Source organism: Terrabacter terrae, assembly GCF_039529575.1.
Lineage (GTDB): Bacteria > Actinomycetota > Actinomycetes > Actinomycetales > Dermatophilaceae > Terrabacter > Terrabacter terrae.
Genome location: NZ_BAAANB010000021.1, coordinates 1342637 through 1398733 on the forward strand (window position 1 = coordinate 1342637; position 56097 = coordinate 1398733).

At 71.1% G+C, this 56097-nt stretch carries 54 protein-coding genes (1 of these 54 running past the window's edge); 31 read left to right on the top strand and 23 right to left on the bottom strand.

Going from position 1 to position 56097, the window contains the following annotated elements; genetic code table 11:
• Positions 1-65: 65 nt before the first annotated feature.
• The 4 genes from ABD194_RS16480 to ABD194_RS16495 all read right to left on the bottom strand — a co-directional run bounded on the left by ABD194_RS16480 (position 66) and on the right by ABD194_RS16495 (position 3597).
• Positions 66-311 carry a hypothetical protein gene (locus tag ABD194_RS16480; RefSeq protein WP_343993311.1) on the bottom strand — a complete coding sequence of 82 codons (246 nt, stop codon included), beginning with the start codon at positions 309-311 and terminating at the stop codon, positions 66-68.
• 67 nt (positions 312-378) lie between these two features.
• Complete coding sequence (locus tag ABD194_RS16485) at positions 379-1311, bottom strand: carbohydrate ABC transporter permease (protein WP_343993313.1); 933 nt, start codon at positions 1309-1311, stop codon at positions 379-381.
• On the bottom strand, positions 1308-2240 hold the full coding sequence (locus ABD194_RS16490) for a carbohydrate ABC transporter permease (protein ID WP_343993315.1): 933 nt from the start codon (positions 2238-2240) through the stop codon (positions 1308-1310). Before ABD194_RS16490 ends, ABD194_RS16485 begins: the two co-directional genes overlap by 4 nt.
• The gene (locus ABD194_RS16495; RefSeq protein ID WP_343993317.1) at positions 2233-3597 is read right to left on the bottom strand and encodes an ABC transporter substrate-binding protein; all 1365 of its coding nucleotides are present in this window, start codon (positions 3595-3597) and stop codon (positions 2233-2235) included. Before ABD194_RS16495 ends, ABD194_RS16490 begins: the two co-directional genes overlap by 8 nt.
• A 234-nt stretch (positions 3598-3831) precedes the next feature.
• On the opposite strand from ABD194_RS16495, the gene ABD194_RS16500 reads away from it, so the two are divergent.
• From ABD194_RS16500 to ABD194_RS16510, 3 genes are all read left to right on the top strand, one after another.
• Positions 3832-4641: a histidine phosphatase family protein gene (locus ABD194_RS16500; RefSeq protein ID WP_343993319.1), complete on the top strand. Its 810-nt coding sequence runs from the start codon at positions 3832-3834 to the stop codon at positions 4639-4641.
• A 1-nt stretch (position 4642) separates the two neighbouring features.
• The gene (locus ABD194_RS16505; RefSeq protein WP_343993321.1) at positions 4643-5536 is read left to right on the top strand and encodes an NAD(P)H-hydrate dehydratase; all 894 of its coding nucleotides are present in this window, start codon (positions 4643-4645) and stop codon (positions 5534-5536) included.
• Between the two features lie 403 nt (positions 5537-5939).
• Entirely contained in the window at positions 5940-6602 is a 663-nt protein-coding gene (locus ABD194_RS16510; protein WP_343993323.1) for an ANTAR domain-containing protein, read from the top strand.
• Here the strand turns inward: ABD194_RS16510 and ABD194_RS16515 are convergent.
• A complete protein-coding gene (locus tag ABD194_RS16515; protein WP_343993325.1) occupies positions 6599-7555 on the bottom strand; it encodes an SDR family NAD(P)-dependent oxidoreductase in 957 nt (318 codons plus the stop codon). The genes ABD194_RS16510 and ABD194_RS16515 overlap by 4 nt on opposite strands.
• 117 nt (positions 7556-7672) lie before the next feature.
• On the opposite strand from ABD194_RS16515, the gene ABD194_RS16520 reads away from it, so the two are divergent.
• From ABD194_RS16520 to ABD194_RS16545, 6 genes are all read left to right on the top strand, one after another.
• Positions 7673-9268, top strand: a complete 1596-nt coding sequence (locus ABD194_RS16520; protein ID WP_343993327.1) for a phytoene desaturase family protein — start codon at positions 7673-7675, stop codon at positions 9266-9268.
• The gene (locus ABD194_RS16525) at positions 9265-9714 is read left to right on the top strand and encodes an SRPBCC family protein (RefSeq protein ID WP_343993329.1); all 450 of its coding nucleotides are present in this window, start codon (positions 9265-9267) and stop codon (positions 9712-9714) included. The genes ABD194_RS16520 and ABD194_RS16525 overlap by 4 nt, the downstream gene beginning before the upstream one ends.
• A gap of 182 nt (positions 9715-9896) precedes the next feature.
• Complete coding sequence (locus ABD194_RS16530) at positions 9897-10382, top strand: hypothetical protein (RefSeq protein WP_343993331.1); 486 nt, start codon at positions 9897-9899, stop codon at positions 10380-10382.
• A complete protein-coding gene (locus ABD194_RS16535; protein WP_343993333.1) occupies positions 10379-11608 on the top strand; it encodes an NRAMP family divalent metal transporter in 1230 nt (409 codons plus the stop codon). Before ABD194_RS16530 ends, ABD194_RS16535 begins: the two co-directional genes overlap by 4 nt.
• Positions 11605-12516 carry a hypothetical protein gene (locus ABD194_RS16540; RefSeq protein ID WP_343993335.1) on the top strand — a complete coding sequence of 304 codons (912 nt, stop codon included), beginning with the start codon at positions 11605-11607 and terminating at the stop codon, positions 12514-12516. Before ABD194_RS16535 ends, ABD194_RS16540 begins: the two co-directional genes overlap by 4 nt.
• A gap of 301 nt (positions 12517-12817) precedes the next feature.
• On the top strand, positions 12818-13000 hold the full coding sequence (locus tag ABD194_RS16545; RefSeq protein ID WP_343993337.1) for a hypothetical protein: 183 nt from the start codon (positions 12818-12820) through the stop codon (positions 12998-13000).
• Between the two features lie 45 nt (positions 13001-13045).
• Here ABD194_RS16545 and ABD194_RS16550 read toward each other — a convergent pair whose 3' ends face one another.
• Complete coding sequence (locus ABD194_RS16550; protein WP_343993339.1) at positions 13046-14734, bottom strand: serine/threonine-protein kinase; 1689 nt, start codon at positions 14732-14734, stop codon at positions 13046-13048.
• Between the two features lie 236 nt (positions 14735-14970).
• Here ABD194_RS16550 and ABD194_RS16555 point away from each other — a divergent pair, with 236 nt between their 5' ends.
• From ABD194_RS16555 to ABD194_RS16575, 5 genes are all read left to right on the top strand, one after another.
• Positions 14971-15972 carry a YihY/virulence factor BrkB family protein gene (locus tag ABD194_RS16555; RefSeq protein WP_343993341.1) on the top strand — a complete coding sequence of 334 codons (1002 nt, stop codon included), beginning with the start codon at positions 14971-14973 and terminating at the stop codon, positions 15970-15972.
• A 148-nt stretch (positions 15973-16120) separates the two neighbouring features.
• Positions 16121-17389, top strand: coding sequence for an FUSC family protein (locus tag ABD194_RS16560; RefSeq protein ID WP_343993343.1), 1269 nt, complete (start codon positions 16121-16123; stop codon positions 17387-17389).
• Between the two features lie 9 nt (positions 17390-17398).
• Entirely contained in the window at positions 17399-18052 is a 654-nt protein-coding gene (locus ABD194_RS16565; protein WP_343993345.1) for an MBL fold metallo-hydrolase, read from the top strand.
• A 22-nt stretch (positions 18053-18074) separates the two neighbouring features.
• On the top strand, positions 18075-18881 hold the full coding sequence (locus ABD194_RS16570) for an ABC transporter ATP-binding protein (protein ID WP_343993347.1): 807 nt from the start codon (positions 18075-18077) through the stop codon (positions 18879-18881).
• Positions 18857-20428, top strand: coding sequence for a hypothetical protein (locus tag ABD194_RS16575; RefSeq protein WP_343993349.1), 1572 nt, complete (start codon positions 18857-18859; stop codon positions 20426-20428). The genes ABD194_RS16570 and ABD194_RS16575 overlap by 25 nt, the downstream gene beginning before the upstream one ends.
• A 13-nt stretch (positions 20429-20441) precedes the next feature.
• Here the strand turns inward: ABD194_RS16575 and ppgK are convergent, their stop codons facing one another.
• Both ppgK and map read right to left on the bottom strand, forming a co-directional pair.
• Positions 20442-21209: a polyphosphate--glucose phosphotransferase gene (gene ppgK, locus ABD194_RS16580; protein WP_343993351.1), complete on the bottom strand. Its 768-nt coding sequence runs from the start codon at positions 21207-21209 to the stop codon at positions 20442-20444.
• Between the two features lie 85 nt (positions 21210-21294).
• Positions 21295-22176, bottom strand: coding sequence for a type I methionyl aminopeptidase (gene map / locus ABD194_RS16585; protein WP_343993353.1), 882 nt, complete (start codon positions 22174-22176; stop codon positions 21295-21297).
• A 94-nt stretch (positions 22177-22270) separates the two neighbouring features.
• Here map and ABD194_RS16590 point away from each other — a divergent pair, with 94 nt between their 5' ends.
• Positions 22271-22474 carry a methionine aminopeptidase gene (locus ABD194_RS16590; protein ID WP_343993355.1) on the top strand — a complete coding sequence of 68 codons (204 nt, stop codon included), beginning with the start codon at positions 22271-22273 and terminating at the stop codon, positions 22472-22474.
• 80 nt (positions 22475-22554) lie between these two features.
• Here the strand turns inward: ABD194_RS16590 and panB are convergent, their stop codons facing one another.
• Positions 22555-23433 (bottom strand): 3-methyl-2-oxobutanoate hydroxymethyltransferase, encoded by an 879-nt coding sequence (gene panB, locus ABD194_RS16595; protein ID WP_343993357.1) that lies wholly within the window; start codon positions 23431-23433, stop codon positions 22555-22557.
• Between the two features lie 240 nt (positions 23434-23673).
• Here panB and ABD194_RS16600 point away from each other — a divergent pair, with 240 nt between their 5' ends.
• The 4 genes from ABD194_RS16600 to ABD194_RS16615 all read left to right on the top strand — a co-directional run bounded on the left by ABD194_RS16600 (position 23674) and on the right by ABD194_RS16615 (position 31811).
• On the top strand, positions 23674-26007 hold the full coding sequence (locus tag ABD194_RS16600) for an immune inhibitor A domain-containing protein (RefSeq protein WP_343993359.1): 2334 nt from the start codon (positions 23674-23676) through the stop codon (positions 26005-26007).
• Positions 26008-26163: 156 nt separating this feature from the next.
• Positions 26164-27501, top strand: coding sequence for a glutamine synthetase family protein (locus ABD194_RS16605; RefSeq protein WP_343993361.1), 1338 nt, complete (start codon positions 26164-26166; stop codon positions 27499-27501).
• 3 nt (positions 27502-27504) lie between these two features.
• Positions 27505-30546: a bifunctional [glutamine synthetase] adenylyltransferase/[glutamine synthetase]-adenylyl-L-tyrosine phosphorylase gene (locus ABD194_RS16610; protein WP_343993363.1), complete on the top strand. Its 3042-nt coding sequence runs from the start codon at positions 27505-27507 to the stop codon at positions 30544-30546.
• Positions 30543-31811 (top strand): MFS transporter, encoded by a 1269-nt coding sequence (locus ABD194_RS16615; RefSeq protein WP_343993365.1) that lies wholly within the window; start codon positions 30543-30545, stop codon positions 31809-31811. The genes ABD194_RS16610 and ABD194_RS16615 overlap by 4 nt, the downstream gene beginning before the upstream one ends.
• Before the next feature lie 93 nt (positions 31812-31904).
• Here the strand turns inward: ABD194_RS16615 and ABD194_RS16620 are convergent, their stop codons facing one another.
• From ABD194_RS16620 to ABD194_RS16635, 4 genes are all read right to left on the bottom strand, one after another.
• Positions 31905-32888, bottom strand: coding sequence for a peptidoglycan-binding domain-containing protein (locus ABD194_RS16620; protein ID WP_343993367.1), 984 nt, complete (start codon positions 32886-32888; stop codon positions 31905-31907).
• A 270-nt stretch (positions 32889-33158) separates the two neighbouring features.
• Positions 33159-34652, bottom strand: coding sequence for an MFS transporter (locus ABD194_RS16625; RefSeq protein WP_343993369.1), 1494 nt, complete (start codon positions 34650-34652; stop codon positions 33159-33161).
• Complete coding sequence (locus ABD194_RS16630; protein ID WP_343993371.1) at positions 34649-35092, bottom strand: DUF1810 domain-containing protein; 444 nt, start codon at positions 35090-35092, stop codon at positions 34649-34651. Before ABD194_RS16630 ends, ABD194_RS16625 begins: the two co-directional genes overlap by 4 nt.
• Positions 35089-35457: a DUF1622 domain-containing protein gene (locus tag ABD194_RS16635; RefSeq protein WP_343993373.1), complete on the bottom strand. Its 369-nt coding sequence runs from the start codon at positions 35455-35457 to the stop codon at positions 35089-35091. The genes ABD194_RS16630 and ABD194_RS16635 overlap by 4 nt, the downstream gene beginning before the upstream one ends.
• Before the next feature lie 114 nt (positions 35458-35571).
• Between ABD194_RS16635 and ABD194_RS16640 the strand changes: the two genes are divergently transcribed.
• Positions 35572-35982, top strand: coding sequence for a TIGR03618 family F420-dependent PPOX class oxidoreductase (locus ABD194_RS16640; protein WP_343993375.1), 411 nt, complete (start codon positions 35572-35574; stop codon positions 35980-35982).
• Positions 35979-36812: a M55 family metallopeptidase gene (locus tag ABD194_RS16645; RefSeq protein WP_343993377.1), complete on the top strand. Its 834-nt coding sequence runs from the start codon at positions 35979-35981 to the stop codon at positions 36810-36812. Before ABD194_RS16640 ends, ABD194_RS16645 begins: the two co-directional genes overlap by 4 nt.
• On the opposite strand, the gene ABD194_RS16650 is transcribed toward ABD194_RS16645, so the two are convergent.
• Complete coding sequence (locus ABD194_RS16650; protein ID WP_343993379.1) at positions 36782-39286, bottom strand: excinuclease ABC subunit UvrA; 2505 nt, start codon at positions 39284-39286, stop codon at positions 36782-36784. The genes ABD194_RS16645 and ABD194_RS16650 overlap by 31 nt on opposite strands.
• Positions 39287-39409: 123 nt before the next feature.
• Positions 39410-39994 (bottom strand): glycoside hydrolase family 12 protein, encoded by a 585-nt coding sequence (locus tag ABD194_RS16655; protein WP_343993381.1) that lies wholly within the window; start codon positions 39992-39994, stop codon positions 39410-39412.
• Between ABD194_RS16655 and ABD194_RS16660 the strand changes: the two genes are divergently transcribed.
• From ABD194_RS16660 to ABD194_RS16675, 4 genes are all read left to right on the top strand, one after another.
• On the top strand, positions 39987-40301 hold the full coding sequence (locus ABD194_RS16660; protein WP_343993383.1) for a hypothetical protein: 315 nt from the start codon (positions 39987-39989) through the stop codon (positions 40299-40301). The genes ABD194_RS16655 and ABD194_RS16660 overlap by 8 nt on opposite strands.
• A gap of 505 nt (positions 40302-40806) precedes the next feature.
• Positions 40807-41067, top strand: a complete 261-nt coding sequence (locus ABD194_RS16665; RefSeq protein WP_343993385.1) for a hypothetical protein — start codon at positions 40807-40809, stop codon at positions 41065-41067.
• Positions 41068-41103: 36 nt separating this feature from the next.
• Positions 41104-41811 (top strand): MgtC/SapB family protein, encoded by a 708-nt coding sequence (locus ABD194_RS16670; RefSeq protein WP_343993387.1) that lies wholly within the window; start codon positions 41104-41106, stop codon positions 41809-41811.
• Positions 41812-42243: 432 nt separating this feature from the next.
• Complete coding sequence (locus tag ABD194_RS16675; RefSeq protein WP_343993389.1) at positions 42244-42717, top strand: hypothetical protein; 474 nt, start codon at positions 42244-42246, stop codon at positions 42715-42717.
• Between the two features lie 142 nt (positions 42718-42859).
• Here ABD194_RS16675 and ABD194_RS16680 read toward each other — a convergent pair whose 3' ends face one another.
• The gene (locus ABD194_RS16680; RefSeq protein WP_343993391.1) at positions 42860-43513 is read right to left on the bottom strand and encodes a TetR family transcriptional regulator; all 654 of its coding nucleotides are present in this window, start codon (positions 43511-43513) and stop codon (positions 42860-42862) included.
• 55 nt (positions 43514-43568) lie between these two features.
• On the opposite strand from ABD194_RS16680, the gene ABD194_RS16685 reads away from it, so the two are divergent.
• From ABD194_RS16685 to ABD194_RS16695, 3 genes are all read left to right on the top strand, one after another.
• Positions 43569-44042 carry a nuclear transport factor 2 family protein gene (locus tag ABD194_RS16685; RefSeq protein WP_343993393.1) on the top strand — a complete coding sequence of 158 codons (474 nt, stop codon included), beginning with the start codon at positions 43569-43571 and terminating at the stop codon, positions 44040-44042.
• Entirely contained in the window at positions 44039-44905 is an 867-nt protein-coding gene (locus ABD194_RS16690) for an SDR family oxidoreductase (protein ID WP_343993395.1), read from the top strand. The genes ABD194_RS16685 and ABD194_RS16690 overlap by 4 nt, the downstream gene beginning before the upstream one ends.
• Before the next feature lie 315 nt (positions 44906-45220).
• Positions 45221-45757 (top strand): tyrosine-type recombinase/integrase, encoded by a 537-nt coding sequence (locus ABD194_RS16695; protein ID WP_343993397.1) that lies wholly within the window; start codon positions 45221-45223, stop codon positions 45755-45757.
• A gap of 30 nt (positions 45758-45787) precedes the next feature.
• On the opposite strand, the gene glnA is transcribed toward ABD194_RS16695, so the two are convergent.
• On the bottom strand, positions 45788-47212 hold the full coding sequence (gene glnA, locus ABD194_RS16700) for a type I glutamate--ammonia ligase (RefSeq protein ID WP_343993398.1): 1425 nt from the start codon (positions 47210-47212) through the stop codon (positions 45788-45790).
• 207 nt (positions 47213-47419) lie between these two features.
• Between glnA and ABD194_RS16705 the strand changes: the two genes are divergently transcribed.
• On the top strand, positions 47420-47905 hold the full coding sequence (locus ABD194_RS16705; protein WP_343993400.1) for an RDD family protein: 486 nt from the start codon (positions 47420-47422) through the stop codon (positions 47903-47905).
• Positions 47906-48049: 144 nt separating this feature from the next.
• On the opposite strand, the gene ABD194_RS16710 is transcribed toward ABD194_RS16705, so the two are convergent.
• The 5 genes from ABD194_RS16710 to lipB all read right to left on the bottom strand — a co-directional run bounded on the left by ABD194_RS16710 (position 48050) and on the right by lipB (position 52669).
• Positions 48050-48781 (bottom strand): DUF4191 domain-containing protein, encoded by a 732-nt coding sequence (locus ABD194_RS16710; protein ID WP_343993402.1) that lies wholly within the window; start codon positions 48779-48781, stop codon positions 48050-48052.
• A gap of 5 nt (positions 48782-48786) precedes the next feature.
• Positions 48787-49812, bottom strand: a complete 1026-nt coding sequence (gene lipA / locus ABD194_RS16715) for a lipoyl synthase (RefSeq protein WP_343993404.1) — start codon at positions 49810-49812, stop codon at positions 48787-48789.
• 139 nt (positions 49813-49951) lie between these two features.
• Complete coding sequence (locus tag ABD194_RS16720) at positions 49952-50998, bottom strand: ABC transporter permease subunit (RefSeq protein WP_343993406.1); 1047 nt, start codon at positions 50996-50998, stop codon at positions 49952-49954.
• Positions 50995-51954, bottom strand: a complete 960-nt coding sequence (locus ABD194_RS16725; RefSeq protein WP_343993408.1) for an ABC transporter ATP-binding protein — start codon at positions 51952-51954, stop codon at positions 50995-50997. Before ABD194_RS16725 ends, ABD194_RS16720 begins: the two co-directional genes overlap by 4 nt.
• A gap of 55 nt (positions 51955-52009) precedes the next feature.
• Positions 52010-52669 carry a lipoyl(octanoyl) transferase LipB gene (gene lipB, locus ABD194_RS16730; protein ID WP_343993410.1) on the bottom strand — a complete coding sequence of 220 codons (660 nt, stop codon included), beginning with the start codon at positions 52667-52669 and terminating at the stop codon, positions 52010-52012.
• Between the two features lie 36 nt (positions 52670-52705).
• Here lipB and ABD194_RS16735 point away from each other — a divergent pair, with 36 nt between their 5' ends.
• Positions 52706-53773 carry a Gfo/Idh/MocA family protein gene (locus ABD194_RS16735; RefSeq protein WP_343993413.1) on the top strand — a complete coding sequence of 356 codons (1068 nt, stop codon included), beginning with the start codon at positions 52706-52708 and terminating at the stop codon, positions 53771-53773.
• A 90-nt stretch (positions 53774-53863) separates the two neighbouring features.
• The gene (locus tag ABD194_RS16740; RefSeq protein ID WP_343993416.1) at positions 53864-55543 is read left to right on the top strand and encodes a serine/threonine-protein kinase; all 1680 of its coding nucleotides are present in this window, start codon (positions 53864-53866) and stop codon (positions 55541-55543) included.
• On the opposite strand, the gene ABD194_RS16745 is transcribed toward ABD194_RS16740, so the two are convergent.
• Positions 55521-56097: the 3' portion of a TIGR01777 family oxidoreductase gene (locus ABD194_RS16745; protein WP_343993418.1), read on the bottom strand. It continues 332 nt past the right edge of the window; 577 of the gene's 909 nt are visible here — the last part of the coding sequence; the start codon falls outside the window, past its right edge — the gene reads right to left on this strand; the stop codon is at positions 55521-55523. The genes ABD194_RS16740 and ABD194_RS16745 overlap by 23 nt on opposite strands.

Below are 56097 nucleotides of genomic sequence, written 5' to 3' on the forward strand. Positions count from 1 at the left end.
TCGCGTTCGTGGTGCGCTCAGGACGACGGGCGCTCAGGACGACGGGCGCTCAGGACGACGGGCGCTCAGGACGACGGACGCCCGCTGTGCCGGCCGCGTCCGCGTCGGGCGGCGTCCGCGCAGTGCCGGCAGCAGAAGACGGCCTCGTCGACCTCGATGCCGTGGCCCAGGACCCGGCAGCCGCAGTTGCCGCAGGCCGGGGCCCAGTCGGTGATGGCGCACTCGAGGCTGTCGTAGGTGCGTGACCGGTCATCGCGGGTGATGGTGAAGCTGCGGTCGTAGTCGTTGCCACACATGTCGCACACGGCCATTGGGTGCGTCCTTTGCTGTCGAGATGGGAAATCTTCGGTGAGGAGTCCACCTGCCCGAGAAGAGAGCTCAGCCTTGTCTCGCCGTGGTGGCGAGCCCTTCGAGGAAGTAGCGCTGGCAGAAGGCGAAGACGACGATCATCGGCAGCGTGGCCACGAGCGTGGCCGCCATCGCGATCTCCCAGTGGTACTCGCCCGAGAGCGCGAAGCCGTCGACGATCTGCTTGAGCCCGCGCGGCATCGTGAAGTACTCCTCCGTCTGGAGGTAGATGAGCGGCTTCAGCAGGTCGGACCAGCTGGCCTGCAGCTCGAAGATGAAGACGATGATCAGGGCTGGACGGCACAGCGGCAGGGCGATCCGGCGGAAGAGGCCCAGGTGGCTGCAGCCGTCGATGCGGGCGGCCTCGAACAGCTCGCGCGGGATCCCGAGGAAGAACTGGCGCATCAGGAAGATGTAGAAGGCCGAGCCGAAGAGGTTGTTGGCCCACAGCGGCACCTGGGTGTCGATCATCCCGAGCTGGTGCCAGATCAGGTAGACCGGGATCATGGTGACGGCGCCCGGCAGCATCATGGTCGCGAGCACCAGGCCGAAGAGCGGCCCCCTCAGCCGGAACCGGAAGTAGGCGAAGCCGAAGGCGACGAAGGCGCTGGAGAACGTCACGGCGACGGCCGCCATGAGCGAGACGACGCCGGAGTTGAACAACCAGCGCAGCACCGGGCCGGCGTCCCAGACCTCGATGAAGTTGGACCACTGGAACGTCTCGGGCACCAGCCTGTTGTCGAAGACCTGCGACTTCGGCTTCAGCGAGGCGCTCACCAGCCAGATGAGCGGGTAGGTGAAGGCGAGGGTCGCCACGAGGAGCAGCAGCCAGCGCACCACCGTTCCCGGCCCGAGGCGTCGCCGGTCCTTCGCGGGGCCGGTCGACGACAGGGGTCCCGGCGGCGCCGTGGGCTCGTCCGGCGGTTCGGTGAAGGGCGGGAGCGGCCTGGTGTCGACACTCATCGGGGCGTGTCTCCCTCGTAGTAGACGAAGCGGTTGCCGATCCGGACCTGGATCACGGTGATGACGAGGATGATCACGAACAGCACCCACGCCATGGCCGAGGCGAAGCCCATCTTGAAGAACTCGAAGGCGTTCTGGAACAGGTAGACCATGTAGACGAGGGACTCGTCGGAGGCGGTGGCCTTCTGCTGAGGCCCGTAGAACATGGTGTACGCCTGGTCGAACATCTGCATGGCCGCGATCGTGTGCGTGATGATCGTGAAGAACAGCGCACCGGAGATCATCGGCAGCGTGATGCTCCAGAAGCGCCGGACCGGGCCCGCGCCGTCCAGCAGCGCGGCCTCGTAGAGCTGGCGGGGAACGTTGTTCAGGGCCGCGAGGTAGATGATGATGCTGCCGCCCACCGTCCAGAGGCTGACGATCGCCAGCGAGGGCTTGAGCCACGCCGGGTCGGTCGTCCAGTTGGGCCCGTTGACCCCGAACCAGCCCAGCACCTGGTTGAGCAGCCCGCGCTGGCCGTTCAGCAGGAGCAGGAACATGGCGCCGGCCGCGACGGCCGGCGTCATCACGGGCAGGTAGAAGACGGTGCGGAAGAAGCCGGCGGCCCGGCCGACGCGGTGGAGCAGCATCGCCAGCCCCAGCGCGACGACCGTGCCGAGCGGCACGAACATGGCCGCATACGTGAACGTGTTGGCGAGGGACTTGCCCACGCGTGGGTCGTCGAGCAGCTGCTGGTAGTTGGCCATGCCCACGGCATGGCCCGGCTCGACCAGCGAGTAGTCCGTGAAGGACAGCCACAGGCTCACGACCATCGGGCCCGCCGTGAAGACCAGGAACCCGATGATCCACGGGGCGATGAAGACGTAGGCCGCCCGGGCCTCTCGCCGCTGGAGCCGGCCCGGGCGAACCCTAACCGCCTTGTCAGCCATTGCCGTTCGCCTTGGTGAAGGCCGCCTCCGCCTCCTTCTGAGCCTGGTCGAGAGCCTGCTGTGCGGGCTGGCCGCCGAGCGCACGCGTCACGGCGCTGTGCCAGGCGGCGTCGATCTCCGCACCCGCCGGCGACGGGTTGAGGGCCGTTGCCGTGTCCAGCGTCGCGTAGAGGTTGTCGATGGCGCGCTTGAAGCCGGCGTCCGGCACGTTGGTGAGGTACTTCGCCTTGATCGCCTCGTCCGCCGGCTTGTTGGCGGTGAAGAGGCCGGTGAAGAAGCTGTTGTCCTTCTTGACCTTGGCGATGCGGGCGTCGGCCGCCTTCATCCAGGTCGCCTTGTCGGTCAGCGTCTTGGCCCAGGCGCAGGCGGCGGTCGGGTTCTTCGACCCCTTCGGGATCGCCCAGGCGCTGCCGCCGACCATGCTCACGGGCTTGCCGTCGTGGTCGGTGAACGGCGTGCTGTCGAGCTGCAGTCCCTTGGGGATGAAGTCGCGAAGCACGTTGACATACCAGTTCTCCATCGGGAACGCGACGACCGAGCCCGCCGAGAGCGGGTTCTTCTCGCCGAAGATGTCGAAGGAGTCGCGGAAGGACTTGAACGCGGTCCAGCCGCCCTGGTCGTTGATCAGGCTGATCGCGAAGTCGAGCGCCTCGACCGCCTTGGGGTCGTTGAGGTTCGGGGCGCCGTCCTCCTTGATGATCGTCGCGCCGTTGGCCGTGGCCCACAGCGGGAAGTACTCGGGCAGCTTGGGGTCGAAGCCGATGCGCCCGATCTTGTTGCCGTTCTTCTTGAACAGCTTGTCGGACGTCGCCTTGAGCGCCTGCCAGTCCTTGGTCTGGATGTCGCTCGGGGACAGGCCGGCGGCCTTGAGCGACTTGGCGTCGACGAGGTTGGTCGTGACGACGTAGAACTCGGGAATGCCGTAGACCTTGTTGCCCAGGGTCACCGAGCGCATGGCGGCCTCGCGGTACTGCGAGGTGTCGATCTTCTGCTGCGAGATGCAGTCCTCGAGGGGGACGACAGCACCCTTCTTGGCGTAGGTGCCGACGAGGTTGCGGTCCATGTAGACGAGGTCCGGCGGGTTGCCGCTCGCCAGGGCGGTGAGGAACTGCTGGGCGTCGAAGTCGCCCTTGGCGTTGTTGACCTTGACGCCGGGGTATGCCTGCTTGAAAGCGTTGACGCGGGCCTGCGCGACCTCGTCCTCGCCGCCGAAGCCCATGATCTTCAGGGTTCCGCTGGGAGCGCTCCCCGCCGTGCCGGCGTTGCCGCCTCCGGAGTCGTTGCTCGCCCCACCGACTCCCGCACACCCCGCCAGGAGCGTGGCCGAAGCCGCAATGACCATGAACGCAGATCGCATTCCTCGCCTCTCTTGTGCTCTCACGTGCACCGGGTCTCCGCCGAATGCACCGTTTCAGGTCAGAAGTACCCGAGAGCCGTCGTGGAGAAACGCTTCTCGGGGAGAAACGCTTCTCCGCCACCGCCCGGCGCATCGAGGGGCGACCCGTTTCCCTGCTGCGGGGGCCGGGTACAGGTGCGGTGTCCGGCCGTCGGCACCGACGCGCACCTCGACTGCACCTCGACAAGGAGACGGATGTCCATCGGAGGCAGCGGCGCGCCCTGGGCGGCGCACATGGAGGAGCTGGTCCTTGTCCGCCATGGCGAGAGCCTGGGCAACGTGGCCGACGCGCAGGCGCGTGAGCGCGGGGAGGCCCGCTTGGAGCTGGACACCCGCGACCCCGACACGCCTCTGTCCGAGCGAGGGGAGCAACAGGCCCACGTGCTGGCCCGGCACGTCGCGAGCACGAGCCCTCGACCCGACGTCGTCCTCAGCTCGCCGTACGCCCGTGCGGCCATGACGGCGAACATCGTCGCCGGTGCCCTCGACCTCGAGCCGTTGCTCGACGAACGACTCCGCGAGCGCGACCTGGGCATCTTCGACGGCTTGACGGGGCTGGGCATCCGTGAGCACTACCCGGAGGAGGCCGACCGCCGCGGCCGCCTGGGCAAGTTCTACTACCGGCCACCCGGCGGCGAGAGCTGGACCGACGTGGCCCTGCGGGTGCGCGACGTCCTGCGCGACCTCGCGCAGCTGTATGCCGACCAGCGGGTCTGGGTGTTCACGCACCAGGCCGTGATCATGAGCTTCCGTCTGGCCCTGGAGAGGCTGGACGAGGCGACCCTTCTCGACGTGGACCGCACCCAGCCGCTCGCGAACTGCTCCCTGACGCGCTACCGCAGGCAGGGCGAGGTCCTCGAGCTGGCCGCCTTCGCCGACACGGCTTACCTCGACACGTCGGACGTCGAGACGACCCACGAGGACACGGCGGCGGAGGCGTCGGACGGGTCCGCGACACACGACCACGAGCTGCATCACGAGCTGCACGGCGAGAGGACCACCTGACATGGCGGCAGGCAGCCCCACCCCGATCGACACCGACCTGCTGCGTTCGTGGCCGCTGCCGCGGCCGGGCGGGGACAAGTCGGACCGGGGCACGGTGCTCGTGGTGGGGGGAGCACGGCAGACCCCGGGAGCGGTGCTGCTGGCCGCCGAGACGGCGCTGCGCGTCGGGGCCGGGAAGGTGCAGGTCGCCACGGCGAGCGAGACGGCGGCGGCCCTCGCCGTCGCCCTCCCCGAGGCGTTCGTGCAGGCTCTGCCTGTCCTCCACAACGGCGAGCTCGCCGTCGCGGGGGCGGATCGAGTGGTGGAGCTGGCCGAGAAGGCAGACGTCGTCCTCCTGGGGTCCGGACTGGGTGATCCAGAGTGCGCGGACCTCTTCCTGACCCAGGTGGTGCCGCGACTCGACTCTCTGGTCGTCCTCGACGCGCTCGGCACGGCGTTCCTGACCGGTCGCCTGGACGGCCTGGGCCACCTCTCCGGACGTGCGCTGCTGACGCCCAACCTGACAGAGACGGCCGCCATGCTCGAGCGGTCCGAGGAGGAGGTCGGCAACGACCAGCTCGGAGCCGCGCGCGCCGTCGCCGAGGCCACCGGTGCGGCCGTCCTGAGCGGCGGCGAGACCTCCTATGTCGTCGAGCCGCACGGCGACTCGTGGTCGTGCAGTGCCGGGGCGCCCGGTCTCGCCACAGCCGGCTCCGGTGACGTCAAGGCCGGCGCGGTCGCCGGTCTGCTGGCGAGGGGAGCGACGCCTGAGCAGGCAGCCGCCTGGGGAGCGTGGGCGCACGCGACCGCGGGTGAGCGCCTGGCCCGCGAGCGGCCCGGCTTCCTGGCGCGTGACGTGCTCCGCGAGATCCCGCTCGAGCTGAACCGAGCCGAGGAGCCCGACGGCTCCTCCTGACGTGAGGCCGAGCCGCACAGCCACGACACGGCAACGCGACACGGCAGGCTGGACGAGGGTCTGGGCCGCCACGGCATGGGAGGCCCATGCTCAACCTGCTCTGCGGCCCTCATGGCGTGTACCGTGGTCGTGGAAACGGGCACGTGAACCGAAGGGCCCCTGCGGCTCCCTTCGAAAGATCGGTTCAGTAGGGCACCTTCAAGGCACGAGGGGACGCCACGCCCGCGGAGGACTCGCTGTGACCCTCACGTCAGGAAGCCACCCCGGCTGCGACGGCGCTGCCGCGGCAGCCATCGCCCCGCGCCCGTCCGATGCCGTATCGATGTCGGCACCGCCAGCCGCCCCGGCTCCTGGTTCCGCGCCGACTGCGAGGCCGGCCTCGGCTGGTGCGACCGACCAGCGCATGAGCCTCCCCACGCCTGCACCGACGGGTGCGGTGGAGGCCCTCCTGCGCACGAGCACCCAGGCCGTTCCGGGAGTCGGCCACGTGTCCATCAGCCTCCTCGAGCGGGGTGGCACCGTGCGAACTCTCGCCACCACCGGTGACGTGGCCCGGAGGCTGGACGAGCTGCAGCGGGCGCTCCGCGAGGGACCCAGTGTCGATGCCCTGCACGGCGACGAGTCGATCGTGGGCCTGCACGCACGGTGCCCGCAGGACGCGGCCCGGTGGCCGGAGCTCGCGCCGCGGGTCGACGCGCTGGGGCTGTGCACGGTCCTGGCGGTCCGCATGGCGTGGGAGCGCAAGACCTTGGGGGTCATGACCCTGGGCTGCGACGCCCCGGGCGGCCTCCCGCGCCAGACCGTCGTGCTCGCCTCCGCCTTCGCAGCCCACGCCGCAGCCACCGTGGCTCTCGCCCGCAAGGCCGAGCAGCTGGAGCTGGCGATGGTGACCCGGCAGGAGATCGGCCAGGCCGTGGGCATCCTCATGGAGCGCTACGGCCTCACCGCCGACGCGGCCTTCGCCTATCTGCGCCGGCTGTCCCAGAACGGCAACGTCAAGCTGCGCGACATCGCCGACCAGCTCCGTCTGACGGGCCGGCTCCCAGGGGAGGAAGGTCCCAGCTAGCCGACGATGCGGCGCACCCGTCGGACGGCCAGTCCCCCGAGGGCCTTGAGACCCGAGCCGTGCCCACCGTCCAGGCGGTTGCCCTGCCAAACACTCGCCTCGACGTTGCCCGGGCCGGGGGGCATGGTCTCGCGCCGGTCGGACGCGAACCGGGCGAAGAGCGGGCCCACCCACGCGTCGTAGACCCCGGGCAGCAGGACGAAGCCGAGCCTGATCAGGGGGTCGAAGGCCCCGCCGTGAGCGACGCGACGGGGGCGCTGCAGCACGTCGGCCACGAGCCGGCCTGCCTTCTCCGGCGGCCAGACGACGGGGGGTGGCTGCCCCGCCGGGCCACCCGCGTACGCAGCCTGCCGGTAGATGGGGGTGTCGACGCCGGGGAGCGTGACGTACGAGACGTGGAGGCCGGGGACGTCGCGGTTCTCGATGACGGCCTGGCGGGCCAGGGCTCGCACGCCGTACTTGCTGACCGTGTAGGCACTCATCGTCGGCACCGCGATGTGGCCGATCAGCGAGCCGGTCAGCACCACCGAACCTCGTCCCTGCGCGCGCAGCGGTGGGAGGACGTGCCGCAGGAGGTTGACGGAGCCGAGCAGGTTGGTCTCGACGACGGCGTCGAAGAGCGGCGCGGCGAGCTGCTCCAGACGGCCGTACGCGACGACCCCCGCACAGTTGACGGCGCCGTCGAGGCGACCGAACACGTCGAGCACCTGCGCCACGGCCTCTCGCAGCGCCTCGTCGTCGCGGATGTCGACGGTGAGGACCGTGACGTCCTCGGCGCCGAGCGCCCGGCACTCCTGCGCGGCCCGCTGCAGCGGCTCCTCGCCGCGCGCGAGCAACGCGAGCCGGTGTCCCCGCCGGGCCAGCTCGTGCGCCGTGGCGAGCCCCACTCCGCTCGAGGCGCCGGTGACGAGGACGGCCGGGGCCGTGGGTGGATGCGGGGAACTGGAGGCCATGGAGGAGTGGTGCCCGCTCGTCGCCCGTCCCAAACGTCGGTTAGCCGCTCGACGCACCGGGTACAGACCGAGCGGCAGGACAAGCCGCAGGATGAGCCCGACCGACGAGAGGACATCGTGACGACGACGGATGCTGTGGTCATCGGCAGCGGGCCCAACGGGCTGGTCGCTGCCAACCTGCTGGTCGACGCCGGCTGGTCGGTGGTGGTGATCGAGGAGCAGGAGACCGCAGGCGGTGCGGTGCGCAGCGACTCGTCAGTCGCGCCCGGCTACGTGCACGACACCTTCAGCTCGTTCTACCCACTGGCCGCAGGCTCGCCGACGATCCAGGGCCTGCACCTCGAGGAGCACGGGCTCGAGTGGGTCCAGGCGCCGTCGGTCGTGGGCCACTCCTTCCCTGACGGGCGCTGGGGCGTGCTGCACCGCGACCGTGGCGAGACCGCCGCGGGCCTCGAGGCGCAGGCCCAGGGCGACGGTGAGGCCTGGCTGGCGCTCTGCGACACGTGGGACCGAGTGGGCGACGACGTCATCCGCTGCTTGCTGAGCCCCTTCCCGCCCGTGCGCGGTGGAGCGGGTCTCGCCGGACGGGTGCTGCGCCCCGGGGGGCTGGAGCTGCTGCGCGAGATGATCATGCCGGCCCGCACCCTGACCGAACGCCTCTTCAGCGGCGAGGCCGCGCGCATGCTAATCGCCGGCAACGCCGCCCACGCCGACATCAGCCTCGAGTCCCCGGGTTCGGCCGCGATGGGCATGCTGCTCGTCCTGCTGGGCCAGACGGTCGGCTTCCCCGTGCCGCGGGGCGGCGCGGGGGAGCTCTCGGGAGCCATGGTCCGACGCCTCGAGTCCAAGGGCGGGCAGGTCTTCCTCGGGGAGCGAGCCGAGGGCGTACGCGTGGACGGCGGTCGCGCGGTCGCCGTGCGGACCCCGTCCAGGGAGATCTCCGTCGGGCGCGCGGTGCTCGCCGACGTGTCGGCGCCGGCGCTCTACGGCGGGCTCGTGCCGTGGGAGGACCTCCCGACGAGGCTGCGCCACCGGATGGGCCGTTTCGAGTGGGACCCCTCGACCGTCAAGGTCGACTGGGCGCTGAGCGGCCCCGTCCCGTGGGAGGGTGCCCCCGGGAAGGAGCCGGGCACGGTGCACATCGGTGACTCCCTCGACGACATGACCCTCACCGGCAGCCAGGTCGCGGCCGGACTGGTGCCCGAGCGCCCCTTCATGCTCGTCGGGCAGATGGGGGTCGCCGACCCCAGTCGAGTGCCGGACGGGGGAGAGGCCCTCTGGGCGTACACCCACGTGCCGCAGCAGGTCCGCGGTGACGCCGCCGGTCGTGACGGCGTCCGCCACGTGACAGGCGCCTGGGACGAGGGCGACCTCGACGCCATGGCCGAGCGGATGGAGCAGCGGATCGAGAGCCGGGCTCCGGGCTTCCGCGAACGCATCACCGCACGGCGGGTGCTCGGCCCGCACCAGCTGGAGTCCATGGACCGCAACCTCTTCGGCGGCGCCATCAACGGGGGGACCGCCAACCTGCAGCAGCAGCTCGTCTTCCGTCCCGTCGCCGGCTCCGGGCGACCTGAGACACCCATCAAGGGCCTCTACCTGGCCTCGGCGTCCGCCCACCCGGGCGGAGGCGTGCACGGCGCCTGCGGGGCCAACGCCGCGCGGGCGGCCCTGTGGCACAACAAGACCCGAAACCTCTGGAGGCGCTCGTGAGCACGACCACCCGGACCATCCACGGTTCGCCCAAGGAGGTCTTCGACGTCCTCGGCAACGCGTGGAGCTACAGCCAGTGGGTCGTCGGGGCCTCGCGGGTGCGTGACGTCTCTCCCGACTGGCCGGCGGCCGGCGCCACGATGCACCACTCCGTCGGTGCCTGGCCGGTGCTCATCGACGACACGACCTCCATCGTCCGGTGGGAGCCGCCCACCCTGCTCGAGCTGACGGTGCGCGCCTGGCCCTCGGGCGAGGGGCTGGTGCGCATCACGTGCCGTCCGGTCGGGGACGGCACCGAGGTGACGATGGAGGAGGACGCGACGAAGGGCCCGGCCCTGCTGGTCCCTCGGCTCCTGCGCGACCCCGTGCTGCACCGCCGCAACACGGAGGCGCTGCGGCGGCTCGCCAACCTGGTCGAGCGAGCGGCGCGCTTCCGGCCACAGTGACAGTGCCTCGACCGGGGCGGTGAAGGGACCGTGACGACACACCGTGACTGCCGGGCCGGCGTCCCCGTCCGTCGAGGTGGGTAAGAACGCCACATGACGGAGGGCTTCGCCTTGGCGGGGGGTTGGGTCCTCTACGGCCTGGGGCTGGCCTACCTCGGCTGGCGCATGCTGCGGCGGCGGCCATGACCCGGTCACCGCGCGGCCCAGCCGCTGACCGCCCGCCGCACCGGGCCGCGGGGGCGGCCGTCGGAGTGCTTGCGGTCGCGCTCCTCACCGGCTGCGTCGCACCGGCCCTCGACTCCGGCGCGTTCCAGCACAACGCGCTCGAGGCGCTGGACTCCGGCGTCAGCCAGACGCGGACCGCTGCTCTCGGCGTGCAGAACCTGTTGGACCAGCGTGTCCCGAAGCCGTACGCCGACACGGTGGTGACCGATATGGAGGAGGCGATCGGGCCGGTGCAGGACAGCTTCGGCTCCGTCGACCCACCCACCCCCGCTGACGAGCGGCTGCGTGATGACGTCAGCGGGCTGCTGTCGGACGCGGACGACGCGCTGGCCCAGGCGAGGATCGCCCTTCGCAAGGACGACGAGCCCGCGATGAGGCAGAGCGTGCGCACCCTGCGTGCCGTCGCCGACCGCATGCAGCGGGAGTCGGGGCGGCTCGGATGAAGAAGCTCTTCGCGATCGCCCTCGGCATCCTCACCGCCATCGGCGGCTTCGTCGACATCGGCGACCTGGTCACCAACGGGCTCGTCGGCTCCCGCTTCGGGCTCTCCCTGGTCTGGGTCGTCGTCATCGGGATCGTGGGCATCTGCGTCTTCGCCGAGATGAGCGGTCGGGTCTCCGCCGTGAGCGGTCGGGCGACCTTCGACCTGGTGCGCGAGCGGCTCGGTCCTCGGGCAGGCCTGCTCAACCTCGTGGCGTCCATGGCAGTCACCCTGCTCACGTACATGGCCGAGATCGGGGGTGTGGCCCTGGCCCTCGAGCTGGCCTCCAGCGTCAACCGCTACCTGTGGATGCCAGTGGCCGGGGCGGCGGTGTGGATCGTGCTGTGGCGGGTCAAGTTCGCGGTGCTCGAGAACGCGTTCGGCCTCGCGGGGCTGGCGCTCGTCGTCTTCGCGGTGGCGCTCTGGCACCTGAGCCCCGACTGGGCGTCGTTGTGGCACCAGGTGTCCCGGCCCTCGGTGCCCCAGGACGAGAGCCACGCGACGTACCTCTACTACGCCGTCGCGCTCTTCGGCGCCGCGATGACCCCCTACGAGGTCTTCTTCTTCTCCTCCGGAGGTGTCGAGGAGAGGTGGACGGCCCGGGACCTGGGCACCATGCGGGTAAACGTGTTCGTCGGGTTCCCCCTGGGTGGGCTCATCTCCATCTCGATCGCCGCCGTGGCCGCGGTCGTCTACCTGCCGCAGAAGATCCAGGTGGAGTCACTCGGCCAGATCGGCATGCCGATCGGCCAGGCGATCGGGGTGCTCGGCATCGCCTTCGCTCTCCTGGGCTTCTTCGCCGCCACCTTCGGGGCCGCCTGCGAGACAGGGCTGTCCGTCGGCTACAGCATCGCCCAGTACCTCGGCTGGCAGTGGGGGAAGTACGTCGAGCCGCTGCGAGCCGCGCGCTTCCACACCGTGGTGCTGCTCTCGACCGTCGTGGCCGTCGGGGTGCTGCTGACGACGGTGGACCCCATCATGCTCACGGAGTACTCGGTCGTCTTCAGCGCCGTGGCCCTGCCGCTCACCTACTTCCCGATCCTCGTCGTCGCCAATGACCGGACCTACCTGGGTGGCCACGCGAACGGTCGTCTGGCCAACACCCTGGGCACCGTCTACCTCGTCCTGGTCGTCGTCGCGGCGGTCGCCGCCATCCCGCTCATGATCATCACGAGGGCCGGGCAGTGAGCGGCAGGTGGGGTGGTGAGGTGGAGACCGACGTCGTGCTGCGGCTGCTCGACCACCAGCTCGTCGGCCCGGACGGCAGCCTGCTCGGCAACGTCGACGACCTCGAGCTCGTGCGCCGTGAGGCCGGCTGGTTCGTGACGGGCGTCCAGGTGGGCCCCGCGGCGTTGAGCCGTCGCCTGCCGGGCCTGCTCGGGCGCTGGGTGTACGCCGTGTGGCACCGGCTGCACCCGGCCCCCGACCCGAGCGCCCTCGTCGTCCCGCTGGACCACGTGACCTCCGTCGACTCCGCCGTGCACGTGGACGACGCCGCGGCCCGCGCGCTGTCAGCCGGGTTCGGCGTGGAGCACTGGCTGCGGGATCACGTGGTGTCCCGCCTCCCCGGCTCCACCGGACCGGCCGGACCCACCGGCGGCTCCGGGGACGCCGCCGGCGAGGAGCATGGTGAGGCGCGCGGTGAGGCGGCGGCGCCGGGACGTCTCGAGGAGCCGCAGTGGCCGATCCGTGCGCCGCTCGACGGGGCCCACCCGCTGAGCCGGCTGCTCGGTCGCACCGTGCTGTCCTACGCCGGAACCCGGATGGGCCGCGTCTGCGAGCTCAGGTGTCTCGGGCCGTCGCGCGACCAGCAGCAGGGCCCCCTCCGAGTCCGCTGGTTGCTCTACACGCCGCGTCTGTCCGGCTGGCAGCTCGGCTACTCGACGGACCCACGGCAAGGACCCTGGCTGGTGCGGCGCTTCCTGCGCAGCCGGCGACACCGGGACCGGATCGTCGAGCTCGAGCAGGTGCAGGGGCTCGAGCAGCTCGAAGAGCCCGACGGCGAGCTGGTGCTGACGCACTCCGCCCGCCCGGGGCGACTGGACGACCCCCGCGACCGTGGGCACGCCGCCCCACCGCCCGGCAGCGGCGCCTGAGCCGAGCGGTGGAGCGACGCCCGGTCACGTTCGCCGGTGCGGGGAGCAGGACGCCGACCTCGAGCTGGTTCCGTTCGTCACGGCGCGCACCTGTCTGGCCCGAGTCACCTCCGCCTCGGTGCCTGCCCGAACGAGGGAGCGCCACGCCTGAGCGTCGTCGAGTGGTCGTCTTGCACGCTTCTTCGGACTTTCTTGTCGAAAATCGGGCATTCGTGAGCATTTCCCCCAGTCGGACTGGTACACCTACCCCTGGGACACCGGATGGAGCGAAGGCCGGTCGACGTAACCAGGGAGAACCGCGATGAGCGCAGTGACCTCGACCGAGGACGAAGCCGTCATGACCGTGATGACCGGCAGCGAGCGGGCTGCCATGCTCGAGCGCCTGGCCCAGGTGTGCACCACGAGCGTCGTCGCGCCCGTGGGCGCCTCCCGCAACCGTCCGGCCCACTCCGCGCACGCCGTGGTCATGTGGCGCTGCCAGTGACGTGAGGCGTCAGAGGCATTCGGCGCCTCAGACGCCTCGGACGCCTCAGAGCTGGCGGCTGCTCTGCACCGAGGACGTGTCGATCTTGAGCACGCCGTCCTGGCGCACGAGCGTGTACGCCGTGCGCTCCTCGAACCGTCGCCCGTCGCTGAAGTCGTAGCGGACGGTCGCCTCCACCGAGCCGGGGCCGGAGGCCTTGACCTGGCCGACGCTCACCGAGTCGACGGAGGCCCAGAACTTGTCGTAGGTGGCGCGGTCACGGGCCGTCGTCGCGCGGTACCGATCCGTCAGTCGGGCCCACCCGGCGTCGGTGTCGCCGGGCAGCAGCCGGTAGTAGTCCCGGACGGCGCGGGTCGGGTCGCCGGCGACGGGACCGCCGCCGGCGGTCGTGCTCGGCTGTGACGGAGCCGGGGACGGGGTGGTCGCCTTCGGGGTCGGCGTGCTCGCCGGCCTCGTCGAGGGCGAGGGCGCCTCGGCGGTCGACGTCGTGGGAGCCGAGGCGCTCGTCCGGGGTGTCTTGGCCGGCTTGCTCGAACCCGCGACGACCGGAGGCGTGGGGTCACCGCCCGGTTGTGCACCCCGCAGCAGGGACGACGCGAGCAGGCCGCCGCCGAGGAGCAGCAGCACCATGAGGAGCGCCAGGACCGCTCGCCTCCGGCTCCGCGGCGCGGCCTCGGATGCAGGTCCCGCAGGAGTCGTGACGTCGCTCCCCCCGCGGTCGGACGAGTGCCCGGCCCCCGCGGTCGCCGGGACGACCCCGTGCGCCTCCGCAGCGGCACCCGCCGGGACCGCATACGAGGGGAGTCTCGCCGTCCGGGTGTCGGAACCGGAAGGGCCGTCCCCGGTGGCTGCAGCGGCGGGCGGCACGGTCGGTAGGACGCGCGTCCGGTTCGGGCGCTCCTCGTGATCGGGCCGACCGGCAGCGACGTCGCCGAGGACTCGCGACACCTCCTGCATCGACGGCCGCTCCTCGGGGGAGGGGGCCAGCATCCGCAGCAGCATCGGCGCTAGAGGGCTCTCGCGCGGCGGTGTGATGGCCCCCGAGGCCACGCGGTGCAGCAGTGCCATGGCGTTGTCACCGCTCCCGAACGGGGGGGTGCCCTCGAGCGCGGCATAGAGCGTCGCGCCGAGCGAGAAGACGTCGGAGGCGGGGGTGGAGGGGCCGCCGCGGGCCACCTCGGGCGCGAGGTAGGCGGGAGTGCCGGTCACCATGCCGGTGGAGGTGAGCGAGGCGTCCCCGAGGGCGTGGCTGATGCCGAAGTCGGTGATGCGCGCGGTGCCGTCCTCGGCCAGGAGCACGTTGCCCGGCTTGACGTCCCGGTGCACGAGGTCGGCCCGGTGCGCGGCCGCGAGGGCCGCCGCGAGGTCGGTGCCGAGCCGAGCCACCTCACGCACCGGCAGGGGCCCGCGGTCGCGGAGCACGGCCTGCAGGCTCTGCGAGGGGAGGTACTGCATGACAAGGCAGGGACGGCCCTCGTGGTCGACCACGTCGAAGACCGGGACGGCGTTGGGGTGGTGCAGGCGCGCGGTGTTGCGCGCCTCGCGCATGGCCCGCTCCTGTGCGACGGCGGCGTCCGACTCGCCGAGGCCAACGGGGGAGTGCAGCTGCTTGACCGCGACGGCGCGGTTGAGCCGCTCGTCCCAAGCCAGCCACACGTGCCCCATCCCACCGGAGCCGATCCGGTCCATGAGTCGGTAGCGCCCGGCGATCAGCTCCGAGCTGTCGGCCACCATCCTGCGAATCTCCCTCCGGTCGTCCGGCACCCAGCGGACGTGACGGTCCTGCTCTCGTACCCAGACGAGCAAACCATCCTTTCACCGCCCGGTCCGACCGTGGCGCCGCCCCCTCGGGTGGCGCCTCGAGTGGCCTCTCGACGTGGCCTCGGACGGCCCACGGCCTGGGCGCCTCACCACGTCCGGGGTGCGGACCCGCCGTGGGTCCTCCCCTCGTCACTGGGTACGAGCCCGACATGGCAACAGAAACGGACACCAGTCGTGACGACGCGCCGGACAGCCCGACCGAGCTGCCCAAGGCATCCCTCCTCGCGGTGCTCAAGCGGGCCAAGGGCGAGTTCAAGCGCGACAACCTCACCGACCTCGCTGCCTCCCTGACCTACTACGGCCTGCTGTCCATCGCTCCGGCCCTCTTCGTGCTCGTCGCCGCGCTCGGGCTCCTCGGCCCCGACGCCACCACGCAGGTCGTCGACCAGGTCAAGCAGCTCACGCCCGGCTCGAGCGCCCAGTTCGTGCAGACGCTGATCACCCAGGCCCAGTCCAACCGCAAGGGGGCCGGCTTCGGCGCGATCCTCGGCATCCTCGTCGCGCTGTGGTCGGCATCCGGCTACGTCGCGGCGTTCATGCGCGCGTCCAACGTCATCTACGACATCCCCGAAGGGCGTCCGATCTGGAAGACGGTGCCGATCCGGGTCGGCGTCACCGTCTTCGCCGTGGTCGTCATGATCATCAGCGCCGTGATCGTCGTGGTGAGCGGACCGGTCGCCCAGCAGATCGGCGACATCGTCGGCGCCGGCGACACGGCCGTGACCCTGTGGAGCATCTTGAAGTGGCCGGTGCTGCTGGTCATCGTCTCGATGCTGTTCGCCGTCCTGTTCTGGGCCAGCCCCAACGCCAAGCAGGGTGGCGTGAAGTGGGTCAGCCCCGGTGGCCTCGTCGCCGTGGTCATCTGGCTCGTCGTCTCCGGCCTCTTCGCCCTCTACGTCGCGTACTTCTCCTCCTACAACAAGACGTACGGGTCGCTGGCAGGCGTGGTCATCTTCCTGGTCTGGCTGTGGCTGACCAACATCGCGATCCTGCTCGGGGCCGAGGTCAACGCCGAGCTCGACCGCAGCCGCGCCATCGCCGCCGGGCAGCCGGAGGACCTCGAGCCGTTCGCCGAGCCGCGTGACACGCGTGCGATGGACGAGGTCGACAAGCGGGCGCTCGAGGAGGCCGCCGAGCGACGCTCGCACTGAGGTCCGGCGCCCCCCGCCCGGCTCGGCGAACCGAGCGGGCGGGGCGGCCGCCCTCGAGAACGTCTGTTTCGTCCCTTTAGAGTGACGCCGTGGACGATGCAGCACCGGTACCCCTCGACCGGCCCATCCGCTGCGGCGGTCCTCGCGGATGAGCCAGTGGCGCGAGGACACGACCGAGCGGTGGCGAGCCTTCCGGCGTGCGCTGCACCGTCCGGGCCCCGAACGTGACGCCCTGCTGCTCCTGCTCAAGGCTGCAGTCGCAACGGTGGTCGCCTGGCAGTTCGCGGTTCGGGTCCTGGACAGCCCGGTCCCCTTCTACGCCCCGATGGCGGCCCTGCTCGTCGTGGACCACACCATGGTGCGGTCGCTGTCCGCGAGCGCCCAACGCATCGCCGCGGTGGTGCTGGGACTCGGGGTCGCCTGGGTCGTCGCCAACGTCCTGGGCGTGTACTGGTGGACGATGTTCGGGGTCATCCTCGTCGCCCTCGTCATCGGGCGCTGGTCCCGCCTCGGTGACCACGGCATCCAGGTCCCGGCCATGGTGCTGCTCTCGCTCATCACCGCCAAGGGCACGGACGCGCAGTTCACCTACCTCACCATCGTCGAGACGATCGCCGGTGGCGTCATGGGGGTGGCGACCAACGCCATCGTGTTCGCGCCGCTGCACCTGACCAAGCCGCGGCAGCGGGTGGCGGCCCTGGCCCGCCAGGTGCGTGACCTGCTCGCCCAGATGGCCGACGGGCTGCGCGGCGACTGGGACGCGGACACGGCGCGCGGGTGGTACCGCGACGGCACGGACATGGTGGAGAAGGCCCCGCTCGTCCTCGAGGACATCCGCACCGGGCGGGAGAGCACGCGGTTCAACCTGCGGCAGAACCTGCGCCCCGCCGACATCGACTGGCAGGGCTATGAGCGGACCGTGACCACCTTGCGACGGGCGCTGTGGCAGGTGACCGGCATCGGGCACACGCTCGTGGACGCCGCCGACGGTGCCGAGCACCACCCTGCGCCTTCGGCAACCTTCCTCGCCCGTTTCGCCGACGCGCTGGCCGCGATGTCCGTGGCCGTCTCGCAGCTCGGCCGGCACGAGGAAGCGGCAACCAAGAGGTTCGACGACTCCGTCGCCACCGCGCTCACCGTGCTGACGGGCCTGCGCGAGGAGGTCCACCGCGCGCCGCTCGACGACCCCGAGCAGTGGCCGGTCTACGGCTCCCTGATCAGCGACTCCCTGCGCGCGCTCAGTGAGCTGGAGTCCGCCCGGGAGTCGGCGGTCGTCCCCACCGGCGACGCCCCCACGCGGCTGCCGGCCCGTCAGTCCACTGCGTGGGCGCGCATGCGGCGCCTGCGTTCCCACCGGGCCGCGACGCACCGCGCTGGGGACGCGAAGGACAGGGAGGAGCCGGCTCGCCGTGGCTAGGGTGGCCTCATGCGCGTGACTCACCTCGGACATGCCTGCCTCCTCGTGGAGACCGCCGACCGTCGCATCCTCATCGACCCGGGCAGCTTCTCGTCGGGCTTCGAGGCGCTGACCGGGCTCGATGCGTTCATCGTGACGCACAACCACTACGACCACTTCGACCCCGAGCGGGTCTCGGCGCTGCTGCGTGCCAACCCGGGCGCGAGCGTCCACACCGACCCCCTCACGGCCGAGAAGCTGCGCGACGAGGGCCTGGCCGCGGTGCCCTCACGCCAGGGTGAGGACTTCGCCGTCGGCGACGTGACGATCTCGCCCGTGGGCGAGCTGCACGCATACAACCACGCGGCGATGCCGCGGATCCCCAACGTGGGGGTGGTGCTTCGCGCCGAGGGCGAGCCCTCGCTCTACCACCCGGGCGACGCCTACGACGGCGAGCCGGGGGAGGTCGACGTGCTGGCCCACCCTCTGAACGCCCCGTGGGCGGCGAGCCGCGACTCCATCGCGTTCGTCGCCCGCATCGCGCCGAAGGTCTTCATCCCGATCCACGACGCGCTGCTGACCGAGGTCGGCCACCGCATGTACTCCGGGCACATCGAGCAGTTCTCGGGAGTCGACGGCCTGACCTACACCCCGCTGCGCGACACCGAGTCCGCGATCTTCTGACGCCGGGGCCAAGGGGGACGAGATGAGCGACGTGGCGGCTCTGCCTGCGCCGCAAGGAGAACCCATCGCAGGACCGGCCATCGCCGTGCGTGGGCTCGGCAAGCGCTTCGGTGACCTCATCGCCGTCAACGGCATCGACCTCGACGTGCCGCGCGGCTCGTTCTTCGGACTCGTCGGCCCCAACGGCGCGGGCAAGACGACGACTCTCTCGATGGTGACCGGGCTGCTGCGACCCGACGCCGGGCAGGCGTTCGTCCTCGGGCGCGACGTGTGGGCCGACCCCGTCGCGGCGAAGCGCCTCGTCGGCGTGCTCCCGGACGGGCTCAAGCTCTTCGACCGGCTCACCGGACTGCAGCTGATCACGTATGCCGGCCTGCTCCGAGGGCTTCCGCGCGAGCTCGCGTCGGAGCGGGCTGCCGAGCTCGTGGCCGCCCTCGGGCTGACGGAGGCGCAGGGCAAGCTCGTCGTCGACTACTCCGCCGGCATGACGAAGAAGGTCACGCTGGCCTCGGCCCTCGTCCACGCTCCGCGTGTGCTAGTGCTCGACGAGCCGTTCGAGGCGGTCGACCCCGTGTCGGCCGCCACGATCCGGCGCATCCTCGCCGGGTTCGTCGAGTCCGGCGGCACCGTCGTGCTCTCGAGCCACGTCATGGACCTCGTCGAGCGCATCTGCAGCCACGTCGCGGTCATCTCCGACGGACTCGTCCTTGCCGCGGGAGAGCTCGACGACGTGCGGTCAGGCCGTCCCCTCGAGGAGCGGTTCGTCGACCTCGTCGGAGGGTCCACCGAGGTGGTGGGGCTGTCGTGGTTGCGCACCTCGTCCGACTGAAGCTCGCCCTGCTGCGAAACGTCTTCCGCCGCAGCCGGGCCCAGACCATCGGTGCGGTCATCGGCGTCCTCTACTTCACGGTCCTCGTGCTGGGGCTCGCACTGATCCTCGCGTCGTTCCGCGGATCGCCGGACGAGGCCCGGGTCGTCATCCCGCTCGCCGGTGCCGCCGGAATCGTGCTGTGGACCGTGGTGCCGCTCTTCTCCTTCGGCTCGGACCCCACCCTCGACCCGAAGCGGTTCGCCACCTTCGCTGTCCCGCACCGCGACCTCGCCGTGGGACTCCTGGCGGGAGCCCTGGTCGGGCTGCCGGCGATCGCCTCGATGGTGCTGTGCGCGGGCGTGGTGGTCGCCTGGTCGCAGACGGCGGCCTCGACGTCGGCTGCGGTGCTCGGAACGGCCGCCGGGCTGCTGACCGCCGTCACGACGAGCCGCTGGGTCTCCGCGGTGCTGAACCAGGCCATCTCGAGCCGTCGGGGTCGGGACGCCATCGCCGTCGTGGGCCTGCTGCTGCTCGTGGTTATCGGCCCGGCGGTCTCCGTCGTGGCGAACCTCGGCGAGAACCTCACCCATGTCGCTGCCACTGCGGCCGCCGTGGTGGGGTGGTCACCGCTGGGCTGGGCCTGGGCGGCTCCCGGCGACATCGCGGCCGGCGACCTCCTCACCGGTGTGCTGCGCCTGCTCCTGGCCGTCGGCCTGCTGGCCGTTCTCTTCCGGCTGTGGTCACGGGCCCTGCGCAACGAGGTCGACGACCCGCGCGCCGTGTCACGCACCGACTCCGGCAGCACCTCCGGTGACGACCTGGGCCTGCTCGGGCGGCTGCCTCCCAGCCCGGCCGGCGCCGTCGGGGCCCGGGTGCTGACCTACTGGCGCCGCGACCCCCGCTACCAGATCAGCATGGCGATGACGCCGATCGCGCCCTTCGCGCTCCTGGTCCCGTACTACACCGGCGACCTGCCGTGGACACCGCTGCTCATGGGTCCGCTCGTCGCCTTTCTGGTCGGCTGGAGCGGCCACAACGGCGTCGCCTACGAGTCGGACGCGCTGTGGCTGCACATCGTCTCGGGGCTCTCCGGCCGCGACGACCGGCGCGGCCGGCTCGTTCCCGAGGTGCTGCTGGCAGCGGTGCTCGTCCCCCTGCACTCCCTCGTCGGAGTCGGTGTGGCGGGACGCTGGGACCTGCTGCCCGCGGTGCTCGGTGTCGCCGCCGCCCTGCTCGGCGGGGGGTATGCCGTCTCCAGCGTCATGAGTGTCGTGCTGCCCTACCCGGTCCCCGAGTCGGGCGAGAGCCCGTTCAACGCACCACCGGGGGCGGCCGGGATCACCCTGGCCGCCCAGTCCCTCGCCAGCCTGGGAACGCTGGCGCTGGCCTCGCCCGTGCTCCTGCTCGGCTGGTTGGCGTGGCGCGGGTCCACGCCGGCCTGCTGGGCCGCCGCGGCCGTCGGTGCGGCGCTCGGCTGCGTCGTGGCGTTCGTCGGCGTGGAGCTCGGTGCGCGGCTGTACGACCGCCGCGCGCCCGAGCTGCTGTCGGCCCTCCGCCGCGGCTGACCCGCCACCCGCGTCAGCGAGCCGCGGCCAGGTCGACCGCCAGGTGCGCGGCGCCGATGATGCCGGCCTGGTTGAGCAGCTGGGCCGGAACGATCGGGCAGCGCAGCTTGAGCTTCGGCAGGAAGTCGTCGCTGTCCTTCGAGATGCCGCCGCCGACGATGATGAGGTCGGGTGAGAAGAGCTTCTCGATGGTGTCGTAGTAGGTCTGCAGCCGCTCGCCGTACTCGTCCCACGAGAGGCCCTCGATGTCCTTGACGGACGAGGCGGCCCGGTCCTCCGCGTCGTAGCCGTCGATCTCGAGGTGGCCGAGCTCGGAGTTGGGGATCAGCCGCCCGTCGTTGATCAGGGCACTGCCGATGCCGGTGCCGAGGGTCGTCAGGATGACGAGGCCCTGCACGCCCTTCGCGGCGCCGTAGTACAGCTCGGCCAGCCCGGCGGCGTCGGCGTCGTTGAGGACGGTGACCGCCCGCCCGGTGTGCTCCTTGATCAGCGACTCGGCGTCCGTGTCGATCCAGGAGGGGTCGATGTTGGCCGCCGAGAGCACGGTGCCGCGGATCACGACGGCCGGGACCGTCACGCCGATCGGGGAGTCGCCCGTGACGTCGGCGAAGTGGTCGACGATCTGGTCCACGACCTCGGCGACCGCGCCGGGTGTGGCCGGCTTCGGCGTGAGGATCTTGAGCCGCTTGCCGGCGAGCTCGCCCTTCTTGAGGTCGACGGGGGCGCCCTTGATGCCGCTGCCGCCGATGTCGATGCCGAGGGGCTTGCCGTGCTTGGCCATGGTCCCTGCTTCCTTGTCGAGGACGTGGTCGATCGTGCCGTGGTGCTGGTGGTGCGAGTGGAGACCCGCCGGAGCCGCGGGAAGCCTACGCGCCCGGAGAGACCTCGGGCAGCGTGAGGATCTCGTTGCCGTCGTCGGTGATGACGATCGTGTGCTCGAACTGGGCCGAGCGACTGGCGTCGCGGGTGACGACGGTCCACCCGTCGTCCCACATGTTCCACTCGTGGGTGCCGAGGTTGAGCATCGGCTCGATGGTGAAGGTCATGCCGGGCTCGATGACGGTGTCGTAGTGGGGGGCTGCGTCGTAGTGGGGGACGATGAGGCCGGAGTGGAACTCGAGCCCGATCCCGTGGCCGGTGAAGTCGCGCACGACGCCGTAGCCGAACCGCTTGGCGTAGCTCTCGATGACCCGTCCGATGACGTTGATCTCGCGTCCCGGTCGAGCTGCACGGATGCCGCGCATCATCGCCTCGTGCGTGCGCTCGACGAGCAGGCGCGACTCCTCGTCGACGTCGCCGACGAGGTAGGTGGCGTCGGTGTCGCCGTGGACCCCGTGGATGTATGCCGTCACGTCGATGTTGACGATGTCACCGTCCTCGAGGGGGCGGGCATCGGGGATGCCGTGGCAGACGACCTCGTTGACGCTGGTGCACACGGACTTGGGGAAGCCCTTGTAGCCGAGCGGCGACGGGTAGGCGCCGTGGTCGAGCATGTACTCGTGGGCGATCGCGTCGAGGCGGTCGGTGGTGACGCCCGGGGCGATGGCCCCGGCGGCCTCCACCATGGCCGTCGCGGCGATGCGCGAGGCGATGCGCATCTTCTCGATGGTCTCGGCGTCCTTGACGCGCACGTCGCCGTCCTCGCGGAACGTCGCCACGTCGACGTAGTGCGGCCGCTGGATGGCCGCCGGCACGGGGCGTCGCGGACTCAGAGCGTGGGGGGACACCCGCGGTTGGAGCAACGGCATACGGTGGAGTCTAGGTCGTGGACGGATGGCGTCCACGAGCGGCGCCCACGGGCCGGACCGCTCCACGGGGCCGTCACAGAGAAGGAGTCCGCAGGTGAGCTTCTGGTACAACGTCGACACCGGGCAGGTCGAGACCGACGAGAACCGCAGCCGAGGTGAGCAGGTGCTGGGCCCGTACCCCACCGAGGCCGCTGCGCGTGCTGCGCTCGACTCGGCCCACAAGAAGACGGAGCAGTGGGACGCCGAGGACCGCGAGTGGAACGAGCGGGGCTCGAGCTCTGGTGACCACGACGCCTGACGGCGCCTTTTGCGAACTCAGCTGCGCCCACCGGCTCCCGGCCGGTGGGCGCAACCGTCACGTGGGGGCCGGGGAAGGGATCAGGACTCGAACGAGTGCCCGGCGTCCGGGAAGGCGCCGGACTCCACGTCGGCGGCATACGCCCGTGCCGCGTCGAGCAGGGTGCCCCGCAGGTCGGCGTACTTCTTGACGAAGCGGGGTGAGCGGCCGCTGCGCAGGCCCGCGAAGTCGCTCCACACGAGCACCTGGGCGTCGGTGACGGCCCCCGCGCCGATGCCGACCGTCGGGATGTCCAGGGACTGGGTGACCCGGGCGGCCACGGGGGCCGGCACCATCTCGAGGACCACGGCGAAGGCGCCGGCGTCCTGCAGGGCCCGAGCGTCCGCGACGAGCGCGTCGGCTGCGTCCCCGCGCCCCTGCACCCGGTAGCCGCCGAGCTGGTGCTCGCTCTGCGGGGTGAAGCCGACGTGCGCCATGACGGGGATGCCCGCGCCGGTCAGGGCCCTGACGAGCGGCGCCATCGACGCGCCGCCCTCGAGCTTGACGGCGTGTGCTCGGCCCTCCTTCATGAGGCGCACCGCGCTGGTGAAGCCCTGCTCGACCGAGGCGCCGTAGCAGCCGAAGGGCAGGTCGGCCACGACGAGCGCCCGGCGGGCGGCCGACGCGACGGCGCGCACGAGCGGGACCATCTCGTCGAGGGTGACGGGCACCGTCGTCTCGTAGCCGTAGACGTTGTTGCCGGCGGAGTCGCCGACGAGCAGCACGGGGATGCCGGCCTCGTCGAAGATCTCCGCCGCATACATGTCGTATGCCGTGAGCATCGCCCAGCGCCGCCCCTCGGCCTTCAGGGCCTGCAGGTGCGGGATTCGCACCTTGCGCGGTGGGGGCGTGGCGTTGGTCGGGCGCGAGGCGCCGGCCCCGGAACCGTAGGGACTCTGCTCCTCGGGGCCTGCGCTCATGGCCCGAGCATAGCCACGTCAGGACGTGACAAAACTCCCGCCTCCTATAGGTGCAAAGCAGTTCCGCGACTAGGTCAGCAGCGCACTTCTTTACGAAGAATTTAACCTTTCGATCCACGAACATCGTGGAGGCATAAGTTTTTCCAAATCTTCTGAGAGCGGGCGCCACATTGTCTGTGATGTGTGTTTGCATACCGGAGGCGCCGACTTGAGGCGCCTTGTGACCAGGAGGACAAACACGTGAACAAGCGCCAGTGGAGTGCTGTTTCGGGGTTGGCCGTCGGTGCGCTCGTCGTCACCGGCCTCACCGCTCCGATGCAGGCTCAGGCAACGCCCGTTGCCAAGGCCCCGGCGAGCGGAGACCCCGCGGCCGCCCAGGCCTCCCGCCCGGACAACCTGCCCAACCCGCTCGCCGACGCCCAGGCGGCCGAGCGGAAGGACGCCGTTGCCAAGCTCCTCAAGGGCCAGGCGACCACCAAGACCATCAACGGCAACCGCGTCATCGAGGTCAAGAGCACGGGCACCGACAAGAACGGCAAGCCCAAGAAGTCGAAGTACGTCAACTACCCGGTCAACCGCGAGGAGGACATCTTCACGATCCTCGTCGACTTCGGCGACCAGGTGAACCCTGCGACGGGCGGCACGGCCGGCCCGGTGCACAACCACATCGCGCAGCCGGACCGCAAGTGGGACGGCAGCGCCACCGACGACAACTCGACGTACTGGACCAAGGACTTCAACCGCCAGCACTACCTGGACATGATGTTCGGGCAGGGCGAGTCGTTCCGGGACTTCTACCAGAAGCAGTCCAACGGCCGGTTCCTCGCCAAGGGCGACGTCTCCGACTGGGTGAAGGTCCCCTACAACGAGTCGCGCTACGGCTCGAACAAGTACGCTGACAACTCGACGTACTGGCCGTTCGTCCGTGACACCGCCAAGGCCTGGTACGACTCCCAGGTGGCGGCGGGCAAGACGCAGGCCGAGATCAAGGCGTACCTCGCGCAGTTCGACAAGGTCGACCGCTACGACTACGACCACGACGGCAACTTCAACGAGCCCGACGGCTACATCGACCACTTCCAGGCCATCCACGCCGGTGAGGGCGAGGAGGCCGGCGGTGGCACCGAGGGCGAGGACGCCATCTGGTCGCACCGCTGGTACGCCTACTCCACCGACGAGGGCAAGACCGGCCCCGACTTCAACAAGCTCGGCGGCGTCCCCCTCGGCGACACCGGCATGTGGATCGGCGACTACACGACCGAGCCCGAGAACGGCGGGCTCGGCGTCTTCGCGCACGAGTTCGGCCACGACCTCGGACTGCCCGACCTCTACGACACGCAGGGCGGCGACAACAGCACCGCCTTCTGGACCCTGATGAGCGGCGGCTCGTGGCTCAACCACGGCACCGACTCCATCGGCACGACTCCCGGCTACATGGGTCCGTGGGAGAAGCTGCAGCTCGGCTGGCTCGACCACACCGTCGTGCCGTACGGCAAGGACACCACGGTCAAGCTGAGCCAGGCCGACCTCGCCACGAAGAGCGACTCGGTCCAGGCCCTCGTGGTCCCGCTTCCCGAGCGCACGGTGACGACGAAGCGCAACACGCCGCACTCCGGCAAGGCGGAGTGGTGGAGTGGTTTCGGCAACAACCTCAGCTCGACGCTGTCGCGCAGCGTGGACCTCACCGGAGCGACCACCTCGGCGTCGATCAGTGCCTTCGTCCAGGGCAACCTGGAGGCCGAGTACGACTACCTCTACGGCGAGGTGTCGACGGACAACGGGGCGAACTGGAGTCAGGTCGGGGACCCGATCGACGGCACGTTCGATTGGGCGCAGAAGTCGTGGGACCTCTCGGCCTACAAGGGCCAGAACGTCCAGTTCCGCTTCCGCGTGGCCACCGACGGCGGCGTCGCCAGCGAGGCCTACATCGACGACGTCTCCGTGGTCAAGGACGGCGTGGCAGGACCGGTCGACGACGTCGAGTCCGGCACCGGGGCCTGGACCGCGAAGGGCTTCTCCATCATCAGCGGCACCACCTCGAGGCAGGTGCAGGACTTCTACTTCGCCGAGAACCGCGTCTACAGCGGCTACGACGCGACGCTGAAGACCGGCCCGTACAACTTCGGCTGGGGCACGACCAAGCCGGACTGGGTGGAGCGCTTCCCGTACCAGAACGGCATGCTCGTCTGGTTCGCCAACGGTGAGTACGGCGACAACAACACGTCGGCCCACCCGGGTGGCGGCGAGGTCCTGCCGGTCGACGCCCGCCCGGCGCCGGTCATGCTGAACAACGCCGACGGCACGCGCACCATGCTGGGCAACCGGCGCCAGCCGTTCGACGCCACGTTCGGCCAGGAGAAGACCGACGCGGTGACCTTCCACCGCAACGGCGTCGCCACCAAGGTCCCGTCGCAGCCTGCGATCCCGACCTTCGACGACCGCGACCCGAAGCGCTACTGGACGGCCGACAACCCGTGGGCCTCCACCAAGGTGGCCGGTTCCGGCACGACGATGACCGTCGCCAAGACCCGCCAGGGCGGCAACGAGCTCGAGGTCCGCGTCGACTTCAAGTGACGACCTCGAGTGACCTTCCGGTCATGAGGTGAAGGGCCCCCGGGACACGTCCCGGGGGCCCTTCGCGTGCCCGCCCCACGGCATACGTCCGGCCGGTGGCCGCGGAAGACCGTGTCTCGCAACATCCCCGAAACAGCCATGCGGCAGGATCGACACATGAACCGTCAGGAAGAGTTCGTGCTCCGCACGATCGAAGAGCGCGACATCCGCTTCGTCCGTCTGTGGTTCACGGACGTCCTCGGCACGCTGAAGTCGGTGGCGGTCGCCCCGGCCGAGCTCGAGGGAGCCTTCGCCGAGGGCATCGGCTTCGACGGCTCGGCCATCGAGGGTTTCGCCCGGGTCTACGAGGCCGACATGCTGGCCAAGCCGGACCCCTCGACGTTCCAGATCCTGCCGTGGCGCGGTGACCCGCCCGGCACCGCCCGGATGTTCTGCGACCTGCAGCTGCCCGACGGCTCGCCGAGCTTCGCCGACCCGCGGCACGTGCTCCAGCGCGCGCTCGGGAGGGCCGCAGACCTCGGCTTCACCTTCTACACCCACCCCGAGATCGAGTTCTTCCTGCTCGAGCAGGGGCGCGACCCGCAGGGCCGGCCCATCCCCGTCGACGACGCCGGCTACTTCGACCACGTGCCGCACGGCACCGGCCACGACTTCCGTCGCGCCGCCATCACGATGCTCGAGAACATGGGCATCTCCGTCGAGTTCAGCCACCACGAGGGCGCGCCGGGGCAGAACGAGATCGACCTGCGCTACGCCGACGCGCTGAGCACGGCCGACAACATCCAGACCTTCCGCACGGTGGTCAAGGAGGTGGCCCTGACCCAGGGCATCTACGCGACCTTCATGCCGAAGCCCTTCTCGGAGCACCCGGGCTCCGGCATGCACACCCACCTGTCGCTCTTCGAGGGCGACTCCAATGCCTTCTACGAGGCCGGCGCGCCCTACCAGCTGAGCAAGGTCGGCCGTCAGTTCATCGCCGGGCTCATGCGCCACGGGGCCGAGATCGCCGCCGTCACCAACCAGTGGGTCAACTCCTACAAGCGGCTGTGGGGCGGGGGAGAGGCCCCGGCGCACCTGACCTGGGGGCACAACAACCGCTCCGCGATGGTGCGTGTCCCCATGCACAAGCCGAACAAGGGCCAGTCCACCCGCGTCGAGGTCCGCTCCCTGGATGCGGCGTGCAACCCCTACCTCGCCTTCGCCGTCCTGCTCGCAGCCGGCCTCAAGGGGATCGAGGAGGGCTACGACCTGCCGCCCGAGACCGAGGACGACGTCTGGAGCCTCACCGACGCGGAGCGGCGGGCCATGGGCATCAAGCCGCTCCCGGCCTCTCTCGGGCGTGCGCTCGAGGTGATGGAGGAGAGCGAGCTCGTCGCCGAGGTGCTCGGCGAGCACGTCTTCGAGTTCTTCCTGCGCAACAAGCGCCAGGAGTGGCTGGACTACCGTCACGAGGTCACCCGCTTCGAGCTCGAGCGCTACCTGCCGCGGCTCTGACGCATGTCCTCCCGCACGACGCGCACGACGACCACCGAGGGATCGCTGGCGCGACTCGGCTTCGCGGACGCCCAGAGGGCGGCGGGGCTGATCCGCGACGACGCCCTGCTGCCGCTGCGGGCCGCGGTCCCGGACGGCCAGCTCGACGAGCTGGCTGCCGTCATGGGCGACACCGCCGACCCCGACCAGTGCCTGCTGGGTCTCGTACGCGTCGCCGAGTCGCTGGCCCGGGAGCAGGACGCCCCGGACTGGGGGATCTCGGCCTTCGCGACCGAGCTCGCCTCTGCCGGCGTCGGACGCGAGCGCGTCCTCGGCGTGCTCGGAGCGTCGTCCGCCCTGGTGGACGAGCTGGTGCGCCACCCGGAGCACTGGGTCGACGCGGCCAGGGCCGAGCGGCGCCCCGGCGACCAGACCCGCGCTGACCTCGTCCGTGCGGTCGGGATCGAGCGCGGCGAGCGGACCCCGCTGGACGCGCTGCGGATCGCATACCGCCGTGGGCTGCTGCGAGTCGCTGCCCTCGACGTGACGTGCCCCGACCCGCTCGCCGAGATGCCGGCGGTCGGCGAAGCCCTGGCCGAGCTCGCCGAGGCCGCCCTGGAGGCGGCGCTCGTCATCGCCCGCGAGGAGCACGGCCCCGGTCACGAGGCCTGTCGGCTGGCCGTGATCGGCATGGGGAAGACCGGTGGCGGCGAGCTCAACTACGTCAGCGACGTGGATGTCATCTTCGTGGCGGAGCCGGCCGACGGCGCCGACGAGGACACCGCGCTCCGCGTGGGGACCGCGCTCGCCACGGCCCTCATGCGGGCGTGCTCCACGCCGACGCCGGAGGGCAGCCTGTGGCCGGTCGACGCCGCCCTGCGACCCGAGGGCAAGCAGGGCCCGTTGGTGCGGACCATCGCCAGCCACAAGGCGTACTACGAGCGCTGGGCCAAGACGTGGGAGTTCCAGGCGCTGCTCAAGGCCTGGGTCTCGGCCGGTGACAGGGAGGTCGGGCTGCGCTACAAGGCCGAGATCTCCCCGATGGTCTGGGAGGCGGCCGGCCGCGCCAACTTCGTCGAGGACGTCCAGGCGATGCGCCGCCGCGTCGAGCAGCACGTTCCGGCCAACGAGGCCGAGCGCCAGCTCAAGCTCGGCCCGGGCGGCCTGCGGGACGTGGAGTTCAGCGTGCAGCTGCTCCAGCTCGTCCACGGCCGCACCGACCCGGGACTGCGGTCGGCGACGACGCTCGAGGCCCTTTCAGCCCTCGCGCGCGGCGGCTACGTCGGTCGCGAGGACGCTGCGACGCTCGACCGCGCCTACCGCCACCTGCGCTGCCTCGAGCACCGCATCCAGCTGCACCGGCTGCGCCGCACGCACCTGATGCCGGTCGCCGAGGCCGACCTGCGCCGGCTGGGTCGTGCCATGGGTCATCGCACCCACCCCGAGCGTGCCGTGGTCGCCGACCGCCAGGCGTCGGCCCGCGAGGTGCGACGGCTGCACGAGCGCCTCTTCTACCGACCGCTGCTGGCAGCCGCCGCCAAGCTCAGCCCGACCGAGGCACGGCTGAGTCCCGAGGCGGCACAGCAGCGGCTGCTGGCCCTGGGCTTCCGCGACCCGGCGGGCGCGCTGCGCCACATCGAGGCGCTCACCTCCGGCGTCAGCCGTCGGGCCGCCATCCAGCGCACCCTCCTGCCCGTCATGCTCGGGTGGTTCGCCGACGAGGCCGACCCCGACGCGGGCCTGCTCTCCTTCCGTCGCGTGTCCGACGAGCTCGGCACGACGCACTGGTACCTCGCCATGCTGCGCGACGAGGGTCGGGCCGCCGACCGGCTCGCCCACACGCTCGCCCGCAGCCGGTATGCCGCGGACCTGCTCGTGCGCTCCCCGAAGAGTGTCTCGATCCTCGGCGACGACAACGGCCTCGTCCCGCGCAGCCGGGAGGCGTTGACCGCCACGATGCAGTCGGCAGCGGGGCGGCGCGACTCCGCGGCCGAGGCGGTGGCCGCGGTGCGCGCCATCCGCCGCCACGAGCTGCTCCGCATCGTCATCAGTGACCTCGTCGGGCTCCTCGACCTCGAGGGCGTCGGTGTCGCGCTCACCGACCTGACGGCCGCCACCGTCCAGGTGGCCCTCGACGCCGCGGTCCTGGAGGTGGAGCGCCGGGAGGGCGTGCCGCTGGGGGGAGATGTCCTCGTCGTCGCCATGGGCAGCTTCGGCGGAGGTGAGCTCGGCTACGCCTCCGACGCCGACGTCATGTTCGTGCACCGCCCGCACGAGGGGTCTCCCGAGCAGGACGTGCAGGCCCGGGCGACGCTCGTGGTCCAGGAGCTGCGCAAGCTGCTCTCCGCGCCAGGCGCCGACCCGGCTCTCGGGCTCGATGCCGACCTGCGCCCGGAGGGCAAGGGCGGCCCGCTCGTGCGCAGCCTCGACTCGTTCCGCACCTACTACGAGCGGTGGGCGCTGACCTGGGAGTTCCAGGCCCTGCTGCGTGCCACGCCGATCGCCGGTCCTCAGGAGCTCGCCGACGAGTTCTCTCGGCTCATCGACCCGCAGCGCTGGCCCGAGGGCGGGATCAGCGAGCGGCAGCTGCGCGAGATCCGCACCATGAAGGCCCGGGTCGAGAGCGAACGGCTCCCGCGCGGCGCCGACCCGCGCACCCACCTCAAGCTGGGCCGCGGTGGACTGACCGACGTCGAGTGGGTGGTGCAGCTGCACCAGCTGCAGCACGCACACGACCGTCCGGCGCTGCGGGTCACCGGGACCATGGCCGGCCTGGCCGCCCTCGGTGACGAGGGCCTCGTCGCTGCCGAGGACGTGAAGGCACTGCACGAGGCGTGGCAGCTCGGTGCGCGGATGCGCAACGCCGGGGTCCTGTGGCGCGGCAAGGCGATCGACAGCGTGCCGTCCGACCTGCGCGACCTCGACGGCATCGGCCGCATCATGGGCCGCCCGGCCGGCGAGGGGGCGGCCCTGGCAGAGCTGTGGCGCCGTGTCGCCCGACGTTCCAGACATGCCACTGATTTCAACTTTTACGGGTCCCCACCTCGGGGTAGCGTCGGCACGTGAGTCCAACCCAGGGGCACGAGCTCAGCGCGCCGACCTACGCCGCCGTCCTCCGTGTCCCTCGGTACCTGCCGATCTTCCTGGCCAGCGCGCTGTCGATGTGGGGCGACTTCATCGCCCGGATCACCATCGCCGCGGTGGTCTACCAGCGCACCGGCTCGCCGCTGGTCACGGCCACGACCCTCGCCGTCAGCCTGGTTCCGACCTTCCTGGGGCGCAGCCTGCTCGGCCCCCTCGTCGACCGGTTCCCCTACAAGTGGGTGCTCATCTGGTCCCACCTGCTGCGTGCCACCTGCGTGCTGGGGCTGATGCTGCTCGTGCTCAACCAGTCGCACTTCTGGCTCCTGTTCCTCGTGCTCTTCCTGCTCGAGCTGGTCGGTGGCGCCTCCACGGCCTCGTCCATGGTGCTGCTCACCGATCTCGTCGAGGACCGTCGGCTCTACGCCAAGGCCGTCGCCCTCGGCGGGATGTCCGAGCAGTTCAACCAGGCCATCGGCCTGGCCGTCGGTGGTGGGCTGGTCGCCCTGGTGGGCCCTGAGACCGGGCTGCTGTTCGACCTGCTCACCTTCGTCGTGAGCGCTGTCGTCATCCTGTTCGTGGTGCAGGTGCGGCCGGTCCCCGGCGAGCGGGGTCGCGGGCTGCGCGGCTTCGCACGCGACCTGGGCAAGGCGACCGGCGACCTGGTCCGCCACCCGGTGCTGGCGCGCCTGATGACCCTGAGCGCCGTCGCGGGCCTCGGCATCGTGGCCCCGGAGGCGCTGGCCCTGCCCATCGCCGACGCGAAGGAGTGGGGCGGCGTGCTGATGGCCTCACCGATCGCCGGTGCCGTCGTCGGCATCCTGTTCATCGGGCGCCGCGACGTGGTGAGCCAGAACCAGTCGATCGTGCCGCTGGCCCTGGCGATGCCGGTGCCCCTGCTGCTGACGGCCCTGCACCCGCCGCTGTGGGTCGTCATGGCCCTCTTCTTCCTCTCGGGCACCATGCAGGCGTTCATGATCCCCCTGCAGGCCACGTTCGCGCTCACGACCGAGCCGGCCATGCGCGGGCGCATCTTCAGCCTGGCCGGGTCGGTGTCCGTCGCAGCCGGCGGTGTCTCCTACCTCGCCGCGGGGTGGGTGGGCATGCTCGTCGGCGCGCATGCGGCGGTGGCCATCTGCGCCGTCGCGTGCCTGGGCCTGACGGCGATCCTGGCCGTCACCTGGCCGCACCGTAGTGTGCGCTCTGCCGTCGACAGCGCCTACGCGACGACGTCCTCGCACGCCGCCTGAGCCCGGCGATGCCCGCCGGCTCGCACCTGGAGAGCCGCGACGGCGCGGCGTCGACCGTGTCGACGCCGCGCCGTCAGCACGGGAGAGGGATGCTCAGCGGTGCATGCCGTTGGAGGTCAGCAGCGCCCGCCACGTCGACGCGTACGCCACGCCGCTGGCCGGCAGCCCGTGCCGGCTCTGCCACGTCTTGAGGTGGGCGGTCGTGATGGTGCCGAAGTAGCCAGTGGTGGGCGAGACGCCGACCGCCTTCTGCAGGGTCGTCACGGCCGGTCCCGTCATGCCGGCACGCAGCACCATGCCCGAGCGGGGCACGAGCTCCTTGAGCAGGGTGCTGGCCCCGGTCGGAGCCTTGACAGCGGGGTACGAGGCGCAGCGACGGGGGTTGTAGGCGGCCACCCCGGGCGACCAGTTGAGGTCGGCCGGGCGGCACGGGCCCCAGTCCACCGGCGCAACGGCCTTGGTCCAGAAGGAGGTCCGGCCCTGGGCGCCCTCCCACGAGAGGCTGAAGTGGATGTGGTTGCGGTGGCACGCGGTGTCGTAGGCGGTCGACGGCGTCGTCGCGCAGGTGCTGTAGGGGCGCCAGCCCTCGGAGGAGCGGTAGGAGCTCCAGATCTTGTTGTCCCAGATCAGGTACATCACCCCCAGGCGCCGGGCGTTGGCGTAGCGGTTGCCCGCCTTGTCGGTCGCGAGCAGCCAGCTGATCAGCGCGTTCGCCTGGGCGTGCTGGGTGGCGTTGCGCACGGAGAAGAACGAGTCGATGGCGCGGCCGTCGAAGTGCTCCGAGTTCGGCGCCGTGGCGGCGGTGCAGGAGGTCGCGAGGCCGTAGGTGTTGTGGTAGGTCGCCTGGACGAGCTTGGCGAGCTTGACGGTGCCCGCGCGGTTGACCACGTCGCACCCCGTCTGGGGCACGTAGGGCGAGAGGCCCTCGAGGCCGCTGGGCAGACCTGTGGGCGTGGCCGGAACAGGCACGGTCGCCGCGGTGGCGGTCGGGGCCACCGACGGCAGCAGGGCCAGTGAGGCGAGGACGGAGAGCAAGAGGCCGAGGCTGCGAAGGCGTCGGGACAGCTGGTGGCTCATGGGGACTTCCAGACAGAGGTTGCGTGGTCGACGGCGCCGTCGGGCGCGCCGGATGACGCGTCGATTGAAACCTTTTGTCTGGTTTCACCGCAGCAACTTGGCAGAAATCAGGTCAAACGCCACCGCGGCGTATGCCGTCAGGCCGGCCCAGCGGTCCCACTGGCCTCGCCTGCCCCACCGGCCCCAACGGCGTCAGCCGACTCGGTCGCCGGCACCGTCCAGGCGGCTCAGCCCGCGGTCCCGGCCCCGCCCTCGGTCGGCGGGATGGGCTCAGGACGGGTTGCGGGAGCGCCGGCGTCGGTTGCGCAGGTCCACGACGCTGGCGGCGAGCGCCACGGCCACGAGGATGGCAGCGACGCGGAGTGCGGCTGCCGGGTCGAGGCCGCGTCCGGCCGCCAGACCCGAGTAGAGGACCGAGCCGATGAGCGCGATGCCCGCTGCGGTGCCGATGCGCTGGCCCGTCTGCAGCAACCCGCCGGCGGTGCCCGCCCGTTCCACCGGGACGCCGGCCACGGTCAGCGTGACGTTGGGCGAGATGACGAACCCGCTGCCGATGCCGGCGACGAGCAGCGGTCCGGCCAGCCACCAGCCGACGCTCGGGCCGTGCTCTGTGGTGAGCACCACGTCGACCGCGATGAGGCCGACGAGGACGACGGCCAGCCCTGCCGTCACGAGCGCCCGCTCGAAGCGGTCGACGAGGCGCCCGCCTAGTGCCGACGAGACCGCCGACCCGGCGGCGAAGGGGGTCACGGCGAGGCCCGCGAGCAGGGGGGAGTAGCCGAGCTCCTCCTGGAAGAAGATCGTCAGCACGAAGAAGATGCCGGTGAAGCCACCGAAGTAGATGGTGCCGACGGCTGCGCCGGAGGAGTAGCCCGGCACGGTGAAGAGGGCGAGGTCCACGACGGGCGTGCGCCCCCGACGCGTGTAGGTGCGTTCCCAGACGAGGAAGACGACGAGGAAGCCGGCGCCCACGACCGCCACCCACCACGGCACGGTGGAGCCGCCGCGTCCCGACTCGACGATCGGCAGCAGGATGCCGAGCACGCCGAGACCGAGCAGCACCACGCCGACCGGGTCGACGTCGATCCGCCGCGAGCGGTCCCGTTCGGGAGGCGCCGGTAGCCAGCGCATGGCCAGCACGACGGCGGCCACGGCGACCGGCAGGTTGACGAAGAAGATCCATCGCCAGCCGGTCTGCTCGCCCAGTCCGTTGAGGATGAGGCCGCCGACGACGGGTCCGACGGCGGTGGAGATGCCGATGGTCGCGCCCAGCAGGCCGAAGGCGCGCCCGCGTTCGGGCCCGCGGAACATCTGCTGGATCAGACCCGAGACCTGCGGGTTGAGGATGCCGCCCGCAGCGCCCTGCACGAGGCGCGCCACGACGAGCAGGGCGCTGCTCGGGGCAAGGCCGCAGGCCAGGCTGGAGACGCCGAAGAGGACGACTCCGACGACGAAGACAGTCCGGCGCCCGAGCGCGTCGCCGATGCGACCGGAGGGGACGAGCGTCAGCCCGAAGGTCAGCGCGTAGCCCGAGACGACCCACTGCAGGTCGCTCGGGGTCGCCCCCAGGCCCTTCTGGATCGAGGGCAGGGCGACGTTGACGATGCTGACGTCGAGCAGGGTCATGAAGCCCGCCACGAGGCACACCCACAGCGCCTTCCAGCGGCGCGGGTCGGGTTCGTGGCCGCTGCCCGCGCCGGGCGGTGCCGGGGAGGCAGGAGCAGGGGCGGCGGCCCGGTCGGTGGACGGGTTCTGCTCGTTCACGATCCCAGTGCCCCGATGGTCGCGTCGTCGCGCCTGCCGCCGTAGAAGCGGTCGAGCACCCGGGCGAAGGGCTGCGCCTCCTCCTCGTCGTCGGCGGCCCGCTCGAAGAGGGTCATCGACGACCGGAGCTTGGTGGCGTCGATGGACCCGAGGACCTCGACCGGGTCGCTCGTCCCGAGGGAGAGCAGTGCCTCGGCGCACTCGCGCAACCGGGGTCCGAGGACGGGGTGGCGCAGGTAGGCCCGGGCCTCGGGGAGGCCCGAGACGGCATACGTCCGCGACATCTCGCTGCGCCCGAGCCCGGCCACCTGGGGGAGCACGAACCAGATCCAGTGGCCGCGTTTGCAGCCGGCTCGCAGCTCGGCGAGTGCGGCGGCGTACGTGCCGCCGGCGTCCTGGGCGCGGACGAACCGCTCGAGGTCGGGGGAGTGCGAGGTCATGGGCCAGACGTACCCGTCCGGGCGTCGGTCGGTTCCTTCTGCCAGGGCCAGCGACCGGTGATCTCGAGCTCGAGGGAGAAGCTGAGGAAGGTCCGGATCAGCACGATGATCGCGAGCACCAGCACGCTGGACAGGGTCGGGGTCACCGCCACGGTGCGGATGATGTCGGCCGCGACGAGCAGCTCCAGTCCGAGCAGGATCGTGCGCCCCAGCTGCTGGCGAAACCGACGATAGGTGTCCGGAAGGTGTGCGCGGGCGTTCTGCACGGCACGCACGGCCGCCACGACGGCGCCGATGACCAGGACGGCCACCCCGGCCGAGTCGATGGCCTTGCCGGCCAGCTCGATCGCTTCGCTGAAGTCCACGTCGCTCCTTCCCCCGCTCGTCGGTCTCTCCACGACGAGATACCCACCGAGGCCCGTGTGGCAAGGGTCGCTGTCCGGGCTACGGTGGGAATCCCGACCGGAGAGGACGTCCTCGTGCCCAAGCCACCCCTGCCGACAGCCATCGCCGACGAGCTCGCCAAGCCCTGGCACGCGACCATCAGCACCGTGCGTCCGGACGGGCAGCCGGTGTCGGTGCCGACCTGGTACCTCTACGAGGACGGCAGGGTCCTCGTCAACATGGACGCCGGCCGCAAGCGGCTCGAGCACCTGAGCGCCAACCCGCGGGTCAGCCTCAGCGCCATCGACCCCGACGACTGGATCACCCACGTCAGCATCCTCGGCCACGTCGCCGAGCTGGTCGACGACACCGACCTCCGCGACATCGACCGGGTCGCCACGCACTACACGGGCAAGCCGTATGCCGTCCGCGACCGGCCGCGCGTGAGCGCGTGGGTCGACATCGACCGGTGGCACGCGTGGGGGCGCCTGAAGGCCGTCCGGTGAAGGTCTACCTGTCCTTCGACTTCGAAGGCGTCGCGGGGGTCGTCGACTGGGCGCAGTGCCGGGAGGGGACGGCGGCCTACGACACCGGTTGCGCCCTCACGCTCGGGGAGGTGAACGCGGCGATCGCCGGGGCCGTCCGTGCCGGCGCGACCGAGGTGGTCGTCAACGACGCGCACGGCCAGATGCGCAACCTCGACCCGGACCGGCTGGCACACGACGCCACCTACGTCGCCGGTCGGCACAAGCCGCTCTACATGATGGAGGGGCTCGACGACTCGTTCGACGTCGCCTTCTTCATCGGCTACCACGGGTCGATCTCCGGCGAGTCCTCGACGCTGTCGCACACCTACAACCCGGAGGTGTTCTCGGCCGCGCGGCTCGGCGACACGGAGGTGGGGGAGAGCGGCATCAACGCCCTCGTGGCCGACCACTTCGGCGTGCCGATCGGCCTGGTCACCGGCGACGAGGTGACGATCCGGGAGACGGCGCCCTTCGCGCCGGACGCCGAGACGGTCGTCACCAAGGCTTCGATCACCCGGTTCGCCGCCACCAACCTGCACCCGCGCCTGGCTCGGGAGCGCATCGATGAGGCCGCGGCGGAGGCGGTCCGGCGGACGGGGGCCGAGGGGCTGCGTCCACCGCAGCTCGGTAGGCCCGTGCGGCTCGATCTCGACGTGCAGACGGCCGACATGGCGGAGGTCGGCAGCTGGGCCAAGGGTGCCGAGCGGGTGGGCACGCGGACCATCCGGATCGAGTCGGACGACGCGCTCGCGGCCTTCCGCTCGTTCGTTGCCGTCAACTACATCACCCGGCAGGCCGGGGGCCGCTGAGCGGCAAGGTGAGGAGCGGTGCGGCTCTGCGCGGACCGGCTGACGTGCCAAGGGGATCCGGACGTGACCACGCGGCCGCCCTCGTCACCGGCGCCCGGACCGAGGTCGATGACGTGGTCGCACTGTGCCACCACCGACATGTCGTGCTCGACGACCACGACCGTGCTTCCGCCGTCGACCAGCCCCTGCAGCTGGCGCATCAGCACCTCGACGTCGGCCGGGTGGAGTCCGGTCGTCGGCTCGTCGAGCAGGTAGACCGTTCCCTTGCGCTGTGTCCGCTGCAGCTCGGTGGCGAGCTTGATCCGCTGGGCCTCGCCGCCGGACAGCTCGGTCGCGGGCTGGCCGAGCCCGAGGTAGCCGAGCCCGACCTCGGCGAGGGTGCGCAGGCTGCGCGCCACGGCGTTCTCATCGGCGAAGACGTCCTTCGCCTCGTCGACACTGAGGGCGAGCACGTCGGCGATGGACAGTCCGCGCCACCTCACCTCGAGCGTGTCGTCGTTGTAGCGCGCTCCGTTGCAGCTCGGGCACACGCGGTAGCTCCCCGGCAGGAAGAGCAGCTCGACCGACACGAACCCCTCACCCTGACAGGTCTCGCAGCGTCCGCCCTTGACGTTGAAGGAGAACCGCCCGACACCGTAGCCCCGCCCCTTCGCCTCGTCGGTGGCCGCGAACAGCCTTCGCACCGCGTCGAACAGGCCGGTGTAGGTGGCGAGGTTGGATCGGGGCGTCCGTCCGATCGGGCGCTGGTCGACCACCACGGCGCGGTGCACCTGCTCCGTGCCCCTCGTGCGCGGGAGGTCGGTGCGTATGCCGCTGGGCGCGTCGTCCTCGTCCGCGGCCTCCCTTGCGGGCTCGGTCCCGGGCTCTGTGGGTGAGCCCTGCCCCGGATGGACGTGGAGCACCTCGCCGAGCACGGCGAGCACCGTCGACTTGCCCGACCCCGACACCCCGGTGACCGCTGTCAGCACGCCGAGCGGGATCGTGATGTCGGTCCCGTGGAGGTTGTGGCGCTCGATGCCGTGGAGGGTCAGCTCCCCGTGGGGAACTCGCCGCGGTCGCGGCTCGGGTCGCTCGGCCGTGCCCAGGACGTAGCCGGCCGTGACCGACTCCTCGGCATCCGCGACGGCGGCCACCGGTCCGGAGTGCAGCAGGCGCCCACCGGCCTCGCCGGCACCCGGTCCCACGTCGACGAGCCAGTCGGCGTGACGCATCACGTCCAGGGAGTGCTCGACTGCGAGGACCGAGTTCCCTTCGGCCACCAGCCTGTTCAACACGGCTAGCAGCGGCTCACGATCTGCTGGATGCAGCCCAGCGGACGGTTCGTCGAGGACGTAGACGACACCGAAGAGCCCAGATCGCAGCTGGGTGGCGAGCCGGAGCCGCTGCAGCTCCCCGGACGACAGGGAGGGCGTCTGCCGGTCGAGGGAGAGGTAGCCGAGGCCCATCTCGACGAGCACGTCGATCCGGGCCACGAGGTCCGGTGCCAGGGTGGCGCTGACGTCGCCCTCCTCGACTCCGCCGAGCACCCGCTGCACGAGGTCACGGACCGCGGTGAGCGGCATACGCCACCATCGGTCGATGGGCAGGTCGGCGACCGTCACGGAGAGCGGCTCGGGTCGTAGCCGGCGGCCGTCGCAGGACGGGCAGGGAAGCGTCTCGACGAACTCAAGGGCGCGTCGGCGCGCGGTCGCGCTCTTCGACTCCGAGAGCGTGCGCAGGACGAGCCGCGCGGCGCTGACGTACTGGCCCTGGTAGGGACGCTGGATGCGACCGGGCTCACGCTCCGGGTGGACGGTGACGACGGGCTCCTCGTCGGTGAAGAGGATCCACTCGCGGTCCGCGGCCGGCAGCTCGCACCAGGGCCGGTCGATGTCGTGTCCGAGGGTGTCGAGGATGTCGCGCAGGTTCTTGCCGAGCCAGGCGCCCGGCCACGAGGCGACCGCCTTCTGCCGGATCGACAGTGACGGGTCGGGAACCATCAGCGACTCGGCTGGGTGGTGGACGTGCCCCAGCCCGTGGCACGTCGGGCACGCGCCGGCGACGGTGTTGGGGGAGAAGGAGTCGGAGTCGAGCCGCGGTGCTCCGGCCGGGTAGGTCCCGGCGCGGGAGAAGAGCATGCGCAGGGTGTTGGAGAGCGTCGTGACCGTGCCGACGCTGGAGCGGGTGCTGGTGCCCGAGCGGCGCTGCTGCAGGGCCACGGCGGGCGGCAGCCCGGTGATCGACTCCACCTTCGGTGATTCGACCTGGTTGATCAGGCGGCGCGCGTACGGTGCCACGGACTCGAGGAAGCGGCGTTGGGACTCCGCATAGACGGTCCCGAACACGAGCGACGACTTGCCCGAGCCGGAGACGCCGGTGACGACCACGAGGCGGTCGCGAGGCACGTCGACGTCCACGTGCCGCAGGTTGTGCAGGTGGGCCCCGCGCACCCGGATCAGGCCGTCGTCGCCGGGGCGGTCGGCCGGGGTGCGCACGCGCCCACGGTACGCGTACCCGCTCGTGCGGTGGACAGCAGGAGGTCCACGCCACCGCCGGCCCGGCGCGGACGTCCTGGGTGTGACGGCCTCCCCAGCCGCCGCTGAGCGTCGGCGGATCGCTCAGAGGGTGAACTTGTTGAGCGTGAAGACGGTGGGTGCTCCGGTGTAGGCGACCTCGAAGCCGTACTCGACCTCGCCGAGGACCTGGGATGAGCGCAGCCAGCCCTTGTTGACGGCCCACTGCAGCACGTGGGCGATGTCGACGCTGCCCGTGTTGGTGACCTGGTCGCGGATGAACCACAGTCCGGTGCCGGCGCTGTTGCGGTAGGCGTGGTAAGCGACCCCGTCGATGGTGACCTGGACGCCGCCGTACTGCTTGAACCAGTACTGCCAGTTCATGGTCCAGTTGTTCCAGATCATGACCTCGGTGCCGTAGTTGTCGAGCCACAGGTCGTAGGCGGCGTTCCACTGCTTGCCCGAGGCAGGGACGGTGCCGCCGCCTGCGGGGGTGGTCACGTCGAAGGTCGAGGGCAGCGTGCTCAGCCCGCTGAGGGGGTAGCTGACGTGGGTCTGGGTGTCGGCGTAGGTCTTGACGCTGTCGTCGGAGCCGGTGCCGGGCTGGTTCGAGGTGATGGACCACTGCTGCCAGGAGCAGGCCGAGATGGTCTGCGGTCCGGCGGCGCTGTTCCACATGTTGTTGTTCACCAGATGGCCCGAGTCGGTCCACGACCCGTTCGGCGCGGAGCTGGTCCACTTCGTCGAGCACGCGCTGGACGTCGGCGTCGTCGCGGCGGTCGCCGTCACCGTGGCGGGCGACGGGCCGGTGGTGGTGGTCGGTGCCGGCGCGGCAGCGGTCACCGTCCGCGTGACCGTCTGGGTCACCGTGCGCGTCACCGTGACGGGCGGAGGCAAGGGCACCGAACAGCTCACGTTGAACGACTGGGAGGTCGCGGTCCTCGTGACCGCGGGATTGGTGGTGCACGTGGCAACCACTCCCGTCGTAGCGGCGTAGGCCACGCCGCCACCAACCAGCAGCACGGCGGCGACCCCACCGACCGCGGTCTTCCGTCCGATCCTCACCATCGATGCCTCCCCGTTCACCCGTTGTAGCCCCTGCGAGGGGACTCGGTGGCGTACCTCGTGCAAGTGGAGCGAGACGTCGCACGATCCGGTCGTCGCCGCTCGAGAGGAGTCCACCACACTCGAGCCCGGTCCGCTCGTCGAGCGGTGGTCGGCCGGCGACCACGCGATTCGCGAGGTGCTGACGGCGGCGCGGCTGTGACGATCCACGGCTGGAGCGGATGCCGGCACCTTCCAGCGCCGATTCCCTAGCATTGGAGCGGCTCCGTCACGAGTAGGAGCCGCGTACGCGGACGGGGGAGGCTGTGGACCGACGGATGGCGGCCGCGACCGCGGCTGGACTGCTCGTCCTGCTGGCGGCGGGATGCGGTCAGACCTCGGGGCTGGCGCCGGCGCCGACCGGCGGCTCAGAGACATGCCCCGCGTCCGGTCCCGTGATGGCGTCGCAGCTGGCGCGGCTCGCTCGCTGCGACCTCTCCGGCATGGAGATCGTCCTCGACGTCGGGAGGGCCGAGGGCGTGGGGGGCGCCGTGCAGAACCGGGACGAATGCAGCCACACCGGGGAGGGGCCGAGCATCGTGGTCTGCACCTTTGCCGCGCCCGTGGGCACTGGCGGCTTCGTCGGGGACGGGGCCGAACGGGTGTACTTCGGGACGGAGGAGGCCATCGCCCGCGTCAAGGCGACCTCGGCCGACTGAGAGTCAGCACCTCGCCCCCGTGGGTACGGGAAGCACATGACGTGGGTGGGTGCCACGACCTGGACCGAGACCGCCCTGCTCGGCCTGGCGTTCGTGCTGTCGGCGGTCATCGGCCTGGAGCGGCACCGGCGGTTCAAGAGCGCAGGTCTGCGGACGCACACGCTCGTCGGCGTGGGCTCGGCGGTCTTCACGCTCGTGTCCGCGTACGGGTTCACGGATGTCGCCGGCCGGGGTGCAGCAGTCGACCCGTCGCGGATCGCGGCTCAGATCGTGTCGGGCATCGGCTTTCTCGGAGCCGGAGTCATCTTCGTGCGCCGAGGAAGCGTGTCCGGACTGACCACCGCGGCGTCGATCTGGTTGACCGCCGCGGTCGGGATGGCCTGTGGGGCAGGTATGCCAGCACTCGCCGTCATGGCCACCGGCTGCCACCTGCTCACGGTCACCGTGCTGGCGAAGCTGGGCAGGCGGATGCAGGCAGACCCCGTCAGCACGACGCTCGTCCTGCGCTACACGGCAGGACAAGGTGCGCTGCCGGTCGCCCTGGGCCTGGCTGCCGAACACGGCGTCACCGCGACCGTCCTCGACGCGAAGACCTCGCGGCAGGATGGTGCCGAGACGACGGTGCGCGCGACGGTGCAGCTCGAGGCGAGCCCTCAACTCGTCAGTGACCTGGTCGAGGAGATCACAGACCTGGCGAGCGTCCAGTCCCTGCGCGTCCTGAGCGACGAAGGACGACCGGAGTGACAGGGCTGCATGCAGAACCGCCCCGACGGCGCATGCGTCGGGGGCGGTCCAGTGCTGCCGCCTCGCTTCGTCAGATGTCACTGAGCCCTCAAGCCTTGGATTTGGCTCGCTGGCGTCACCTCGGCCTCCGATGTGGCGGAGGGCGCAAGAGACGCCAGCGGCTTGGCGCGATCCCTCTCATCCCTCCGGTCCCTCCGCGTGGAGCTCGCGGGTGGGGTCCGCGCGGATCCGCGGATAACAGCGCATGGCTCGTCGGAGGCTGCCGGGGTCAAGGGGTGGGGTCGAAGAGCTCCGGTCTCCACGCCCGTCGAGGCGCGACCCAACCTTGAGCCGACGTGCCGTCGCTGTGGACACCCTTGTGCCGCCTGATGAAGGCGGGAACCTCACGACAAGCCACCGAAGATCGCTACCACTGCTGAAGGAGAAGATCATTTGATACCGAGACACCTGCTGCAGGGCGCCCTCGCCGGCGCCGCCGGGACCGCCGCGCTCAACGCGGCTACGTACATCGACATGGCGGTGCGGGCCCGGCCGGCCAGCTCGACGCCGGAGCGCACCGTAGAACGCGGAGCCGAACTGCTGGGCCTGTCCATGCCAGCGGACGAGGAGCAGAAGAACGCCCGGGAGTCCGGGCTGGGCGCGCTGCTCGGGATCGTCACGGGCGTCGGTGTGGGCGCAGCGCTCGGTGCCGTACGGGGGATCACCGGGCGCCCGCACAGCAGTCTCGGCACCGTGAGCGCCGCCTGGGCCCTGGCCATGCTCGCGGGCAACGCTCCCATGACCGTGCTCGGCGTCAGCGACCCGCGCAGCTGGCGAGCAGTCGACTGGATCGCCGATGTCCTGCCCCACCTGGCCTACGCGGGGGTAGCCGCCACCGCCCTCGACGCGATACAACGCAGGCCCTGAACTGGGACCCGTCGGTCTCCGGAACTACCCATGGCGATCCCTCCTAGGACGAGCCGTGCTGCTCAGGTTTTCCGGCGTGCATCACCAGCCGAGGCGCCCCGACGCCAGCTGCTTTGTGAGGCCACAGCAAAACGTAGGGCGCCTAGGGCAGCAGGTGGGCCGCGAGGCCGCGCTCGATGAAGGCGCTGAACTCCTCAGGGCTCCACCCCGCCTTGGTGACGAGCCTCTCGTAAAACGTGGAGTAGAGCATGAGCACATCACGCGCCTGCGCAGCGGTCACGTCCTCACGCAAGTATCCCCGGTCGACGAGGTATGCCGCGTTGTGTTCCATGCGCGCGGCTCGCTCGCCCTCGATGCCGGCGTAGAGCGAGGCAGCCTCCGGATCGACGTAGGCCGCGCTCTCGATGAGCCGGTAGACGGGGTCGCCCACGGCGCCGACTTCGGCCGCGAGGCGTGCCCAGTTCCGGAGGATGGAGCGCGCGTCGGTAGCGGAGCGAGAGCCGGCGTCGCTCCGGAGCTCGGCATGGGTCGTGCCCGAGCCGGCGAGCGACCGGTCCCAGACCGCCTTCAGGAGTCCCGCCTTGGTGCCGAACCACTTGTAGATGCTCTCGACGGAGACCTCGGCCTCCGCTGCCACCTCGGCGACGGTCGTGGCGGTGAAGCCGCGGGCGAGGAAGCGGGTCCGTGCCACCTCGACCACGGCCTCGCGGCGTGCGGCCGCACGGGCCCGCCGGGCCGTCGAGTCGTAGCGGCGGCGGGAATCACCGGCTGTCGATCGCTTGACGGGTGGCGGCATGAGGAGGACCCTTTCAATGAGTACAGGCGACTGTATCGGATATCTGGGAGACACCATGAACGCGACACGTACTCCCGCCCAGGTCCTGGACCGACTGATCACGGCGACCAACGCGCACGACATCGACGGCCTCGTCGACTGCTTCGCGCAGGACTACACGTTGACCGACCCGGTGCACCCGGCGCGGTCGTTCACCGGGTCGGCGCAGGTGCGCCGGAACTGGACGACGATGTTCGACGCCGTGCCCGACATCCGCCTGAACGTGCAGGAACGCGCCGTCACCGACAAGGGTTTCTGGCTCGAAGCGGCACAGGAGGGCACCGGACGAGACGACCGCCGCCTGGAGATGCGTACGGTCTTCATCGCGGTCGTCGCAGGCGGCCAGATCACCAGTGCGCGGATGTATGCCGCGCCGGTCGAGCAAGGGGGCCCGGGCATTGACGCGGTCTTCGCGGCCATCGCCGGGAAGCTTCGCTCAGCCTCGGACGCCGTCGACGGGACTGGAGGGAACCAGGAGAGCCGGCCATGATCACCATCGTGGGCGGGACCGGCAGGCTGGGTCGCCTCGTCACCGCGCGCCTCCTCGCCGAGGGGCAGCCGGTGAGGGCGGTAGCCAGGTCGGCGCCGGACACACCGCTGACGGGGGCGCACTTGGTCGCCGCGGACGTGCGTCGACCCGCTTCCCTGCGCCCGGCGCTGGCCGGCTCGAGTGTGGTGGTCTCGGCCATGCACGGCATGGACCCGGCCGCCGGCGAGTCGCCCCCAAAGGTGGACCGCGACGGCAACCGCAACCTGATCCGCGCAGCGTGCGAGGTCGGCGCAGACATCGTGCTGGTGTCGATCGTCGGCGCCCGGGAGGACCACCCCATCGAGCTCTTCCGGATGAAGGCCGCAGCGGAGGCGGCGCTCCTCGATGCCGCGGCCGACTACGGAGCCCGCTGGACCATCGTGCGAGCGGCCGCGTTCGCGGACATGTGGCTCGACCTCTTCCGCGGCACGGCCGGACGGTCTGGTGTGCCGAAAGTGATGGGGCCCGGGCGCAACGTCGTGAACTTCGTGGCGGTCGACGACGTGGCCGTGGCGGTAGCTCGTGCCGCCACGGACTTCTCCCTGCGAGGACACGTCGTGGAGGTCGCGGGCGAGGACCTCAGTGCGACTCAGCTCGCCACCCTCGTGACTGCGCCCGGCAAGCGCCCGGCGCACATCCCGACGCCGGTGGTGTGGTCGGCCGGGAACGTGCTGCGGCCATTCCGCCCCAGCCTGGCCCGGGCGGTCAGGCAGGCGCTCGTGATGGAACGCGTCCCGCTGCGGGCGGACCCCGGGCCCGGGCACTCGGAACACCCATGGCTCCCCCTGACACCCATCTCGGCGCTCGCATCATCGACACGGTGAGGCGGCGCGCACGCCAGCGACGCCTCACCGTCCCAAGCAAGCCCAAGCCGGAAGGCGAAGGATGCGCCGCGTGCGCGCTCCCTCCGATGTCTTCCCTGAAAAACTCTGCTCAGGTCTTCCTGCGCGTTCCACGCGACGCACCGCGCCGCCAGGTGCTCTGCCGACGCGAGCGGTACGTCTCGCCGGCGAGGGTCTCGGCCTTGTTCCGAGCAGCGGCGTGCTGCGCACCGGCGCAGGAGGCGTGACCCAGTAGCCGTTGACGCACTTGCCGATGGGCGTGCCGGCCGCGAAAAGACGCAGTCGTTCCCCGAAGGATTGCGACCGGCGGTCCTACTGGGCGCCTTCGCCGGGCTTCGTCTCGCCGAAGCGGCTGCCCTGCGCTTTGATGTGGACTTCATGCGCGGCATCGTGCACCCGGCGATCCAGTACCCGGCCGAGCCGCTGAAGTCGGACACGGCCATGACGGCGATACCGATCCCGCCCGAGCTGGCGCTCATGCTGTCGGCCGAGGGCGCGCGGACGCGGGCTGAGGTGCTGGTCACGAATGAGATCATGCGACCGTCGACGCCCTGGGTGATCGAGCGCGCCATGCGGCACGGTCGAGCCTCCGTGCGCGGCCTGCCTCAGGGCTTCCGGTTCCACGACCTGCGCCACTACTTCCCCTCGCTGCTCATTGCCGCAGGCCTCGACGTCAAGATCGTTCAGGCTCGGCTGCGACACGCGTCAGCGATGACGACCCGGAACACCGACGGACGCCTCTGGCCGGACAGCGACGAGTCCTCACGGGCTGCCGTCGCGGTGGCGCTGGCAGCCCGTGAGGACAAGTCAAGAACAACGGAGGTGAGCAACTGACGTTTCAGCAAGTCAGAGGCCCTGCGCGGCTCAGATGTCGAAGTACATCTCGAACTCGTGCGGGTGCGGACGGAAGCGGATCGGGTCCACCTCGTTCTTGCGCTTGTAGTCGATCCACGCCTCGATGAGGTCCTCGGTGAAGACGTCGCCCTCGAGGAGGTACTCGTGGTCCGCCTCCAGCGCGTCGAGCACGGCAGGCAGCGACCCGGGGACCTGCTGGATCGCGGCGTGCTCCTCGGGGGGCAGCTCGTAGAGGTCCTTGTCGACCGGCTCCGGCGGCTCGATGCGGTTCTTGATGCCGTCGAGGCCCGCCATCAGCTGCGCGGCGAAGCACAGGTACGGGTTGGCCGACGGGTCGGGCACGCGGAACTCGATGCGCTTGGCCTTGGGCGAGGTGCCCGTGATCGGGATGCGCACGCACGCCGAGCGGTTGCGGGCGGAGTAGACGAGGTTGACCGGAGCCTCGTAGCCCGGCACCAGGCGGTGGTAGGAGTTCACCGTCGGGTTCGTGAACGCGAGCAGCGACGGGGCGTGCTTCAGCAGGCCGCCGATGTACCAGCGGGCCAGGTCCGAGAGGCCGCCGTAGCCGCGCTCGTCGTAGAAGAGGGGCTCGCCGTCCTTCCAGAGCGACTGGTGCGTGTGCATGCCCGAGCCGTTGTCACCGAAGAGGGGCTTGGGCATGAACGTGGCCGTGTGGCCCTGCTTCCACGCCGAGTTCTTAACGACGTACTTGAACTTCATGAGGTCGTCGCCGGAGTGAAGCAGCGTGTTGAAGCGGTAGTTGATCTCCATCTGGCCCGCGGTGCCGACCTCGTGGTGGCTGCGCTCGACGTTGAGACCGACCTCCTTGAGCTCGAGGCAGATCTTGTCGCGGAAGTCGGCGAAGTGGTCGACGGGGGAGACGGGGAAGTAGCCGCCCTTGTAGCGGGTCTTGTAGCCCTTGTTGCCGCCCTCCTCCTCGCGCCCGGTGTTCCACGCGGCCTCGATGGAGTCGAGGTAGTAGTAGGAGGCGTTGGACTTCGTCTCGAAGCGGACGTCGTCGAAGATGTAGAACTCGGCCTCGGCACCGAAGTAGGCGGTGTCGGCGATGCCGGTGGACTTGAGGTACTCCTCGGCCTTGCTCGCGATGTTGCGCGGGTCGCGGCTGTAGCGCTCGTCCGTGAAGGGGTCGAGGATCGAGAAGTTCATGACGAGCGTCTTCTCGGCGCGGTACGGGTCGAGGAAGGCGGTCTGGACGTCCGGGACCAGCTTCATGTCGGACTCGTGGATCGCCTGGAAGCCGCGGATCGAGGACCCGTCGAACATCTGACCGACGGTGAAGAAGTCCTCGTCGACCGACTCAGCCGGCACGTTGAAGTGCTGCATGACACCGGGCAGATCGCAGAACCGAATGTCGACGAACTTGACGTCCTCGTCCTTGATGAACGTGAGGACCTCATCAGCTGAGCTGAACATCCAACCTCCTGAAATGGGGCGAGGTCGACCCTCGATCCCGGGCTCGGCAGAGCGGCAGGCATCGAGGGCGGCCTCGTGTTGTCGGGCTCGACCCTACTCATCGCCGATTTCTCGGCAGTGACCCGGATGTTTCGCCGGTGTTACGGCGGGACATGTCTGGGCCGGGCCGCGCTCGGGGCAGCGCCCGGGTCTCGTTACGCTGGAGCCGTGGTTGATCGCAAGGACATGGGCTCCTGGCTGCAGGGCCCGAGAGCTCGCACGAGCGCCGACGACGAGTACCGCGGCCGCCACCTCGGCCTTCCCCCGAGCGGTCCCGGCTCGCTGGCCGGTTTCGGCATCCGGGTCGTCGGCGTCCTGATCGACTGGGGCATCGCCTCGCTCATCGCCCGGGGCCTGTTCGGAGTGCCCCTGCCGTTCTCGCAGCCGCCGGCGTCGGGCGCACAGGGCTTCGTGGTGCTGGGCGTGTTCGCCGTCATGCACCTGCTGCTCGTCGGCACCGTCGGCTTCACCATCGGCCACCGCATCGCGGGACTGCAGGTCCGCTCCCTCGGTGGCACGGGCCGCGTGCTGCCGCTGCAGGCGATCGTGCGGACCCTGCTGCTGTGCCTCTTCATCCCCGCCGTCGTGTGGGACCGGGACGGGCGTGGCCTGCACGACAAGGTGCCCGGCACCGTCATCGTGCGGCTGCGCTGAGCCCACCGCCGCGAGGACGCGGCGCCGCCGTCGAGAACAGCTGGTGTAGGCGGAAGGCCTGGCTCCCGTGGGGGCCAGGCCTTCCGCATACATCTGGGGTCGAACCGATCGGGCGCTACCGAGCCGACCGGCTGCAGGTGCGGCTCACTTGCCCCGGAGCGCCCTGCGGTCCATGCGGGCGCGCGTCGGGTCGACACCCGGCGGCAGGGGAGCGCGCAGGCCACCGAGCGCCTTGAGACGCTTGTTGACCAGGGCCATCTCGTCCTTCGTGATCTGCGGCTTGAGGCGCTGCACCTTGCTCGCGAGCTTGGGCAGGGGCACCTCGTTGTCGCCGGAGCCGACGCGGAGCGTCGTGACCGGGACACCGGGGGCGACGCGCTCGACGCGCTTCTTCTCGGCCGCGAGCAGCTTCTGCACGCGGCCGGTCGGACCCTCGCCGACGAGGACGACGCCGGGGCGCCCCAGGGCGCGGTAGACCATGGCTGCGGAGCTGATGTCACCGGGCCGCGCGACGTCGGCGGCCACGGGCTCGCGCTCGGTGTACCAGCCGCGGCGGATGGAGGTCAGCGCCGCGCCGGCAGCACCGGCCTGGCCCTCGATCTGGCTGTAGGCGGCACGCTCGGCGCGGCGGCTCATGATCATCGTCGCGGCGAGAATGCCGAAGAGCACGCCGAAGATCCCGAGGATCCAGGGCAGCTTGACGAGGAAGCCGACGACGAGCAGCACCCCGAAGACGACGAGGAACGACAGCAGCATGTACCAGCCGATGAGCGGGTCAGCCTGCTTGGAGATCCGATAGACGTCCAGGACCTGGGACAGCCGTCCCTGCTTCTTCTCCGACGAGCTCGCGTCGCCGTCCTTGTTGTTGCGTGCCATGGTGCTCAGGATACGGCGCTCTGGGCGCGCGCCACCAACGACGCCGCCTCCTGGCGCGCGGGCGACTCGGCGGCCTCCGCGAGGTGCGACAGGTGCTCGGGGATCTCGCGCCCCCACTTGCGCATCGCGGTCGCCCACAGGCGCCCGGCGCGGTAGGACGACCGCACGAGCGGGCCGGCCATGACGCCCTTGAAGCCCATCGCCTCGGCCACCTCGGACCAGTGGACGAACTCCTCCGGCTTGACCCATCGGTCGATGGGGTGGTGCAGCTTGGACGGGCGGAGGTACTGGGTGATGGTGAGGACGTCGCAGCCGGCGTCGTGCAGGTCGCGGATGGCCTCCTCGATCTCGACGTCGGTCTCGCCCATGCCGAGGATGAGGTTGCTCTTCGTGACGAGCTCGGCCTCGCGCGCCATCGTCAAAACTTGGAGCGACTTGTCGTAGGTGAAGGCCGGACGGATGCGCTTGAAGATGCGCGGCACCGTCTCGAGGTTGTGCGCGAAGACCTCGGGACGGGCGTCGAAGACCTGCCCGACGAGCTCCGGCTTGGCCCCGAAGTCGGGTGGGAGGATCTCGACGCCGGTGTTGGGGTTGAGCAGGTGGATCTGGCGGATCGTCTCGGCGTAGAGCCCGGCGGCGCCGTCGGGCTGGTCGTCGCGGGCGACACCGGTGACGGTGGAGTAGCGCAGCCCCATCCGGGCCACGGACTCGGCCACCCGGCGCGGCTCGTCGAGGTCGAGGGAGGTCGGGCGCCCCGTGGCGATGTCGCAGAAGTCGCAGCGACGCGTGCACACGTCGCCCCCGATGAGGAAGGTGGCCTCCTTGTCCTCCCAGCACTCGAAGATGTTGGGACAGCCGGCCTCCTGGCACACCGTGTGCAGGCCCTCGCTCTTGACCATCGAGTGCAGGGCGGTGTATTCCGGACCCATCTTCGCGGTCGTCCGGATCCAGGACGGCTTGCGCTCGATGGGGGTCTCGGCGTTGCGCGCCTCGACGCGCAGCAGACGACGGCCGTCGGGAACGACAGACACACGGGCTCCTTGGTGGGGTTTGGCTGCTCAGCACAGGTTACGCCCACCTGCCGACAGGGCTGGACAGCCGGGACGGCCGCCGGGAGCCGGGCGGACGGCATACGACAGCCGGGGTATGCCGTCACGCTCGGCCGAGCGGTCAGCTCACGTCACGCCGGCGGAAGGAGAGCACCCCGACCGCCACCACGAGCAGCACGGCGCACAGGAGGAAGACCCAGCCGTGGGTGTAGCTCAGCGTGTGCTCCCGGAAGTCGCACCGGGAGGGAGTGCAGTCCTCGGCGTAGTAGGTCGCGCGCTTCTCGACGAACGCCTGGATGTTCTTCAACGCCGACCACTGCTGCAGGCGGCCCTGGAGCAGCGAGTTCATCGCGAAACCCTCGACGACGACGGCGTAGCCGAGCACGACGCCGATGATGCCGGCGGTGTGCCGAAGCAGCAGGCCCAGCGCCGCACCACCGAGCCCGGCGCCGACCACCAGCGCGACCACTCGCAGGCCGAGGAGGGCGAGCGGCTCGTCAGGGGCAGGCGGACTCGGCAGCTGCAGGTCCGAACCGGGCCGGTTGACGACCGAGACCATCCGTGCGCCGAGGTTCGCGAGCGTCAGCGCCAGCACGGCGAGGGCGGCTGCACCCACCGCGATCGCGGCCAGCTTGGTGCCGGCGACCCGGAGGCGTCGCGGCGCGAAGGTCAGCCACGTGCCCATCGAGCCGCTGGCGAACTCCGCACCGACGAAGCTCGCCCCCAGCAGGAGAGCGACGAACGCGAGGAGCAGGGCGCCTGCCTGGGCGATGCCCACGGTGATGGTGTCGGCGTCCGGGAGGACGAGCCCCATGTCCTGGAGGGTCGGTGGCTGCTGCTGCTCGCAGCCGAGGTCCACCGACGAGTCCCCGCTGCGCTCGCGCTCCTGCGCCTGGGCCGCGCGGCACTGCTCGAGCATCCGCGGCACTTCCTGCTGCATGGACCGGTAGTCGTCGAGCTGGCGGGCGATGCGCTCCGGGGAGCTCTCGTTGTACGCGTTGTAGACGGTGGCACCGATGAAGAGCACGACGGCCACGACCGCCACCTTGGTCAGGCGGCGCCACCAGAGCCGGCGCAGCTCGACGCCCACGAGGCCCGCGATCGAGGTGCCGTGCGGCCGCACGTCGGCGCGAGGGCGGGAGTCGGGGGAGATCAGGGTATTGCTCACGCCGCACCCCCTTGCACCTGGCCGGCGACCCGGTCGGCGTCGCTGCCCAGGCCCTCGTGCGCGGTGAGAGCCAAGAAGGCCGACTCGAGGTCGGCGCGCACGGGGACGAGCTCGGCGACGTAGAGACCGTGCCCCGCGAGAGCCCGGGTCACCGCCGACGGGTCGTCGGTGCCGACGACGAGCTGGCCCCCGTCGCGGGTGACGGGGAAGCCGTCGGCCTCCAGCACCTCGGCCGCGCGGTCCGGTGAGGCCACGCCCACGCGCACCTGCGCGACACCGGTGCCGCCGAGGATGTCGCCCACACGGCCCTCGGCGAGCAGTGCGCCGTGGCCGATGATCGACACCGTGTCGGCGACCTGCTCGACCTCCGCCAGGATGTGGGAGCTGACGAGCACCGTCTTGCCTTGGCCGCCGAGGCTCCTCATCGTGTCGCGGACCTCCCGGATTCCTGCCGGGTCGAGCCCGTTGGTCGGCTCGTCGAAGATGAGCAGGTCCGGGTCCTTGAGCAGCGTCGCCGCGATCGCGAGCCGCTGCTTCATGCCGAGGGAGAAGCCGGCATACCGGTCGTGCCCCCGGTCCGCGAGGTGCGTCGCCTCGAGGACCTCCTCGATGCGGTGGCGAGGCGTGCCGATGGCACCGGCGAGCAGGGCCAGGTTCTGCCGGGCGGTGAAGCGCGGGAAGAACTTCGGCGACTCGACGATGGCGCCGACCCGGTCGATGACGTGGGGCAGCCGTGCGGGCACCCGTTCGCCGAAGACCTCGGCGGTCCCGGAGTCGGCGCGCACCAGCCCCAGCAGCATGCGGATCGTGGTCGTCTTGCCGCTGCCGTTGGGTCCGAGGAACCCGTGGACCCCGCCCAGCGGCACGGTCATCGACAGGCCGGTGACGGCGACACGCCGCGACCCCCGGCTCAGGTACGTCTTGCGCAGGTTGACGGTGCGGACGGCGACGTCCATGGCTTCTCCCCCTGAGAGTCGGCTGTGAGCACACCCTAGGGGTGGCAGCCGTGTCTCAGGTGAGGACGCGCTGGTTGGGCCGGAGCGTCGGGAGGATGTCGGCGAGGTGCTTCTCGACGTGCGGGAGCACCTCGGTGACCGGCACGTCTCGGCCGAGCTCGAAGGACAGTGACGTGACCCCTGCCCCGACGATGCCGCAGGGGATGATGACGTCGCCCCAGGACAGGTCGGGGTTGCAGTTGAAGGCGAAGCCGTGCATCGCGACCTGGCGGCTGACCCGGATGCCGATGGCGCCGATCTTGCGGCGCGGGCCGCGGTCGTCCTCCGCGATCCACGTGCCGCTCTCACCCGCGACGCGGCCGGCCTCCACGCCGAAGTCGGCGCAGACCCGGATCATCATCTCCTCGATGTGCCGGACGTAGCCGACGACGTCGATGGGGGCCGGGAGCCGGACGATGGGGTAGCCGGTGATCTGCCCGGGGCCGTGCCAGGTGATCTTGCCGCCGCGGTCGACGTCGATGACCGGCGTGCCGTCCTTGGGTCGCTCGTGCGGCTCGGTGCGCTTGCCGGCCGTGTAGACGGCGCGGTGCTCGAGGAGGTAGACGGTGTCGGGCTCCTCGCCCGCCACGACCTTCGCGTGGGTGTCGCGCTGCACCTGCCACGCCTGCTCGTAGTCGACGAAGTCGGGGTCGAGGCCGAGGTGGACGAAGCGCATGCGAGCACCCTACGCCGGGCGGCATACGATGCCGGAATGCCTCCTACCGACCCGTCCCCGTCCGCCCCACTGCGCGTCGGACTCGTCGGCTACGGGTCCGCCGGGCGGGGCATCCACGCCCCGCTCATCGGCCGGGCGGGCCTCACCGTCGCCGCGGTCTCGACGGCGGACGCGGCACGCGCGGACGCGGCGCGTGCCGAGCTGCCCGGCGCAGAGGTGGTGCCCGACCTCGAGACTCTGCTGGGCGTCCCGGACCTCGAGCTCGTCGTGCTCGCCTCACCCAGTGGCGTGCACGCGGAGCAGGCCGAGCGCGTCATCGCCGCCGGTCTCCCGCTCGTCGTCGACAAGCCCCTTGCCGTCGACGCCAGCCAGGCCCTCGCCGTGGTCGACCTCGCCGCGCACCATGGGGTGCCGCTGACGGTCTTCAACAACCGTCGCTTCGACCCCGAGCTGGCGGCCCTGCGGGCCGTCCGCGACGAGAAGCTCGTCGGCGAGATCTGGCGGGCCGAGTACCGCTGGGACCGGTGGCGGCCCGTGCCCAAGCAGCGCTGGCGGGAGCAGGTGCCGCCCGAGGAGGGTGGCGGGCTGCTCCTCGACCTGCAGACCCACCTCGTCGACCAGGCGGTCCTCCTGCACGGCGAGGTCGACTCCGTCTATGCCGAGGTCGATGCCCGCACCACGGTCGCGGAGGACGACACCTTCCTCGCGTGCCGCCACACCTCCGGCGTCGTCAGCCACGTCATGTCGAGCTCGGTCAACGGTGCTCCGGGCCCACGCGCCCGCGTCAACGGCTCCGCCGGCTGCTTCGTCATCGGTCGCCAGTTCGACGACGTCAGTGCCTTCACCGAGTTCGAGAACGCGGGCGACGCGGTGGGTTGGGTCGTACGCGGCGACGAGCGGGTGCCGGGTCCCGCCGTGACGGACGCGGACCAGGCGAACTTCTACCGGGCTGTCGCCTCCGCGGTGGCCTCCCCCGACCCGCAGGCCATGATGCCCGTAGACCCACGCGACGCGGTGCACGTCCTCGCAGTCCTCGACGCCGCGCGCATCAGCGCCCGCGACGGCCGCGTCGTCGAGGTGGTGACTCCCGGGCAGACGCCCTGACCCGGGGGCCGACCCGGGCCCGTACCCCACCCGGCTCTCGCCTGTGGATGACACGCGCGCGTCACCCGCCGCCGCTGCTTGCATGACCGGGTGAGCACCAACGAGGTGGGCGAGATCGACCGGCCGCAGGTTCCCGGACACCGCGTCGATGCCGTTCTCGGCGCCGGGGCCTCGGCCGTCGTGTGGTCGGGAACGGACGCGGCGGGGCGGCGGGTCGCCATCAAGGTGCCGCACCGCGGTGGCAACGCCGTCGACGACGAGGCGTCCCTCGTGGAGCAGCAGGTGCTGCTGGCCGTCCAGCACGACCACCTGGTGCCGCTGCGTTCGGTCGTGCCGTTGGCCGACGGCCGCGAGGCCCTGGTCTTCGACCTCGTGGAGGGCGCCCGGCTCGGCGGGATGGTGCGCAGCCGCGGCCACTTGCGAGCGGGTGAGGTGGTCACCGTGCTGACGCCCATCTGCGAGGCCGTGGCGCACCTGCACGCCGCCGGCGGCGTGCACTCGGACATCTCTCCGTCCAACGTCATGGTGACTCCCGAGGGCCGACCCGTCCTGCTCGACCTCGGCGCAGTGCGGGTCGCGGGTGCGACCCCGGGCGCCGTCCACGGGACGATCGGCTTCGTGGCCCCGGAGGTGCGGCTGGGGTCCGAGCCCGGTGACGCCGCCGACGTGTACGCGTTGGGCGCGGTCGCGTGGTTCTGCCTGACCGGCAACGGCGCTCCCGACACGATGATGCGCCTCGACCCCGAGACGGTCGTCAGCCATGTGGGAGCCGAGCTCGCCGTGGTCGTGGCCGCTGCGATCGACCCCGAGCCCGAGCGCCGGCCTGGCGCCGCAGAGCTCGCCCGTCTATTTTACGACGCCGTCGCCCCCGAGCCGGTGGAGGTCGTGGTCGACGCCGACCCGGCGGCGGCTCTGACACACCGCCTGAGGGCCCAGGCCGTCGTCGAGGCCCCGAGCCTGGCGGGCGACCGTGGCGGTCGGTGGTCGGCGTGGCCACGTCCAGGAGCGGCAGGTGGGTCAGGGTGGCTGCGCGGAGGGCGCTGGTCGGCGCTGCCGAGGTGGTTGCAGGCAGCGGGCTGGTCCCACTGGCCCCGATGGCTGCGGCCCACGGCTGCATCGACCGTGGTGGCGGTGCCCCTCCTCGCCGTGGCGGGATGGGCGTTGGCGGCGCAGGTGCCCGCGGCGTCTCCGTCCACCACCCCCACCACGGCGCTGCCTCGTACCTCGGGCCCGTCGGCGGCTCGGGCGGCTCCGAGCCCGCGACCAGGAACGGCGTCGGGGTCGGGCGGCTTGGCGGGAGGCACGACGTCCGCTCCCGGTGATCCGCCGGCAGCTGCGAGCGGCGCCGGCGCCGATGCGCTCCTGCGCGACCCGACGAGCCCGTCGAACCGGCCGGAGGACGTGCTGCAGGTGTTGAGCGACCGGCGCGCGTCCGCGCTCACGGCCCGCGACGCAGGGACGCTCAGGGCCGTCCACGCGCCCGGCTCGGCAAGCCTTGCGAGCGACCACGAGCTCGTCGGCGCACTCGTGGAGGCAGACACGCGGTGGCAGGGCCTGCGGCTCGAGGTGGCCGAGGCCCGGTTCGTCTCCGGCTCACCAACGGTCGCTGTGCTGCGTGCACGCATCGACTGGACGGCATACGTCGTCGTGAGGAGCGGACACACGCGGACGAAGGAGCCGGCCGACATGGGGCGCGAGCTCGACTTCACCCTCGTGCGGGGGCGTCAGGGGTGGCGGATCAGCGCGATCAGCGCTGCACCAGCCACCTGACGGCGCTGTCGAGGTCTGGGTGCTCGAAGGTGAAGCCGGAGGCCAGCAGTGCTGCCGGCTCCACGCGCTGGCTGGCGACGACGTAGTCGGCGAACTCGCCGAGCACCGCCCGTAGCGCGAAGCGCGGTGCAGGCACCAGCGCCGGACGCGACAACGCCTTGCCGATGGCAGTTGCGATCTCACTCTGGCGGGCCACACCGGGGGCGGTGAGGTCGAAGGCCCCCAGCAGCTCGGGATGGTCGATCAGGTGGGTGATGGCCCGCACCTCGTCGACGAGCGTGATCCACGGCCACCACTCACGCCCCGTGCCCATCGGGCCGCCGAGGCCGAGCTTGCCGAGGCGGACGACCTGCTCGAACGCCCCGCCCCGGTGAGCCATCACCAGCCCCGTGCGCGTCAACGCCACGGGTATGCCGGCCTCGACCGCGGGCTGGGCAGCTGCCTCCCAGCGCACGACGACCCCGGAGAGGAAGTCCCTGCCGGGTTCGCTGGTCTCCGTGAGACGCTCCTCGCCGCGGTCGCCGTAGTAGCCGACCGCGGAGGCGTTGACCAGG

What these genes read in the sequence shown, in the direction of transcription:
- ABD194_RS16480 (WP_343993311.1), bottom strand. Translation starts at nt 311, where the DNA reads ATGGCCGTGTGCGACATGTGTGGCAACGACTACGACCGCAGCTTCACC.
- ABD194_RS16485 (WP_343993313.1), bottom strand. Translation starts at nt 1,311, where the DNA reads ATGAGTGTCGACACCAGGCCGCTCCCGCCCTTCACCGAACCGCCGGAC.
- ABD194_RS16490 (WP_343993315.1), bottom strand. Translation starts at nt 2,240, where the DNA reads ATGGCTGACAAGGCGGTTAGGGTTCGCCCGGGCCGGCTCCAGCGGCGA.
- ABD194_RS16495 (WP_343993317.1), bottom strand. Translation starts at nt 3,597, where the DNA reads ATGCGATCTGCGTTCATGGTCATTGCGGCTTCGGCCACGCTCCTGGCG.
- ABD194_RS16500 (WP_343993319.1), top strand. Translation starts at nt 3,832, where the DNA reads ATGTCCATCGGAGGCAGCGGCGCGCCCTGGGCGGCGCACATGGAGGAG.
- ABD194_RS16505 (WP_343993321.1), top strand. Translation starts at nt 4,643, where the DNA reads ATGGCGGCAGGCAGCCCCACCCCGATCGACACCGACCTGCTGCGTTCG.
- ABD194_RS16510 (WP_343993323.1), top strand. Translation starts at nt 5,940, where the DNA reads ATGAGCCTCCCCACGCCTGCACCGACGGGTGCGGTGGAGGCCCTCCTG.
- ABD194_RS16515 (WP_343993325.1), bottom strand. Translation starts at nt 7,555, where the DNA reads ATGGCCTCCAGTTCCCCGCATCCACCCACGGCCCCGGCCGTCCTCGTC.
- ABD194_RS16530 (WP_343993331.1), top strand. Translation starts at nt 9,897, where the DNA reads ATGACCCGGTCACCGCGCGGCCCAGCCGCTGACCGCCCGCCGCACCGG.
- ABD194_RS16535 (WP_343993333.1), top strand. Translation starts at nt 10,379, where the DNA reads ATGAAGAAGCTCTTCGCGATCGCCCTCGGCATCCTCACCGCCATCGGC.
- ABD194_RS16545 (WP_343993337.1), top strand. Translation starts at nt 12,818, where the DNA reads ATGAGCGCAGTGACCTCGACCGAGGACGAAGCCGTCATGACCGTGATG.
- ABD194_RS16550 (WP_343993339.1), bottom strand. Translation starts at nt 14,734, where the DNA reads ATGGTGGCCGACAGCTCGGAGCTGATCGCCGGGCGCTACCGACTCATG.
- ABD194_RS16555 (WP_343993341.1), top strand. Translation starts at nt 14,971, where the DNA reads ATGGCAACAGAAACGGACACCAGTCGTGACGACGCGCCGGACAGCCCG.
- ABD194_RS16560 (WP_343993343.1), top strand. Translation starts at nt 16,121, where the DNA reads ATGAGCCAGTGGCGCGAGGACACGACCGAGCGGTGGCGAGCCTTCCGG.
- ABD194_RS16565 (WP_343993345.1), top strand. Translation starts at nt 17,399, where the DNA reads ATGCGCGTGACTCACCTCGGACATGCCTGCCTCCTCGTGGAGACCGCC.
- ABD194_RS16570 (WP_343993347.1), top strand. Translation starts at nt 18,075, where the DNA reads ATGAGCGACGTGGCGGCTCTGCCTGCGCCGCAAGGAGAACCCATCGCA.
- ppgK (WP_343993351.1), bottom strand. Translation starts at nt 21,209, where the DNA reads ATGGCCAAGCACGGCAAGCCCCTCGGCATCGACATCGGCGGCAGCGGC.
- map (WP_343993353.1), bottom strand. Translation starts at nt 22,176, where the DNA reads ATGCCGTTGCTCCAACCGCGGGTGTCCCCCCACGCTCTGAGTCCGCGA.
- panB (WP_343993357.1), bottom strand. Translation starts at nt 23,433, where the DNA reads ATGAGCGCAGGCCCCGAGGAGCAGAGTCCCTACGGTTCCGGGGCCGGC.
- ABD194_RS16605 (WP_343993361.1), top strand. Translation starts at nt 26,164, where the DNA reads ATGAACCGTCAGGAAGAGTTCGTGCTCCGCACGATCGAAGAGCGCGAC.
- ABD194_RS16610 (WP_343993363.1), top strand. Translation starts at nt 27,505, where the DNA reads ATGTCCTCCCGCACGACGCGCACGACGACCACCGAGGGATCGCTGGCG.
- ABD194_RS16620 (WP_343993367.1), bottom strand. Translation starts at nt 32,888, where the DNA reads ATGAGCCACCAGCTGTCCCGACGCCTTCGCAGCCTCGGCCTCTTGCTC.
- ABD194_RS16630 (WP_343993371.1), bottom strand. Translation starts at nt 35,092, where the DNA reads ATGACCTCGCACTCCCCCGACCTCGAGCGGTTCGTCCGCGCCCAGGAC.
- ABD194_RS16665 (WP_343993385.1), top strand. Translation starts at nt 40,807, where the DNA reads ATGGCGTCGCAGCTGGCGCGGCTCGCTCGCTGCGACCTCTCCGGCATG.
- ABD194_RS16670 (WP_343993387.1), top strand. Translation starts at nt 41,104, where the DNA reads ATGACGTGGGTGGGTGCCACGACCTGGACCGAGACCGCCCTGCTCGGC.
- ABD194_RS16680 (WP_343993391.1), bottom strand. Translation starts at nt 43,513, where the DNA reads ATGCCGCCACCCGTCAAGCGATCGACAGCCGGTGATTCCCGCCGCCGC.
- ABD194_RS16685 (WP_343993393.1), top strand. Translation starts at nt 43,569, where the DNA reads ATGAACGCGACACGTACTCCCGCCCAGGTCCTGGACCGACTGATCACG.
- ABD194_RS16690 (WP_343993395.1), top strand. Translation starts at nt 44,039, where the DNA reads ATGATCACCATCGTGGGCGGGACCGGCAGGCTGGGTCGCCTCGTCACC.
- glnA (WP_343993398.1), bottom strand. Translation starts at nt 47,212, where the DNA reads ATGTTCAGCTCAGCTGATGAGGTCCTCACGTTCATCAAGGACGAGGAC.
- ABD194_RS16710 (WP_343993402.1), bottom strand. Translation starts at nt 48,781, where the DNA reads ATGGCACGCAACAACAAGGACGGCGACGCGAGCTCGTCGGAGAAGAAG.
- ABD194_RS16725 (WP_343993408.1), bottom strand. Translation starts at nt 51,954, where the DNA reads ATGGACGTCGCCGTCCGCACCGTCAACCTGCGCAAGACGTACCTGAGC.
- lipB (WP_343993410.1), bottom strand. Translation starts at nt 52,669, where the DNA reads ATGCGCTTCGTCCACCTCGGCCTCGACCCCGACTTCGTCGACTACGAG.
- ABD194_RS16735 (WP_343993413.1), top strand. Translation starts at nt 52,706, where the DNA reads ATGCCTCCTACCGACCCGTCCCCGTCCGCCCCACTGCGCGTCGGACTC.